The organism is Pseudoalteromonas peptidolytica (assembly GCF_012641745.1).
GTDB lineage: Bacteria > Pseudomonadota > Gammaproteobacteria > Enterobacterales > Alteromonadaceae > Pseudoalteromonas > Pseudoalteromonas peptidolytica.
The window spans coordinates 57,672-115,342 of record NZ_WEHZ01000017.1; the positions used below are offsets into that span (position 1 = coordinate 57,672).

The window sequence follows — 57,671 nt, forward strand, 5'->3', positions numbered from 1 at the left end:
GCCAATAATGTGTTCCATCATAGCTTAATACACTCGCGAATAACGCAACGAGCGATGCTCTTTTTATCTCACTTTTTTGATGAAACCAGCGTCCATCCGTATCAATCACTATCTCGGAAAAGCCACACGAAGGTGCCGACCAGCTTTCTGTCGGCGCATGGGCTGTCACATACTGTGCAATTAATTCATCAATTTTGTTCATCAAAAACTAAATTAAAGGTGATAGGCACACTGGTGGAAATCGTTTTTAACCCAGCGATCTTGGTGAGCGCTTCGATCCCCGCACTAAAACCGAACTGTGTTGCGTCAAGTACAACCACGTTTACTGGAGTAACGACTAAACCGTCAGCATTTTTAGTCACGAGCAAGTCTAGGGTGATCTCTTGAGTTTGACCATGAAGCGTTAGCGCAGCATTAACTCCAGTGATTGTCTGAGGCCCCATAACTAAATTACTAAGTGATTTAGAGACATTGGCCGTTATCTTCGCGTGTGGATGATCCGCAACATTGAATAACATGGTTTGCATCCGCTCGTTACGGATGGGGATCATGGTTTCTACACTGGCAAGATCAATGTTGATCTCAAGTTCACCTTGCTTAGATAGCGAGCCTGCTATTTTCTTAAAATGATGTACTTCCGCAATATGTGTCTGTTTCACAGAAACAAAGCTGACATTACTATGTTGTTGATCAAGCTGCCAAGACGCAAAAGACTGAGCAGAAAAAAGTGCACTACCTAACAGTAGGTATTTAAGCATGACGACTTCCTTATTAATTGAGAGAACATAACGTTTGTGCACCCAGTGTAAAACGCAGTTAAAATTAAATAAAGCCCTTCTCGCTAAGGGTTTTAATACCTAGTTGCAGACTATTGCTGAAAAGGAAATTGAGACGATAATTGGAAGACACTAAAGCAGAGAAAAAGACGGCTCGTCAAAATAACGAGCCGCTATAGCAATCTGGGGAGAAGCTATCAATACACTGTATCCTCTTACGAGAGATACATCATCAACAGGATGTCCTACAGGATGAGGACGGCGCGAACTCTAACAAATAGATGTCCAGAAATAAACACCAAAAAGCAAAACTTAAGCCAATTTGATAAACTTTCAACGTTAAGTTTTTTTTTGTTACTGGAGATTAACAGAAGCTACAAATTTAAGATGCTATACCGCTAGTGTTTACTTGCACACATAAGTTAAGTCATCCACAAAAAAACCGTATCACCTAGAAAGATGATACGGCGCTAATACAATAAAGTTTGCGGCTTTGCCTCTCGTGTTAAGCAGTGAGTTAATCCGCTAAGTCACCTAAGCTCAACAGGCGCAATATCAAGCTAGCCAGAGATTATTGCTTAATACACGGCAAACTTGTGCGTCAATAGCTCAGGATAACAGCTGCTAGAGAATAGGCTATTATCCCGATTTCTAGTTAGTGTGCCTGTTCCCAATTATCACCACTGTCAGCTTCTACCAGTAACGGGACATCTAGTGATGCTGCAGCACTCATTAACTCACAGATCTTTTCACTGTACTCTGTCACTTTATCGCTATGGACTTCAAACACCAATTCATCATGCACTTGCATCAATAATTGAATGTCGTCACGGCTGCACGTTTGCAGCCACTCATCCACTTTAATCATGGCCTTTTTAATAATGTCAGCAGCAGTACCTTGCATAGGAGCATTAATCGCAGCACGTTCAGCAGCCTTTCTGCGAGCACCATTACGCGCTTTTATATCGGGTAAATACAAGCGTCGGCCAAATAAAGTCTCAACATACCCTTTCTCGGCCGCTTCTTCCCTTGTACGTTCCATATATTCCAGCACTCCAGGGAAACGTTCAAAGTAAGTATCCATATAATGCTGTGCTTCGTTTCTTGGAATATCGAGTTGTCGCGAAAGACCAAAGGCACTCATGCCATAAATCAAACCAAAGTTAACCGCTTTAGCTTTTCGACGCATATCTGATGTCACTTCTTCAAGCGGCACAGAAAACACCTCTGAAGCTGTAGCACTGTGCACATCTTTTCCTTCTGCAAAAGCGCTAAGTAGCCCCTTGTCTTGAGATAAGTGCGCCATGATCCTAAGCTCAATCTGGCTATAGTCTGCTGCAACAATTTGTTTATTGGTATCTGCAACAAATGCTTGGCGAATACGACGACCAGCTTCATTGCGAATTGGAATGTTTTGTAAATTCGGATCACTTGAACTTAAACGTCCTGTCGCCGTTACAGCCTGATGATATGAAGTATGTACACGACCAGTATCAGCATTCACTAACCTCGGTAATTTATCAGTGTAAGTAGACTTCAACTTCGATAAACCGCGGTGCTCGATGATAAGCTTAGGCAATGGGTAGTCATGCGCTAACTCTTGCAGCACCTCTTCCGCTGTTGACGGCGCACCCTTTGGAGTTTTCTTGATCACCGGTAGCTCAAGCTTGTCGAACAATATTGCCTGCAGTTGTTTGGTCGAACTGAGGTTGAATTCCTCACCTGCAATTTCAAAAGCTTGCTGTTCCAACTCTCCTAAACGCTTCTCTATCTCAACACTTTGTTTTGCAAGCATATCACCATCAATGTGTACGCCTGTGCGCTCAATTCGAGACAACACGCTTAATAGCGGCAATTCAATCTCTGTGAAGACCTGTTTTAGACTATTTTCTTTCTCAATTAATGGCCAAAGGTGTTGATGTAACCTAAGCGTAATGTCAGCATCTTCTGCTGCATAAGGTGCCGCTTTTTCCAACTCAATCTGGTTAAATGTCAGTTGATTCTTGCCTTTGCCCGCAATGTCTTCAAAGCTAATTGTTTTATGACCCAGATATTTAAGCGCCAATGAGTCCATATCGTGGCGAGTTCCCACGCTGTTAAACACGTACGACTCTAGCATAGTATCAAAAGCGATTCCGTTTAGCTCAAGCCCTGCACGGGCAAGTACACTTTGATCGTATTTTAGATTTTGACCCACTTTTTTGATCTGGGGATCGGCAAGTAATGGCGCCATCACCTCAAACACCGCTTCTTGGGTAAGTTGCTCTGGTGCGCCGACGTAATCATGATGGATGGGTAAATAAGCTGCTTCACCCGGTGCAACAGCAAAACTCATTCCAACCAGATCCGCTTGCATATAATTAACACTGGTCGTTTCGGTATCAAAAGCGATTAAATCAGCAGCTTTTAGTTTGCTAACCCACTGCTCAAGTTGTGCTTTTGTAAGGATCGTTTCGTAGTGAGTTTCTACTTGGGCTGCCGCTGGTGCAGATCCCTCCGCTTCAATGGTAACGATATCTGATTGTTGTTGACCATCCAATAACTCAGCCAGCCAGCGCTTAAATTCACACTCACCATACAGCTCAATCAGGCGATCTTTGTCCATTTCTGCAATTTTAAATTGCTCTAGATCTTGCTCAACTTCACAATCAAGCTTAATCGTTGCCAATTCGTATGAGAGCTTCAGTTGTGCTTGATGCTCTTCTAGCTTCTTCGCCATGGTTTTGGAACCACGGAAACCCAAACCAGCGATTTTATCTAGATTATCATACAGTGAGTCTATCGACCCTAATCCTTGAAGCATGGCAAGCGCTGTCTTTTCACCCACTCCAGGTACACCCGGAATATTATCTACTTTGTCACCCATCAGCGCGAGATAATCAATGATCAGTTCAGGACCGATACCAAACTTTTCCACCACGCCTGCGGGATCTAAAATGGTGTTTGTCATCGTGTTGATCAAAGTAACATGCTCATTAACCAATTGCGCCATGTCTTTATCACCTGTACTTATTAGTACGTGACGACTTTGCTCTGAGGCGATTTTAGAGAAGGTGCCGATCACATCGTCAGCTTCTACACCACTGATACTGACAAGTGGCAAGCCCATTGCTTTTATAATTTCATGGATTGGTTCGATCTGCGTTCTGAGATCATCAGGCATAGGTGGGCGATGTGCCTTGTATTCGCTGTACATTTCATTACGAAAGGTTGGCCCTTTTGCGTCAAAGACTACAACCATATGACTAGGCTGATATTGCTTCAGCAAACTCTTGAGCATATTTATCACGCCATAGATTGCCCCCGTCGCCTCACCTTTTGAGTTAGTTAAATGCGGTGGCGCATGATAAGCACGGAACAAATAGGAAGAACCATCAACCAAGATCAAAGGGTTTTGAGGGATCTGAGACATAAATATTGGATCCTAAATTAGTCTTTTACAGAGTAGAATGTAAGGATGCCACAAGGCACAAGATAAAACGAGTTTCACGTTAGCCTATCATTTGGATATTGCAAGTTGAGCCTGTGGATAACTTTGTAGACAAACACGAAAAATTGCTCCAGAACTTTCAACTTGAAGTCAGAGTACGATTTAAGGCTTTGGTTTACTTGCGTTTTTAGAGCTTTTTTAGTTGTTATTATCTTTAGCCATTTGTGGATAAAGAATTTTATTGGTCACACATTTTAGAGCGTATGAACAAAAAATAGCCTGATTTTCTCAAGCGGAGGAGTATACTACCACAAATGATCAAAGATCATAGAAGATCCTTTATAATTTTTTAATTAGGCCATAATTCTTTTTATGTATATAGCGCGCGCAACAAGACGTTAGAAGGAGAAATGAATGAAAAAAGTAGCAGTAATTTTTAGTGGCTGTGGTGTATTTGACGGTGCAGAGATCCATGAATCGGTACTAACCTTACTTAATCTAGAAAAAGTAGGAGCAAGCTACCAGTGTTTTGCACCTAATATTGATCAGTTCCATGTGATCAACCACTTAACAGGCGAGACACAAGAAGAACGTCGTAATGTACTAGTGGAAGCTGCACGTATCGCGCGTGGAGAAATAGCAGACTTGGAGACTCTCAATGCAGATGAATTTGATGCACTTGTCATACCTGGCGGCTTTGGTGTCGCGAAAAACCTGTCTGATTTCGCTTTTAAAGGTGCCGAATCAACGATTTTAGAAAGTATAAAAATCGTATGTCGTGCGTTTAACAGCCAACAAAAACCAATAGCATATTTATGTATTGCACCGGCGCTCATCCCACATATTCATGCACCAGGTACGCTTGCAACCATAGGCTCTGATGTTGATACCGCAGCTGCTATTAATACGTTAGGAGCAAAGCATGTTGAGTGTACAGTATCTGACATCGTAGTTGATGAAGGTGAAAAAGTGATATCAACACCAGCGTATATGTTGGCATCCTCGGTGCTAGAGGCAGCTTCTGGAATTGAAAAAGCCATCTCAAAGTTAGTAGAAATGGCTTAATATAGAAATTTACGAGTCTGTCAGACTTATCCAAGTTAGCAGGCTCTAATCCATTCTTAGGTAAATTGCGTATCTTACTTAAAGCGTATTCGTGACAACCACAAAACTTGGCTGTGGTTCTACGAATTTGGGCAAAAAGCTTGCCCTAACGCAATAAATTAATGGTTTTAACCATTTATACTCAAGTTTACGTTTTATAAATGAACAGGTGGCGTTATAATCGCAATAATTCCGTCATCCATCATCGTGATTGAACACGTTCAAACGAAGTGAGCAAGGTAAATGAAAAAACTTTCAGCAGCACTTTTATTGCTATCAACAGCCGCAGTTGCGCAACCATATGACAATTCTTTAACTGAAGAAGCGATTAAACAACGCCTTCAGCCAATCGGTTCAGTATATTTAGCTGGTGCTGAAAGTGCAGCAGCAGCGGTACCAGCTGGCCCTCGCTCAGGCGAACAAGTTTACCAAGCTTCTTGTTTCGCTTGTCACGGTACTGGCGCGCTAGGTGCTCCTAAAACAGCTGATGACTGGGCTGCACGTCTAGCCAAAGGCTCTGAAGTACTACTAGACCATGCGATTAATGGGTTTAATGCAATGCCACCTCGTGGTACTTGTATGGACTGTTCTGATGATGAAATCGCAGCAGCTATCGAGTTTATGACAAAAAACTAGGTATTAGCTCGTTGCTGTCATGGTAACCAAAAATACATTAAAAAGTGCAGCCTTTATCGCTGCACTTTTTCTCTAAAATATCATGACAATTTATACCAATTATCTTAATTAAGCGGTCTATTTTAAGGCATGAAAGGCTTACTATTTATTTGTTCTAAATAAGAAATTTTTAACGCAGTTAGCGTCAGATTTACTCCTTCAAATTGAGCAAGTATTAATGCTAATTGGTATGACAGATCAAGCCACAAAACAAGCTTGTAGGAATGAGAAAATTGCACTTGACCACTTAGGTTAAAAGTGAAATTATTAAGCTCAATAATTAAACAAAAATAAGAACCGGTTTTCATCATTGGAAGAGCCACAACAACAGGTTAAGAGACTATCTCGACGAGCCGCAAGATTAGAGTCTTTACTAGAAAAATATAAAAGAAAGTCTCAACTTCAACACACATTAATTCAATTATCAGAACAGGCAAGTACTGTTGCTGAGTTAACCCTGTTGTACCCCGCAATTCATAATATTCTTTCTCAATATCTACCAAGCAAGAGCTTCTATGTGGTATTACAAAACCGCTTTACACAAGCACTTGAACTTTCTTACTTTGTAGATGAAAAAGATGCTGTGGCTATTCCCTTACATGAGGCACATCACTTCAAAGATGGCGTTACAGGTCATGTTTTTAAAACTGGCAAAACAGTTTACCTCACCAAAGAAGAGATGTTGTCGCGAGCAAAGGCTGGTGAGTTCAAAATCCTTGGTAGCCAAGCAGAACATTGGGTAGGGGTGCCAATATATCGCGATGGCGCGATTATTGGTGTCATGGTGTCACAAAGCTATGAGGCTGAACAGTCATACAGTGAGCATCAAGTTGAGCTGCTTGAAGTGATGTCGCTATACCTAGCCACTGCAATCGAGAGAGTCAAAAAACGCGAATTACTCGAGTCAGAAGTTAAGATACGCACTCGCGCGTTAATGCAAAGCAATGAAGCGCTGAACAAGGAAATTGATAATCGTAAACGTGCGCTAGAAAGGCAGCAGATCTTGTTTCAAATATCAGAACTGGCAACTCAGTTTTCTGATATCGATGATGTTTATAAACAGGTTCATGACATTATCCGGTCAATTACCTTTGCCGATAACTTGTATATCGCGCTTTATAATAAAGAAGAACAATGGCTAACCTTCCCCTATAGTGTTGATGAAAAAACTCGCTATAAAACCAGATCTTTTGCAAAAGGATATAGCGAGCTGGTTATTCGCACGGAGCAAAGTCAACTGATCGACTGCACTCGAGCCAAAGCTCTCGCGATGGAGGGGATTGTAGAGCGACCAGCGGGATACAACCATAATTTAGCCGCGACAAGTTGGCTCGGTGCTCCATTAAAAACCGCCACTGGCGTTATTGGCTTAATAGCATGCCAAGCGTATGATCATAAATATGAATTTGACTATGACGATGTTGAGCTAATTTCGTTTGTATCAAATCAGATTGCATCGGTATTACAGACTCATTTAGCAAATCAGGCATTAAAGATCAGTCACCAGCAACTCGAACATCGCGTTGCAGAGAAGACCAAAGAATTACAACAAACGAATTTGCATTTACAAATGCAAATGGAAGAGCGCAAAAAAATAGAGCAGCAGCTATATCACGACGCCCACCACGACTCACTTACCGGTCTACCAAACCGCAGCCTATTTTTAACCCAACTTGAAAAAACATTGAAGAAACATCACCGCTATCCTGAAGATAACTTTGCTGTGCTGTTTATTGATTTAGACAAGTTTAAAGATATTAATGATGAACTTGGTCATCAGGCTGGCGATCAGTTTTTGGTTTGGGTATCACAATCTTTCTCAGAGTGTATTCGTGAACATGACTTGCTAGCCAGACTAGCTGGTGATGAATTTGTAGTTTTACTTGATCATCTAACCGATCGCCAACAAGCAGAAGACGTGGCGAAACGGATAATCAAGGTAATGCAACAGCCATTTTGCCTCAAAGGCGTATGTATGCAAAGCGGTGCAAGTATCGGCATAACGTATAGTAACAAGCTATATCGCAATACCGATGAAATTATTCGAGATGCAGATGCTGCAATGTATTACGCAAAGAATGCCGGTCGTGGCCGCTACGAGTTTTATCATCCACTACTCAGTGCCAGCTCTAGCGCTCAGAAACAACATGATCAGCACCACCTTGATAAGCTACCAACACATTTTCGCTATACCGAGATAGTCAACTGGTCTGACAGTGCAGAGCCCATCGGATTTATCGAGGCTTTTGGTGAACACCCAGTACTAGGTAGCACAAGCTTTGATATTCTAAAGAAGTTTGCAGCTGAAAAACCCCAACACCTTGAGATCGAATTGCAATTACTTAAAAAAGCTCAAGATGTTGCGGCTTGTCGGAATGACGACATTTTATTTAACTGTTCAACCATGTTGTTGGAAAACAACCATTTTGATGTGCTAAAGCAACAGTTAGTCACTGAAGGTAACGCACTTTGCTTATTGTTTGAAGAAAGTGAAATTCGTTTTGCTTCTAGTCAGCAAATTTTAAACTTAAAGTCGTTGGCTGAAATGGGGATCCCTATCGGGTTAAATAACTTTGGCAAAGATCGTTGCGATCTTACCCTGATCAGCCAAATTGACTTTACCTATGTTCTACTTAGCTCTACCTTTAGTAAACGTGTACTTCAGCAAACGAGCTATGAGGTTCAATTACAGGGTATTTTGGCCGTTACCCAAGTAAAAGGCATTAAAGTCATTGCTCGCGGACCTGCAATATTAAATTTCAGAAGTTTGTTAGAAAAGCATGGCTTGCAGCTGTTTTTTGGCAAGCAACGAGCTTTAGATAAAGGGCAAGAAACATGCGCCTTTATCCCCACTTTTGATAACGAATCAATCCCTTCTTAACATAGCGCGTAGATTCGCCACGTTAGATTTTCCTTTTTCCATTCGTTCTGCCTGTGTCGCCACAGGCTTTTTACCTTCAATTTGCAGATCGTCTTGAGGTAACTCTTGCACAAAGCGGCTCAACTCAGGAGTGATCTGCTCACCAAATTGACGGCGACTTTTTGTATAAGTCAACGTTAACGTTTGCTGAGCACGAGTGATCCCTACATAAGCCAAACGCCTTTCTTCTTCAACATTGTCTTCATCGATACTAGTTTGATGCGGTAACAAGCCTTCTTCCATGCCAACCATAAACACGTGCGGGTATTCTAACCCTTTAGAAGCATGTAACGTTAACAGCTGCACGGCATCAGAATCATCCTCTTCCTCATTGCGCTCAAGCATATCCCTCAGCGTCAGTTTACTAACAACCTCTGGCAAGGTCATCGCCGGATTATCTGCATCCCCTGTTAGCATATCACTGATCCAGCGATATAATTCCGAGACATTTTTCATCCTCATCTCTGCCGCTTTAGCACTTGGGGATGATTCGTATAGATAAGCCTCGTAGTTAATTTCTCGGATCATATCTTTAACGGCTTCCAAAGTATCACCCCGAGTGGCTCTATCTGAAAGCTCCACTACCCAACGAGCAAATCCCATTAAGGCCTTTAGCCCTCGTCCCGCCATACGCTCTACAAGTTCGGACTCAAAGCATGCTTCAAATAAACTAATATGACGTTCGTTGGCAAAACTGCCAAGCTTTTCTAAAGTCACCGGGCCAATCTCACGTCTTGGTGTATTAACGATACGCAAAAACGCATTGTCATCATCTTGATTTACCAAGAATCGTAAATATGCCATGATGTCTTTGATTTCACTGCGAGCAAAAAACGACATACCACCACTGATTTTATAAGGGATACGGTTGGTCATTAAAGCTTTCTCAAATACCCGAGCTTGGTGGTTTCCGCGATAAAGCAAAGCATAGTCCCGATAGCTCGTGCGCTTCATAAATTTATGCGAAATAATTTCAGCTACTACCCGCTCAGCTTCGTGCTCTTCGTCACGGGTAGCAATCACCCGAATAGGATCACCGTACCCTAGTTCACTAAATAGTTGCTTATCAAACTCGTGTGGGTTATTCGCGATTAGAATATTAGCTGCTTTTAAGATCCGTCCGGCACTACGGTAGTTTTGTTCTAATTTAATCAGCCTTAAACCAGGAAAATCTTTACTTAGTAGTACTAGGTTTTGTGGTTTAGCACCACGCCATGAGTAAATCGATTGGTCATCATCACCTACCACAGTGAAGCGTGCACGCTCTCCCACTAAGCGCTTTACGAGTTGATATTGGCTGGTATTGGTATCTTGATATTCGTCGACTAATAAATAACGAAAACGCTGCTGCCAACGCTCTCTAACATCAACCGACTGATTCAGCAGCAATGTTGGGATCATGATGAGATCGTCAAAGTCTAGCGCGTTGTATGCACGAAGCTGTGTCTGGTAACGAGCATACAACTGAGCGAACAGCGCTTTTTGAGGCTCTCGAGCTTCTCGAATAGCGCGTTCGGGTAAGATCAGTTCATTTTTCCAATTACCAATCTGCATTTTTAGCAAGTTAAGCAGATCTTTGTCACGCTCCAGCTCTTTTTCAGTCAGTTCACTTAACAACTGGTTGGTATCTTGATCATCAAACAAAGAAAAGCCTGGCTTGTAGCCTAAGGTTTTAACCTCTTTTTTGATGATCTCCAGACCCAATGTATGAAAAGTCGAAACCCACAGCCCCTTAGCTTCTTGTTTGCCTAATGTTTGCGCGACACGTTCACGCATTTCTTTGGCGGCTTTGTTGGTAAAGGTGACCGCAGCGATATTTCTCGCTTTGTATTCACACTGCTGTACTAAGTAGGCAATTTTATTGGTAATAACACGGGTTTTACCAGAGCCAGCCCCCGCTAACACAAGGCATGGGCCACTAATATACTTTACTGCTTCGTCTTGTTTTGGGTTGAGCTTCATGCAACTAATCCGGTTATCTTCTCGCTTGGCGCACTTTTGGTTACAACTTTGAGTGCTGAGGGGTTGAGGAATTCTTATAAACTAAGCGCGCTAGTTTACCGTATCAATGTAAAACTATGAAGCGAACCTTTTCCACCTCTCGTGCATAAGGTAAGATGGTAAATGTATACTGACTCGCAAGCTAAGGTAAGAAAATGATTAACCCAGCCAAAATTGAAGAGATTGCCAAACAGATTTCAAGCAATATGCCACAAGGTGTTAAGAGCCTTGCCGAAACGTTTGAAGCCAGAACCAAGCAAGCTATTCAAAGTAAACTATCAGAGATGGACTTTGTCAGCAGAGAAGAATTCGATATTCAAAGCAAAGTATTGATCCGCACCCGTGAAAAGCTAGTAGAGCTCGAAGAAAAAGTAGCACAGCTTGAAGCACAACTGGCTGACAAGCAAACAGACTCTCACGAGTAACACCGTATTGGCAGCACTGCGTTGGTGTTTTGCTGCCATTTCATTGTATGGTGTTTAATACCAATTAGCTTTAATAGTTGGTACAACATCAAGGTTTTGTGGACACAGGATAATTAGTGCCGCAACCTGTATAGCCTGACGCTCATATCATAGACATCCATTGTTCGCTTGCAGTTTAAGAGCAATAGCGTTGATTCACACCGAGTAACGACTTTTCATAGCACAAAGATAGCTGCTCACTGTCTGCCACTGCACCGACAACCTCATTTAATAATCCATCAGCAAGGCCATATACCCAACCGTGTACGGTCAGTGTTTGACCACGCAACCACGCATCCTGCACAATGTTGCTCTGACAAACATTGCGCACTTGCTCCACCACATTAAGTTCACATAATGCTGCGCATTGTTGCTCATCAACTATGCGCTCAATAATTGCCTGATGCTTCTCTTTGACATCAGCAACATGACGAAGCCAGTTGTCAATTAGTCCAAACTTTGCATTATCTAGCACCGCTTGAACACCACCGCAACCATAGTGGCCAACTACCATAATATGGTCGACTTTAAGTACTTCTACTGCATACTGCATGACCGATAAACAATTATGATCAGTATGTACCACTACATTTGCAACATTACGGTGAACAAATAGTTCACCGGGCATTAAATCAACAATTTCGTTGGCCGGTACTCGAGAATCTGAGCACCCTATCCAGAGATAATCAGGGTTTTGCTGCTGCGACAACTTTTTAAAAAATTCAGGATCACTGGCATTGGTGCGCTCTGCCCATTGCTTATTGCTATTGAGCAAATGGCTCAGCGGGCTCGAACTAAAATTACACATTAGTGGCTCTCCGGCTAACGTTCAGCCTGTATCAAAATATTCCTTGGGGTGAGTGACTTTTCGCAAAAAGTACTAAGCTCAACATCATACCCCGATGCTTGTAAATATAAAGCTCTATCTAGCACTAACCATATTTCAATAGCACGGCGGAACAAATGACGAACCAACTCAACTCTGTCAGTAACTTGCTTTCTCTGGCGGCCAATTCGCTCATACCTTTCAAAGTCGATGTTTGCAGGTAAGATGATTTGTTTTTGCTCTGCCGCCCAGTAACAAAACTCATCAAACGTCCCTGAAAAAATGGCTTTATTTACAGAGGGAACCGAGACATAGTTATCACTACCGTCCAACTCTCTTCTCAACGCATCAAAACCCAGTCGCCAACTCACTTCTTTTTTGCGAACTGCCGCGACTCTGCCCGGTGCGGTGACGGTTTCTTGTAATGCTAGCTTCATATCATGATGAGATAAGTTCAGCGCACTGGCGCTAGCTTCTACGCTCATCGCTTCATACTGTTGTGGTGTAAAAAGGTGATAGCAGCAAGGAGAAAGCGATAGCTTTTTCATTCCATTATCAACAGCTTGGCGGATAAATACACGGTGTAATTCACCACAAGCATGTAATGCAATACCATGGCGATTTTCAACAAAATGGTGATGAATATCATCTTTGAGTACATCAGCACAATGAAAGTGAAGGTTTAGATTCTGCCGTTTTGCACTCTCCTCTCCTTGACGACATAAATCTTGTTGTAGCTCAATACTATTGACTTCAGGCGCACCATGGTAGGCAAGCATACGCCCTAAGTGCCCTTTACCAGCACACCATTCAAGCACAGCAGACTTGGTTTCGTTTATAGCAGCAACAAAGTCTTGTAGCTGCTCAAGCTTACGCCCTTTAATTCCATTACTTAGCCAAAATGGCAGTGCATCTCGATGACCTTCAATCTTGGGCAGCATACAAAGGGTATGTAATTGCTCCAGTTCAGGGATAGTACTTTTGAAGAAATCACGATGCGCTTGCTCGTTGTTGTCTAACTCATGTACTGCCTGATCGCTAAGTTGCAGTAACGTAGACTCAAGCTCAGGCCAAGGTATGGCTAAATGCTCAAATGCAACGATCTGCCAATACTGACGAGTATCAAATAATAATTTATCTAAACGTAGAAAACGCGTACTTAAGTCCACAGTAGTTACAACCACCAGCAATACAATATGCTTATTCTAGCGTAAATGTGACTTATTTTTCCGAGAAAAGATGAGCTGAATATACATGGGAATACAAACTAAGGTTAAAACAGCGGCAATTATTAACACCCAAGATAATGAGGCCGGATCTTGCTTGACTTCTGAGTAAATAAAATCAGCCTTATGTTCGTGAAATTGGCTTACATCCAAATGATACAGCTGTGCTATCCACAGCCACTTTGCAGCTGACATTTTTCCGATAGGGATACCCGAAACCCTAATAAAATCTTTGAGCTTCTCTGCTTCATAAGCCAATTGTGCGAGTGACTTATGAGTTGCATAGTTCGCTTTGGTAACGGCAAGCGACTCTTCTAAATGGAGCATCGCATATCGCCAACCTTTGAGACTGGCACGACGAAATCGCATTACCTGCTGCGGACGATCGCGTAACATTGCTTCGGTCGTAAATAGCACGTCTGCGTAGACATTTAAACCAAACTGTTTAGGGCAAATTTCTCGAGTCGCCACGCCCAATTGCTGTGCCTGATAGGGTTCGTTTGTGCTATAAACCTGCATCGCATCAAACTTTCCAGCGATGAAATCATCAAAGGGTTTCTTGCCTGAATAGAGCAACATGCTGTCGGTATTTACACCGGCTCGTTGCAACATCATCAGCAACTCACCATTTTCAGTATGCCCAAGGAGGCTGATGCGCTTTCCTTGAAAATCACGTGGGACATATATCCCGCTTTGCGCTTTAACCATCCAACAGTAAGGAGAGGATTGTAATAATGCAGCCAGCGCCACAAAAGGTTTTCCTTCAAGGCGTTGTTTTAGTAAACCAGAGTGAAACACACCAAATTGCGCTTGTCCGTATAGCACACGAAAGTCAACATTAGGGTTGTTCGGATCAGCGGGGACAATGATAACGTCAAGCCCTTCTTCTTGATAAAAGCCCTTTTCTTTTGCCATATAGTATCCAGCAAACTGGAACTGATGCGTCCACTTCAACTGAAGCGTTACCTTCTCTAATGCCTGTATTTGGGTACTGAAGATAAGAAGCAATAACACTGCAAAATACTTAGACATTATGTCCTTATTTCTTGTACGAGAATAATGGCTAACTATAGTCGATGGGCAGAAGCTTGCCATAGCAATAGCCGCGATTTCAAAAACAGCTTAAGGAAAGTGAGTGCTATATACTATGTACAGTACAGTTTTCAAAATGCTCTGCGAGTAGATTTTTAATATGATGATGAATTTGGTCGCGACTTCCTGTGCATGTAATGTCGTAACCATTACCGTTGTTTTGTTCTATCAGCCCCAAGTAGTTTTTGCCTATCGCAATAGACTCTATACGCGCTATCGGTATGGTTACTTTTCCGATCCCATGTGAGATGATCAGTGTATCGCCTACCTTTGTTAATAATGATTCCACTCTTTGGTTACCATATCCGTCACCGCCTAATACCATAGATAACATCAGCATTAAGCAAGCTGTAGAGAAGAAGATACCACTTTGAAAATCTGGCCAACATATCACTAGCACTACGTAAAGGCCTGCTAGTAACACAAGCTTCTTTATTAATGCAGCCCATCTTGATTTAGTTTTACCAGACTGTAACACTCGTCTCTCCCGCTAAATAAACTCCTCGAGATGGCAAAGCGCCCTCTCATTGCTCTGTGAAATTAAATTGGCAATAATATTCTCTAAGCGCCCAAACATAACCCCACTAGCCTGCTTTTTGCTTTTGCAACTGCTCACCATATAAAAAGCGTGCAAAGCAAGGGTTCTGTGTTTCCTCTTGAAATTGATACGCCAGCTTAGCTAAATGAGCATCAAAACATTCATAATCCTTTGGTTCTACCTCAAACGCTGCTAATACATTACCCTGTGCTGCACCGTGATTTCGATAGTGAAATAATGTTATATTCCAGTTACTACCTAGCATGTCTAAAAACCGCGCCAACGCCCCTGGATATTCTGGAAACTCAAATCGTAATAGACGCTCCTTCATTACCGCAGGAGGCTTTCCACCTACCATGTATCTAACATGTAATTTCGCAAGCTCGTTGTCTGATAGGTCATCAAACTGATACCCATTTTGATGTAATGAAGCCCTCAGTTCATCCAGCTCACTTTGCCCATTTCTCAAACCTACGCCAACAAAAATCTGTGCTTCTCCACAGCCAGCATAGCGATAGTTAAACTCAGTGATTGCGCGTCCACCTAGAGAGTGACAAAAGCGTTTGAAGCTACCTTTTTCTTCAGGAATTGATACGCCAAGCAATGCTTCATGCTTCGCGCCTAATGCTGTTCTTTCGGCAATATATCTAAGCCTATCAAAATTCAGGTTAGCTCCAGATAGGATTGCAGCAACACTTAACCCTTTTTCACCAGTTTGTGCCAGCCACTTTTTTAAACCTGCTGTTGATAACGCCCCAGACGGCTCTGCAGTTGCTCTTATTTCAACAAAAATATCTTGCACCGCAGCGCATATTTCATCGGCATTAACTGTGATCACCTCATCACAAAACTTTTGTGCCAGCCTGAAGGTCTCAGTACCAATAAGCTTAACTGCAACACCATCGGCGAAGCCACCAACCCTCTCTAATTCCACAGGCTTGCCAGCTGCCATTGCAGCCTTAAGACAAGCACTGTCATCAGCTTCTACTCCAACAATACGAATGTCTGGCCGCAGTGATTTTAAATACACCGCCATACCCGCGAGTAGACCACCACCACCAACCGGTATAAATACCACATCCAACTCATCAAGCTGTTGAATAAGCTCTCGCGCTACCGTACCTTGACCAATGATCACGTCTTTATCATCAAATGGAGGAACAAATACACCACTTTGCGCTTCACACAACTCCAAGGCATATTGTTTTGCAGCATCAAAGTGGTGGCCATGTAAAATCACTTCACCACCGAGTTTACGCACGGCATTCACTTTAATTTCTGGCGTAGTCACAGGCATTACAATAGTGGCATGCTGACCTAAATGCGTTGCACTTAGTGCAACTCCTTGAGCATGATTACCCGCTGAAGCGGTATACACCCGAGACCCTTTCGGCAACTGACGCAGTTTGTTGTATGCACCACGTAATTTGAAAGAATAAACCGGTTGTTGATCTTCTCTCTTTAGCCAAATCTGATTACCAAGCTGGGCTGACATTTGCTCTAATTGATTGACTTGCGTTACCTCAACGAGCGGTGCCACATTCGCTTGAATGATGGCTCTGAAGTAATCAAGCTCTTGGGAAACCATCGCTAGCTCAACTCCTCAAGTTTTTGTAAGTCACGAACAGCACCTTTGTCAGCGCTAGTTGCAAGGAGTGCGTAAGCTTTCAATGCAGGACTCACATAGCGCTCTCTATTTAGTGGCTTATAAGCATCTTTACCACGAGCCAGCTGTTTTTCATGGCGCAGTGCTAGCTCAGTTTCATCCAGCTTTACATCAATACTGCGGTTATAGATGTCGATAGCGACAACATCGCCGCTTTCAACCAGCGCTAAATTACCACCACTGGCAGCTTCTGGAGACGCGTGACCAATAGAGAGCCCTGAAGTACCGCCAGAAAAGCGGCCATCGGTGAGCAAAGCGCAGTCTTTGTCTAGACCCATCGACTTCAGGTAACTGGTTGGGTATAACATTTCCTGCATACCCGGGCCGCCTTTTGGCCCTTCGTAACGAATGATCACTACATCACCTTTTTTAACTTGGCCGCCCAGTATCCCCTCGACTGCATCGTCTTGAGATTCGAATACCACAGCAGGCCCCGTAAAGCGCAGCATTTCATCGGCCACTCCTGCACTTTTCACGATACAGCCGTCAGGCGCTAAGTTACCTTTTAATACGGCAAGGCCGCCGTCTTGTCTAAAGGCATGCTCGATAGAGCGAATACAGCCGCCTTCACGGTCTAAATCTAGCTCGTCCCAGCGACACGCTTGACTCATTGCTTGGGTAGTACGGATCCCAGCAGGTCCCGCACGATAGAAAGTTTGTGCCCGTTCATTATTGCTGTCTGCGGCATTCCAGCGTGCAATAACCTCACCTAGATTTCCGCCAGCCACATGCCCTACCGACAAGTCTAATTTATCCCCTTTAGCAAGCTCGTTTAGAATGGCCATAATGCCACCTGCACGGTGTACATCTTCAATATGATATTGCTGTGTTGCTGGCGCTACTTTACACAAAAATGGGGTACTGCGAGATAAGCGGTCTATGTCGTTCATATCAAAGTCGACAAAACCTTCTTGTGCCGCCGCCAATAAATGCAGCACCGTATTGGATGATCCACCCATCGCAATATCTAATGTCATGGCATTCATAAATGCCGCTTGATTTGCAATATTGCGTGGCAGCACTTGCTCATTGTCTTTGCCATAGTATTCATCACATAAAGCCATGATGCGCTTTGCTGCGCCCAAATACAGCTGTTGGCGGTCTTTGTGTGTCGCTAGAGTTGTACCATTACCAGGCAACGCTAAACCCAGCGCTTCTAATAAGCAGTTCATCGAGTTTGCAGTGAACATACCTGAGCATGAGCCGCACGTAGGGCAAGCAGAGCGCTCTACTTGCTCAGACTCCTCATCACTGACTGTTGGATCCGCTCCTTTTACCATGGCATCAACAAGATCCAACTTTAAATCGATATCCGCTAAGCGAGTTTTACCCGCTTCCATCGGGCCGCCGGAAACAAAGATCACCGGAATATTCAACCGCAGTGCGGCAAGTAGCATACCAGGGGTGATCTTGTCGCAGTTAGAAATACACACCATAGCATCAGCACAATGGGCATTGACCATGTATTCGACTGAATCAGCAATTAAGTCTCTCGATGGCAACGAATACAGCATACCGCCGTGCCCCATGGCAATGCCATCGTCAATTGCTATGGTATTAAATTCACGAGGTACGCCGCCTGCTTCTGTTATCGCATCAGCCATCAATGCGCTGAGTTGATTGAGGTGAACATGACCCGGAACAAACTGGGTATATGAATTTACAACTGCAACTATAGGTTTATGAAAGTCACTATCGGTCATTCCTGTTGCTCGCCACAACGCACGGGCGCCCGCACGTTGCCTGCCTTCAGTCGTTGTTTTACTCCGTAATTTAGCCATGTCTCACCTTACGCTCGGTTTTCCGAGTTCCTCATTCCCAAAATTTACAATGCTTTGCTTCAGGGTGCATCACCCTGAAGCAATAAGATTAATCGTTTACGTACTCTAACCAGCCGTTTTCGTCTTCAGCCTCACCCTTTACAAGTGCAAAGTATGCTTGTTGCAGTTCCTCTGTGATTGGACCACGCCCGCCGTTACCGACAGGGATTTTGTCAACGCTACGAACCGGTACAACTTCAGCTGCGGTTCCAACCATAAAGAATTCATCCGCCAAATACAGGGCTTCGCGTGCAATCGCCTCTTCACGCACTTCATAACCTCGCTGCTTGGCTAAATGAATAATAGTGTCACGGGTTAGGCCCGGTAAGATGCAGGCTGTCGTGGGTGGCGTATAAAGCACGCCTTTTTTCACCACAAACAAGTTTTCGCCCGCACCTTCACTGAGATAACCATTCACATCTAGCGCAATTCCTTCAGCATAACCATTGCGTTTCGCTTCGCCTGAAATAAGCTGAGAAGACAGATAATTACCACCAGCTTTTGCTGCCGTTGGCATGGTATTTGGCGCCAAGCGACTCCACGAAGACACACATACATCCACACCTTGCGCTAAGCCCTCTTCACCTAGGTACGCGCCCCACTCCATTGCAGCAACTGTCATATCAGCGCGATGTGATTTTGGATTCAAGCCAAGACCTACATGACCTAAAAAGGCAAATGGACGAAGATACGCATTGGTAAAGTTGTTTGCTCGTATCGTCTCTTTACACGCAGCAATTACTTCCTCTTTTGTATATGGGATCTCCATACGGTAGATTTTTGCAGAATCAAATAAACGCTGGATATGATCGTTTAAACGAAAAACCGCAGGGCCATTTGGCGTGTCATAAGCACGGATCCCTTCAAAAACTGAGCTGCCATAATGCAGAGCATGACTAAGCACATGAGTGGTTGCTTGAAAGTAAGGAACCATTTCACCGTTGTGCCAAATAAGTTCTGATGTCTGTGTCATTGTTTAACTACCTTAATTAATTCTTTTAAATTGCCTGTTTCTGTAGTGTGTGCAAGTCAACTGCCTGCACCTCTACTAGCTTACTCAGTTGTGAGGTTAATAAATAGATAGGTTTGTCACTATCTACTGTCATTTTGACGTGGAATAAGTCATCTTGCCCTTGAAGCTCTAAATTAGTAAGACGAAATCCCCGATGTCTAGCCACTCGTAAAAAGCGCTCTATCGCAATACTCTGTTGTTTTACTGCAACGGTTAAATGGTGTTTCATGAAAAGTTCTCCGTCATCATTTCATCATTGGCAGCACCTGGAGGAACGAGTGGCCATACGTTTTCTTTATCATCAATACAAGCGTGAAGAATATAGGGGCCTTGCGCACTGACCAGTGCATCCACAGCCTCATCAACTTGACTGGCGTGAGTAATTGTCTGCCCTGGAATACCAAACACAGCAGCCAATGCGACAAAATCTGGATTATCTGACAAGTCTGTTTCGCTGTAACGACCGTCAAAAAAGAGCTGCTGCCACTGCCTCACCATACCTAATCTTTGGTTATCAAGTATCAAAATTTTAACGGGTAAGTTGTTTCTACGAATAGTTGCCAGCTCTTGAATATTCATCATGATGGAGCCATCGCCAGATACCGTGATCACTGTGTTATCTGGACGTGCTATTTGCGCGCCAATAGCCGCTGGCAGGCCAAATCCCATAGTGCCCGCACCACCGCTACTTAAGTGGTTACTCGGATGGCTAAATTTCATGTGCTGCGCCACCCACATTTGATGTTGACCAACATCGCAACATACCACTGCAGTTTTTGGCAGCTTTTGACTAAGTTGATTTAGTAAATAAGGAGCAAAAACTTTTTCACCGGGATAGTCATAACGCCACGCATGTTGTCGTTGCAGAGTTGCAATTGTTTCAAGCCATTGCGTGTTAGTAACCACACACTCAAGCTGTGGTAGCGATTGCTTCAAATCAGCAATCAGTGATGCAGCTGCTGGTTTTCGTTTACCGACTTCAGCAGGGTCAATATCTAAGTGGATCACCTTAGCGCCAGCAGCAAACTTTGCTAAATTCCCCGTCACGCGGTCGTCAAATCGAGCCCCAATACACACCAATAAATCACATTGCTGTACAGCTAAGTTGGCAGCCTGAGTGCCGTGCATACCCAACATACCAAGGTCAAAGTCATAATCAGGTGTAACACTGCCTAGTGCTTTTAGAGTCGACACTGCCGGCATCCGTGTTTTCTCTAAAAACTGCATCAACTGAAGCTGAGCATCAGCGTTTTGCACACCACCGCCGATGTATGCAACTGGCCTTTTTGCTTCACATAGTAATTGATTAGCTTTCCCTACCTCGGCTTGTGATAGCATTGGACATTCATCTTGTGGCGCTGCAAATGGATGAAAAGGCACATTTGCGAGCTGAATATCTTTTGGAATATCAACTAAAACAGGGCCTGGGCGACCGGATTGGGCAAGGTACATGGCTTCTTGGAGCACTTCTGCAAGGTCTTCTGAGCGTTCAACCATGTAACTGTGCTTTGTACAAGATAAGGACATACCTAGTACATCGACTTCTTGAAACGCATCCGATCCAATCGCAGCAGTTGGCACTTGGCCTGTAATGGCAAGTAAAGGCACTGAATCCATCATCGCATCTGCAAGCGCAGTGATAAGGTTAGTCGCTCCGGGGCCTGATGTTGCAAAACATACCCCTAACTTCCCGGTACTACGCGCATAACCGACGGCAGCAAATCCGGCACCTTGTTCGTGGCGAGTCAAATAGTGCTTAACAGGCGCACCGTACAAAGCGTCGTAAATTGGCATGATGGCTCCCCCTGGGTAGCCAAATACGTGTTTGACGCCTTGCTCTTCTAGCACCTTGATAACAAGTTGTGCGCCGGTTGTTGAATTGCTCATGTTCTGCTCTCAGTTGCCTTTTTTGCCCTAAAACGAAAACGCCCCCCGAACCTTGTGGTGCGGGGGGCGCTTATGCTGATGGTTTTCTTACAGCACTAACTAGCCCCCGCGGTAATAATAATCACCACGCTGATAATCACGACTAGTAGAGTTGCTGTTAGTAACATTGCTTGAATTCCGAAAATTTAACTTTGCTAACGACTAGGTATAAACACTGCGTTGCCTCTTTTTCTATTAATACCGCGCGAACAGCCCCCAAGTCAACCTAAAAAACTATGCCATTTAAATTTAAAAAAGCACACTGAAGACATAAAAAAACCCCAAAAACACCATAAGCGGAATTAAAACAGCAAAAAATACTAAATTGAGAATTTTATATTGGTTTTGCTTAACGATAACGAAAAATTTACTTTCTTATTTTGGCAATATGAAATTTTCTATACTTCTTGCTCATTTCTTTTTTAGTGACATTCGCTAGGCTATATCGCAGACTACCTTTTTAATAAAATCAACAGGGGATCAAAGTGGTAAAATTCCTTTCTCCATTTATATTTTTTTGTTTTTTCCTAAGCCTTTTTAGTACTTTTGCAAATGCAGAAGTTGGCCTTTGGAAAGTAGAAAAAGGCCAAAAAACATCCTACTTGTTTGGAACTGTGCATGTTGGTGATAAACAAATGCAAGGGTTGCCAGTCAAAGTTAAAACCGCTATCAAAAACAGTGACAAAGTGATGGTTGAGGTGAACCTAGAGGCCTTATCTCCGTTGGCAATCCAACAACGCTCCATGCCTTTTATGCTACTAAAAGGCAATCAAACCTTAGCGTCTCAACTAAGCCCCGAAGTCTATAACAAGCTGAAAGCCTATTTTGCAGCAAAACAAATAGATATTGCTTTATTTGAACGTTATGCCCCCTGGGCTGTTATGGTGACTATGCTACAGCTGGAATATCAGAAGTTAGGTTTCACGGACAAAAATGGGATAGACAAGCAGGTTATCGCGTTTGCAAATGAAAGCAATATTGCAGTTGATGAATTTGAAACGCTTGAATATCAGCTTGAGATGTTTAGTCAATTGAGTGTACATAGCAACGACATGCTAAAAGAGACGTTTGCACAGATGGCGGACTTAAATACTTACTTTTTGGATTTAGTCGCGGCATGGCGTTCCGGCGACTTGAAAAAGCTATCTCATTATTACAATGTGAGCTTCTCTGATGATAAATATGGTCAATTAGCCGAACAATTGATGATCATTGAACGTAACAATAATTGGATTGAAATACTCAAAGAGCAATTACCGAACACCTCCTTATTTGTCGCAGTAGGTGCTCTGCACCTGGTCGAGCAGTACGGACTGATCGCTCAACTAAAAGCTGAAGGTTATACCATAACGCCGCTTTAATATGGCCATAACTTGGCAAAGAGCCAAAGCGCAGGTCACCTTTCAAGGCTCGTTGATACAACACTGCACCGAGCCTTCAAAAAAATTAAAATCTATTTAAACCTTTTCACCTGACACTGCGACTTACCTTACAAAGACACTCCTTAAAGGTAAAAAGAATGAAAAGAATCATCTGCGCTTTATTGGTGAGTAGTGCAGCAATCACTGCTCACGCAAACGAAACAAAAACAATTACAGCATCATTTTCAGGTAGCGATGTAATTGAACTCGGAATAGATGTTGCGGTGGGTAAAGTTGATCTAGAAACTTATCATGGTGACACCATTGAGGTTGAGATCCTAGTTGCACCAAAGGACTCTGACAGCTGGTTTAGCACACCTGACGTCAATGATGCCGAATTAACCAGTAAAAGCCATGCTGATAAGCTCTCTCTTGAAGTACCGTCAGATGATTATGAACTCTCTTGGCACGTAAAAGTACCGCAAAGTGTGGCTCTAGATATTGAGGTTGGAGTGGGAAAAATCGAAGTAAATGCCCTTAATAATTCTGCCGAGCTGGAGGTAGGTGTTGGTAAAATAAAGGTTGCCGCGATGGCCTCTGACTTTAAACAGGTCTCGTTAGACTCAGGTGTGGGTAAAACATCTATGTCAGGGTACCCCGCTAGTAACACAGCGAAAAAAAGCATGGTAGGATCAAAAACTGATTATTCCGGTGCTGGACGCTATGCTATCGATGCTGAAGTTGGTGTGGGCAATATCAGCCTGATAAAAAAATAGCAGAGATTATCTTTTATCAAGCATAGCGGTGAGTTTATCTGTTAATACTTCTGTTTGTAGCGGCTTATACAAATGAGCCGTTGCGCCCAACTCATATACTTTGTCTAAGTCTGCACTATTGGTATTTGCGGTCACAACGAGAATAGGAATGATAGGGTCGATTGCTCTGATCTTTCTTGTCGCCTCAAAGCCATTCATGATTGGCATATTTAGATCCATCAGTACCACATCAAACTTTCCAACCTGATATATTTCAAGTGCTTGCTCACCATGTTCAGCATGTGTTACTTGCTTAGCTATCGGTTGCAGCATTTTTTCAATCACTCTGGCGTTGATTAAGTTATCCTCAACGAGTAAAACATTGGTAGATAATTTTTCACGCTTGCTTGAGCGCACGTTCTCGATATCAACTTCTACCGGGATCTGAAGCTCTGCTCTCGTCCCAAATGGCTTTCGAGCTGTAAATTTAAGCTGTCCACCCAGCGCGGACACTAGCAACTGACAGCGTTGTAGTCCAAGTTGCGACCCCTGAAAATGCTCTGTTCGCATTGACTCCTGTAGACGTTTATAATCAAACCCCTCTCCTGTATCTTCAACAATAAACTCAAGATAAGACGCCTCTTGAGTCATCACAATATCTGCAAACACTTGAATACCACCACGCTCGGTAAATTTAATCGCATTGTTTACAAGTTCTCCAACGAGCCAAGCTATCCGTTTTGCATCACCGAAACAAGCCATATTTAGCGCATTCCCAAGGGCTAAATTAAACGTGAGAGACTTGTTATGTGCGCTCAGTTGGAACGAGATACAAGCTGTTTTTATCACATCGTGCAGCTGTATTTGATGCCGCTCAATGACAATATCTTGCTGAGATAAACTATTGAAATCTTCTACCGAGTAAAGCAAAATATCTAACTGATTAGCGGCACTCTTTACATGCTCCAATTGTTTTGCATCTGCACTTTTTATAAATTCATCCAAGTAACCATGGAGCGCTTGAAGTGGAGTTCGTATTTCATGACTAACACGAGCCAAAAAGCGCGATTTCGATTGTAGCGCGTCATCCGCGAGCTTTTTTGATGCTTCAAGCTGCCTAAAAGCTTCGGTTATCTCTTTTGTCATTGGGCGAAATACAAATTTAGCCTCAATAAATAAAACCGTCAGCCCTAATAGCCAAATTAATAACTCTATTTTTCTAACCCGCTCGGTGTTTAACTTAGCTTGATGTTCAAACAGAGAGACCGCTTGGTTTAAGTTAGGTAATAAAGTCTGTGATAATGTAAGTATGCCTTCTGACAACTGAGTATTTGGCTGTTTTAAGTGGCGTTTTGCCAAAGTAATAAACGTAAGACTCTGCTGATGTAATTGTATTGGGTTTTCATAATACAGTGACTCAAGCGACTCATTTAAGTGGTGATACTGACCCCCCTCTTTTTCTGTTAAAAAGTGATGGTTACCTTCAAAGTCATCAATAGCTAATCTGAGCGTCTCCAACCCTTGCGGCGAATCTATCGAACTGAACAGTGCAATCCGTTGAGATAACATCCGCTGCATACCAGCAAGATTGATCACTCGAGCATCCTGGCTCTGCTGGTGGAGGAGGTATTGCATCACTACCATGGCCATCGACAGCAATAAAGCCATAGCCAACAGCGCCCCTATGTAGCGAAACTTCATGTTAGGTATTAACGACATATTGGTATATTTGTTCCCTCTTTAAAAAATGCCCACGCTTATTCAGTGTAGTGGACAATCATATTATTTACAGTCCTATACTTGACACCTAGACGGCCAAAATGTTTCAATGCGAGCTCACCCTATTTATGCAGTTTGATGCCAAAGCGTCAAACTTATACCAATGGTGCTTAATTAAATCGAATAGATATTAAGACCAAATGGTATTAGGGCTGGAAGAGGTGCGTTATTCAGGTAACTAAGTGAAGGAGAGCAAACTCCGTTGCAGCTTAGTAAGGGGAATACACGCCGAGAAACAGACAACTTTGCTATTCTCTGTTTCGGGCGACTGGGCTGAATCCCAGCGACTGTCACCAACACACTTGGTGGAGAGCTTCTGGTCTTAGAAAAATAAGGCCACAGGCTGCCTTATCCTTTTTAAGTCCATTGCTCTTCGAATTTTAACGGTTCGAAGTTTGGACACCCCCCTTACTACGAACATGATTTAAGTTCGGTAGAGATGAAATTACAATTCAACTTATCTGACTATCCATTATGGACGGCTTTAGTTACGCCTTTTGATGCTGAAAATCAGATCGATTTTAGCGCGTTGACGACCCTTGTACGGGATCAAGAGCAGGCACAAAATGGTATTCTGTTACTTGGGAGTACCGGCGAAGGGCTTGCGCTTACTCAGCCAGAGCAACAAAAAATCGTAGAGTTTGTTTGCCAACTTGCGCCTTGCGTACCATTAATGGTCGCAGTGGGTGGCAGCAACCTTGAACAACAAATACAGTGGATGCAGTTTTGCAACACACAGCCCATTGATGCTTTGTTACTCGGCTCACCAATTTATGCCAAACCCGGCAAAGTGGGACTTGCACATTGGTTTAATTCCCTCTTAAACGAGAGCAACGTGCCATGTATGCTCTACAATGTACCAGGCCGAAGTGCAGTTGCCATCGCCCCTGAATTATTAGGGGAACTTGCAAATCACCCAAACCTTTGGGCACTCAAAGAAGCTAGCGGCAATATCGCAACTTTCGAAGCATTTCGCCAAGCAGCCCCAAATGTCGCAATCTACAGCGGTGATGATAGCTTAATGCCTTACTTTGCCCAAGCGGGAGCAACTGGCTTGGTGTCTGTCGCTGCGAATGCTTGGCCGCAACAAACAGCCGAATTTGTAAGGCGCTCTCTTAGTGGCACGTCCCCTAATTTATTCACTACATGGTCGAAAGCTGCGAACAGCTTATTTGCAGTGGCAAACCCTATTCCGGTTAAGGTCTTGATGCATTTACAAGGAAAGCTGACAAGCCCAAACCTACGCCCTCCTTTGACACATTTAGAACTTACCCACACAGATGCGCTGACACGCGCCAACGAAACAATTTTATCTTGGAATTAAGGCAGTAAAACATGAGCTGGTTAACACTACTAAACAACCTCGAAAACGGCACTGTACGTGCGGCAACACAAGACGAACAAGGTCAATGGCATGCAAATGTAGAAGTAAAAAAAGGGATCCTTGAAGCATTCAAAAATGGCGTAAATACGGAATTCCCTGGTGGCTTCGTGGACAAAGATAACCTAGCGCCACGCGGTTTTGCAGCACAAGATGGCGTGCGCATGGTACCCGGTGGAAGCAGCGTAAGACGTGGTGCGTATGTCGCTGCAGGCACCATCATCATGCCACCGGCTTATGTAAATATTGGCGCATATATTGACGCTGGCACTATGGTAGATAGTCATGCTTTGGTCGGTTCATGTGCGCAAATTGGTAAAAACGTTCACCTAAGTGCTGCTGTTCAAGTTGGTGGAGTTTTAGAGCCTATTGGTGCAAGCCCTGTTGTTGTTGAAGATGATGCTTTTATTGGTGCGGGCTGTGTATTAGTTGAAGGTGTTGTCGTAAAGCGTGGTGCTGTCTTAGCGCCAGGTGTTCGTTTATCTGCCAGTATTCCAGTTTATGATTGTGTCAATGAGCGTTTACTAGATAAAGGCGAGGCGATCCCTGAAAACGCAATTGTGATCCCAGGCTCTCGCCCAGCCTCTAGCGAATGGGCGCGCCAACAAGGTTTAAGCATGTCCTGTGCACTTATTGTCAAATACCGTGATGAGCAAAGCGATGCGTCACTTGCACTAGAAGAGGTATTACGCTAATGAGCTGGTTGAGCACGTCACAACGAGCTGTTGCACAAAGCTTAGTACAGCAACAAGATACCCCTTTTTTCTGCTACGACTTAGATAAACTCAGCGCACATGTAAAGCCGCTAGTTGATCAACAAGTTGTAAAGCTATGGTATGCCGTTAAAGCCAACCCACTGTCTCACATTATTAAAACCCTAGATCACGCTGGGTTTAACTTTGATGTGGCCTCTAGTGGCGAGTTGGATCAGGTTTTATCACAAGGTGTCACTCCAGCGCGCGTGCTCAACACAGGTCCGGCGAAATCACTAAAGCAAATCCGCCACTTTGCAAACCAAGGTGTTCGCATCTTCGTAGCAGAGAGTCACAACCAAGTTGCATGGTTAAATCAAGTAGCCTGTGAGTTCGACCTTCAATTTGATGTGTTGTTACGAGTTCAGTTACGTTTTGATAAAGCACAACACAATCCACTAGGTGGTAATACATTGACCCCTTTTGGCCTAGGTAGTGAACAGTGGCAAGCTTTAACTTTAAGTGATTACACCCATTTAGATTTTGTCGGCCTGCATATTTTCCAATGGGGCAATATGCTCTGTAGCGATACCCTAGCTGAACTTTGGCAAGCCATGGTGTCACCCTTAGTACAGTTGGCTTCTGAACTTGGGATAGCGCTTAAAGTGCTCGACCTAGGCGGTGGTCTTGGGATCCCTTATGACGCGCACAGCACCGCACTTAATTGGACAAAGCTGCTAGATACACTCGCATCAATTAAATCCGCCACTCAAGTTGATGAGCTGTGGATGGAATTAGGACGCTATGCTGTCGGCGAGTGCGGTTTTTACCTCAACCCAGTGGTTGAACAAAAACAGAATTACGGTGCTCACCAACTTATTGTCGCGGGCGGTGTGAACCACTTATTACGTCCAGCAGTTACTGGACAAGCATTCCCAGCTGAACTGCTACGTCAGTCTGATGCCAACACAGCTGATTTTCATATTCATGGTCCACTTTGTACTGCGCTGGACAAGTTAGGCACTTTAGCTTTACCCAGTGACAGTGCAGATGGTGATTGGTTGGTGTTTAGTCAATGTGGTGCCTATGGTTACACTGAAAGCATGCCATTTTTTCTGTGCCACGAATTACCAGCGGAGTTTGTGATCTCTGGCGGTGAAGTTACCTGCGCTCGCGCAGCGCAACCTGCATCCAGCTATTTGAGGTAGAGATGAACATAATTACACAACAGAATATTCAAGTTGGTGAAATAGCGAACGGCTTGCCGTTAACCATTCCTGTATATCGCATCAAAGGCGATGGTAACGGCCCAAAAGTTTATATCCAAGCCAATATGCACGGTGCAGAAGTCCAAGGTAATGCAGTCATTTATCAACTTCTTGAGCAACTTAAAACATTGTCACTGGCAGCCGATATTACTCTAGTACCTTATGCAAACCCCATCGGTTGTAATCAAAAGTCGGGAGAGTTTACTTTGGGTCGCTTCGATCCGATAACTGGAACCAACTGGAACCGAATGTATCAAGACCATAGCTCTTTGGCATATGAATTTGTCGAAAAGTATGTTGATCTTCCGTTAGAGCAAATAAAGCCGCAGTTTCGCCAAGTGTTGCTGGAGCATACAACAGCACAATTAGACGCCCCGCTAGATAGACTCACCACGGGAAAACGCATTGCATTAAATTTGCAACGCTTGGCTCATGAAGCCGAGCTAGTATTAGACCTACATACCGGCCCCATTTCAGCAAAACACCTTTACTGCCCTGAATATGCCAAGGAAAGTGCCCGCTATTTTGATATTCCACATGTGCTACTTATTCCCAACGAGTTCGATGGGGCTTTGGATGAAGCAAGCTTTTGTCCATGGTGGCACTTGAAATTAGCATATGAAGCAAAAGGACGAAACATCCCTGTATTCACTGAAGCATTTACTGTTGAACTCGGCTCGCAAGAAAAAATTGACCTGACAGAAGCACAGCATGATGCTAACAGCATTCTCAGCTATCTCAATTATAAACAAGCTTTTTATGGTGCTCACTTCGCGCCAAAAGAGATTGCTCGTTACACTTGCCAATTAGAAAACTACCGTACTTTTTACGCACCGATGGGCGGTATGGTCGAATACACGGCAACACTTGGGGAGCATATCAAAGCAGGGCAAACAATTGCCAAGATATTAAGAATGGAACGCTATTTATCGGAAACGCCCTTGAACGAAATCAAGTTAGACGAGGATGCAATTGCCATTTTGCACTTTGCCTCTGCGAGTGTGAACCAAGGTACAGAGCTATACAAGTTTTTTACCCAAGTTGAGCGACTGTAATTTACGTAACCAATTGCGTGAGAGTAAGTCAAATAGCAACAATCAAAGGTTAGAAAGATGTTTACTGACCTATTATCTAGCTCTTTCGGTTGTTTCTGTAAACACTTACTAAGGTATGGCGGCAGCCGCCGCCACCTTTTTATCGAGACCTGTTTTTAGCTATCAGGGCATAGTTGACCTTACTGATTCATTTCCCTTTCATTATCATTGGTTAATAATGTAATCAATTGTACTCACTCTCGGCGCAAAGATAATGAAACTGACACACCTATCCCTACCCGCTTTGGCGTTATTGGCGTTACCGCTTTACGCTCAAGATACACAGCAAGAAGATGAAATTGACCTTGTTAAACAATGCGTACTCAACGCGGTCTTAACCGGTGAAAAAGACAAAACCATTGAACAAGTTCGTCAAGAATGTGCAGAAGCAGACGCCGATAAAAACTTAAGTCAACTCGATAAACGTATGGCGCGGGAACGTGTCACAGAAAAAAACCGGAATGTCCTTACGCCACATAAGCGCAATTACATCTTACCAGTTTCCTATATGACCAATGTAAATAGCCGACCTTTTGACGGTTTAAAAGCGATTGACGATGAAGAGGGGGAACCAATTGATAACTTTGAGGCTAAGTATCAAATTTCATTGAAAGCACCCATTTATAAGAGCTTTTCTGACAAAGATCAGGCTATCTATTTTGCTTTCACACTGCAATCATACTGGCAAGTCTACAACAAAGATGTCTCTTCGCCCTTTCGTGAAACCAACTATGAACCAGAAATCTTTTGGATCAACTTTTTAGATGACGAGAATGTACTTTGGGGTGATGAGATGGCCTTTGTACTTGGTATTTCTCATCAATCAAATGGTCGTAGTCAACCTAACTCGCGTTCTTGGAACCGTATCTATGCTAACTTTATATGGGAGAATCGAGGCTTTGTATTTAGCTTCAAGCCTTGGTATCGACTACCTGAAAACACGAAAGACGATCCATTAGATCCACGCGGTGACGATAACCCTAATATTGATGAATATCTCGGACATTTTGAGTTTAACAGCGTATATCGTTATGAGGATCACGAATTTGGCATCATGTGGCGTAATAACTTACGCAGTGACAACCGAGGTGCTATTCAATTGGATTGGTCCTTCCCTATTTGGGGAAGATTACGTGGCTATGCACAGTACTTCAATGGTTATGGCGAAAGCCTAATTGACTACAACACGCATACGCAAAGGTTTGGCATTGGGGTGTTATTAACAGACATACTCTAATGGTTTAAAAGCTCTGGCGCATCACCAGAGCTTTAACTTCAGCTCTATTTATTGTGGCTTTATCACCACAAACTGCCCTTCAAACTTGGCAACTAGAACATCTCCATCATAAACATTTACTGGCACGACATACTTAGCCTTTGCATCACTTACCAAAGCTTGTAGGTCACCTTCACAGTCTGCAATGGTTACTGTCGCCGCAGGCGCTGTTGTTAGCGGTTTTAAGTACTTGATATTAGCATCTGCCAACACTATATCACCTTCAAGCCCAAGCTCTTTGAGCGCTAAGTATGTTGCTCCCCAACCCGTTAACGTCGCCATACTGTAAATGGAACCTGCGAACATTGAGTTGTGTAAGTTTAAGTTCGCTTTTAAGTCTGCCTTGGTAGAAAACTGCCAGTCAGTATAGCTTTCTACTTTAATACCCATGGCGTCACTGATGGGGATAGACTCACGCCATGTATTTTGCAGTACATGTGTCCAGTCTGGTTGTCTAAACCAACCAGGTTCAGTTGGCCGCTGTTTAACCATTTTCCAATGCTGAACATCACCGTAGGCTAAATGCGCTTTCTCGACTACTTCATAGCCGTGGCGCTGGTAAAATGATAAGGCTCGTTCACGCGCAAATAAAACTAACTCTTGCGCTTTTTGAGTCCAAGCGATGATCTCTAACTCGTGCAGTAAACGACTACCTAAATGATGGCCTCTATGCCCTTCAGCCACAGCCATATATCGTACTTGAGCTTGCTGATGATTATTGAAGTGGAGCCTAGCAACCCCCAGCACTTCACCTTCGTTGTTTTTTATATAGCGATGCTCTGCTTCTTGCTCTAAGTCATCCTGTTCGCTACCTCTCGGTTGATCCCATGGCGCTCTAAGTACTTGCCAACGTAATTGATAGTAAGCTTGCCAATCTTCGCTACTTTGCGGTGAAGTTACCTCAAACATCACTGACTCCTGTTTTTTGTTAGCCTTATCGCTATTATTCTTAGGTTGAATACACCCTACAAGATAACCTCAGTGTAGGGAATAAAATGCGCTAAAACACTTAGTCTTTAGTGTAAAAACTAATGAACAAGCTGGCATTCACAAAATCCTCGTCTATGCTGATGTTATCATGGGAGAATTTATTACTCATTCAGGCACTATTAGTAACGATTTTGTGGTTCATAGCCACCAGCTAGGGCACTTGCTATATTGGCACAAACAAGGCCGAAACAGCATTCAGGTTCGCCAAGACAAGTCGTTGCGATGGCTGCTAATAAACAACACCTTACAATCCGTTGTGGAACTAAACCACCCGGAACACTTGCTATTTCCCCACTTAAAAACATTTGCTAGCCGCTGGCAATTAGCAACACCACCGACAAGCGTATTAGAATTAGGACTTGGCGCAGGCGCTATCCGTGACTATCTGAAGGCCACGTATCCAAGTTGCCATATCACTACCATTGATAACAACCCTGATGTCATCCATTGTTATAAGCGTTATTTTGGCGGCGATCCCTTGTGTGATGTTAACTGTATTGATGTGTTCAAAGCACTACAGCAGGGCAAGCGTTATGATTGGATAGTATTAGATTTATTCAGCGAGTTAGAGCCTCCTCTTTTCTTGTTTCAGCATCAATTTTACCGCTTATTACGAGCAGCTATAAATGAAGGCGGGAGGCTATATATCAACTTTTTAACCGACCATGAATCGCAATTAAAGCAACTTCAGCATTTACTTATCACTAATTTCGGTAAAAAGCCTTATATCGAGAGGGTACCGGATTACGCAAATATCATCATTGATGTAAAGCGCTAGACTCGAGCTTTTATCTGTACATTATTGCTGCTTCAGCGGCGTTACTATACCTGCGCTCAATTGTAAAAAGCGCTCAATCAAAAGCAATTTGTTTACGTAATCGCGAAATTAAATGTGACGGGGCCATCGTTTACCAAGCTAACTTTCATATCTGCCGCAAATTGTCCTGTGGCAACTTTAAGCCCAGCTACTTTAGCCTGCGCCACAAAGTATTGATACAAGGTATTTGCTTGTTCAGGCGTCCCAGCACTTGAAAAGCTCGGCCTCATACCTTTTTTGGTATCGGCTGCCAAAGTAAATTGCGATACAACCAATAACTCGCCTTCAATATCTTTTAGACTCAAATTCATTTTGTCATTACTGTCTGTAAAAATACGATAGTTGCTTACCTTATGGAGTAGCTTATCTGCCGTTTGCTCCGTGTCTGCTTTTTCAACCCCTAACAGTAACACTATACCTTGACCTATCTGCCCAACTACTTTCCCCTCAACTTCGACTTTTGCTTCTGTAACTCGTTGAATTAGTCCTTGCACACTCTACCTCTATTTTTAATGATGCTGGATTTTGCACAGTAATAGATCCGCTGCACGTCGGATAGCTTCTGCATACGCAGAGGTTGCTCCACAATGCGCTACACCGTCGACAATAAACAACTGTGCGTTAACTTTTTGCGCCAGCTGATAAACAGGCGCATATCGGCACATTAAATCATGACGGCCATGAATAAACCAGATGGGTAAATGACGGATACTTTCCCCATGAGAGAGTATTTGCTGGGGCTGCATAAAGCAGTTGCGACTAAAAAAGTGCACCATTTGCTGCGCCTTGATGAGCTGTTTGTCCCCTTTACATAGTCTGATTTTTTCAATGTCGCCATCCATAGCAATTAAGTTATCCCATTCGCACCAACGTGTTGCCATGGTTCTTTTACGCAGCTCATCCTCGCCAAAAAGTGCTTGATGATAACAATTCAGGATAGATGTTAACGTCTCTAGGTTTTGTGCAAATTTATGATATTGTTCAGGATACATTTGAGCAGGTGCGCCGTGTCTACCATACAACCAATGTAAGTCTTCCTCTGTTCCCAAAAAACTTGACCACAATACCATTCCAGCAATCTGATCCTGATACTGCTGAGCGTAAAGTAGTGCCAACATTGCACCAAAAGACTCTCCTGCAAGTATCACCTTTGACAACCCTAAGTGTATTTTTATTGCAGTTATATCATTCAATAAGGCGACAGTATTAATGTGGCAAATATCACTTGGCGTTGAGTTGCCACACCCCCGCTGACTGAACAAAATAACGCGATACTTTTTGGGGTTAAAGTAACCTAGTACCGCTGTGGAATGACCTTGCCCAGGTCCCCCATGGAGTACGATGATAGGAATGCCTGCAGGGTCACCATACTCTTCAATGTCGAGTTGATGACCATGACCAACAGCTAAGTGGAAGCGACGCAAAGCGTTGCTATGCTGATACAATAAGCTCATGATCCCCCTTACTTCGCACCAGTAAGCCTGATCTATGGATAACTAAGTGGCTTTGTTGAAGCAAGAAACTTAGCCATTACCCTTATTGTGTCACTTATATTTTACGGCACTACAACCCTTGCGCATCTGGTGGGTCAAACTCGGAGCAAGTATCCACTCCTGCCGCTTCCATATCTTGAGTTAAACAAACAGTAAACTCAGCGCCCAAGAGCACGACTATCCATGACAAATAAACCCATACAAATAAAATAGGTACTGTTGCGAGCGCCCCGTAGATTACTTCGTAAGACGGAAAGTGGCTGATATAAAGTGCAAAACCTTTTTTGGTAAGCTCAAATAACAGCGCAGCAAATAACGCTCCCGGTACCGCCGCTTTAAATGACACACTTGTGTTTGGTACTAAAGTATAGAGCATGATGAAGCCAATCATGGAAATTAAGTAGGGCAACATTTTAATAATTGCACCACTAAAACCCGGGATCCCTTGATCTGCAAACGAGACCAAAGAAACAATATAGGACGTCATCCCAATACTTGCCCCCAGTAGCACGGGGCCAAGTGTTAATACCATCCAGTAAATAGCAAATGAAATCATCAGTGGACGTTTTTTTTCAATCCGCCATATTCGATTGAGCGTTGTATCTACATTGCGGATAAGTAACAAAGCAATAACCGCGAGAAAGCTTACACCTATGGCTGTCATCTGATTTGCATTACCTGTAAACGCGCTAATATGCTCTTTGATAGTATCAGTCGAGGTAGGCACAAAGTTATTAAAAATAAAGTGTTCAATTGCTACTCTGGTCTCTTCGAACCCGGGAAAAGCAGAAAATATTGCAACGCCAACGGCAACAAGTGGCACCAATGAAAGTAGCGTCACATATGCTAAATACCCAGCGTTGACCGTTATTTGATCTTCCACACAACGCTTAGCATAGCGCTGCCACCAGCGTGGTTGAGCACGAGAAAACCGTAAAACAACAGCTTTCATTTCGGTGATTGTTTGCTTCATAATCAAGTTAATATTCATGGATCACTTTACACATCATAACAATCCCCCCCATAATTTATAGCGGTAAATCGTAATAAAATGACGGTCGTTGACCACTTACTGATTAATCACCCTTGATAGTCTGGGAGTACGAATGAAGAAACTGACCTTGAGTGTAGCGTTACTTTTGTTAGTAACTGGCTGCCAAAGCGCTTATTACGCCACCATGGAAAAATTTGGTGTACACAAGCGAGAGATACTCGTTGATCGAGTAGAAGAAACCAAAGATTCTCAACAAGAATCGCAAAAGGAGTTCCAATCAGCATTAGATAGGCTAACGACTCTAATCAATTTTGATGGTAAGGAATTACAAGAAGCCTATGACTTACTCAATGATGACTATCAAGCAAGTCTTGCTGCTGCCAGTGCTGTAAGTGCGAATATAGACAAAGTCGAAGATGTGGCAAAAGCACTATTTGACGAATGGCAAGATGAACTTGAGCAATATTCGAGTGTAAACCTAAAACACGAGAGTGCTAAGCAATTAAGTCAAACACAACGCCAATTTGAACGCTTACTTCGCTCTATGCGCAGTAGTGAAGCAAAAATGCAGCCCGTGCTCGACTCACTACAAGATAATGTGCTGTATCTTAAACATAACCTAAATGCACAAGCGGTAAGTGCTATTAAAGGTGAGTTTACAGGACTAAAGCGTGATATAAGCGCCTTAATTGCAGATATGAACCGCTCAATTGAAGATTCTAACAAGTTTATTGCTGAGATGAATGCGCGTAGAACTTGATACCTAGTTAGTGGTTGATGTTTTAATAAAGTTCAGTGGCATAATATGCAACGCACCTTGTCTACAGAATAATGTAACGCCATACAAGTATCACGATGAGTATGGCGTTTTAATTATCGAGTTGAAACCAACATGACATAGTCAATCGTCAGCAAAGCCCTTCATTAATAATTGCCAAGCAGCGGCCATGTATACCTGATACTCATGTATGGGTACTGATTGATCTGGAGGTTTAACGTCCATTTTTGCGGTGCACCTATAGCCATAAAACTGTTCATTATTACCTTGTTTCCACACATATTCACTGTTTCGAATTGTTTTATAGCCAAAAACATTTTCCGGTATTTCAGAGCGAACAAGTGAGTGACCAAAGCTAGCAAAAGGCGTATCTGAGCTTGCTATCAAGTCCATAATCGTTGCCGTTATATCCATGTGCGAGGCCACTTTCCGGTTGCTTAGTTTCGATGAAATACCCTGCCCTAAAAGAAGAATAGGTACATGTGTAAGTTCGTATAGGTTAGGCTTCGCATGAAAATAACGGCGACTGTAATGGTCTCCTGTAATGACAAATAACGCATCCGGATATTGACGCTGCATGTTATCTACGAATTGCCCCATCATTTTATCTGAGTACCATAAATGCCCCAGAGTATTAGGAGATAATAGCTCATCACTCATTACTTGAAACTGTGCTGGATAGACTCCATTTCTCCATGGGTACTCGCTATTCGATAAATCTAAATTAAATGGCCCATGATAACTAGTCGTCATAATCAAATTAAAGCTATTCTCTGGTACTGACTTACTAACTAAATCAAAAAGTTGTCCATCGTCAACTCCCCATACACCGGCACTTCCCTTACCTCCTGCATTTGCAGCTGAATAGATACGATCGACACCATGCCTATTCATAAACTCACCCACGGTTTGCCATGAGAGTAAGCCACCATAAAAGAATTGTGATGTGTAGCCCTGCTTCTCCATGTGATGAATTAAAGAGTAAGTGTCAACTTTACTGGTGAGACGACTCATGTTTATCCCACTAAATGGGATCCCTGTAACTAGACTAGATAAAGAGTTCATCGTACTTGAGGCTGCGGGTAAAGTTTGTTCAACAAAAATACCGTTTGCTTTTAGCCGATGAAAGTTTTCAGTGAGTCCCAAGCCTCTGTATTTATCCTGCAATGGCCAAGAATCGAAACTTTCCATCACAATGAAAAAGATACGAGATGGTTTCTCAATTAAGGGGCCTATACTGCGAGTTTCATTATTTAGCAGCACATTATTAATCTTATCCTCGCTTACAGAGTAAGGATTGGTATTGGATGTGGTGAGTTGATTTAATTCACCATAATCTTGTATTGCATAAAAAAAGCTACGGAAAGGATTTATCACCAAATTATTAACGAAGGGGTCTGTCGTAACCGCCGACCATTTTCTAGAAGCTGGGCGAGAATCAAATGAACCACGAGCTGCACATATAAAAACAACAATAACCAATATAGAAAGAATGACTTTTTTAGCTCTACTTTTAGGGCAAAGATTTATTAAAAAACTATAGTTTCGTCTATCTACAAACCTCGTCCAGAAAAGAACATAAAGAAGCAGTATCACAATACTTAGTAAGCTACCCCAAGGTTTATATTGCTGAATGGCAGTGCTTATAATCGCCTGCTGATCATCATACAGCCCTTCAAGCATGAAGTAATTATACTGAGAACCATACTCGCTGATATAAGTTACTCCACATACCCCTAAAATCACAAAAACACTTTGATAAATAACTCCTATTATATTTCGGGCATATTTAACCAAGTGTGCTAAGCGAAAAGGCTGTAAAAAGCAATTCATCAAAAAAGGGATCAAAAGACAAACGCCAGCCGCGGAGGAGTCAAATTTAAATCCTGTAGCTAAGGCATCAAATAGCTGTTTGACAGTAACATCAGAAGAAACCTTTTCACTAAAGTGGAAAAGATAAAAGAGTCGAAATGACATAAGTAGTAATACACCACTGAGCCATAAAAGGAAGATCTTCCAACTTTCTTTTATAAAATTGAGCCAGCGGCTCGAAGATAAACTATCGTCGACTAACAAAATAAGTAATCCTTCACTATAATGTTAAAAAATGCGATTTTTTAATTGATATCCGTCATTTTTAACTTTGACGTACCCAATGATAACACAAAAAATGGGGAAATATACGTAAGTTCTATGCTTATTTTATTTGTAGCTGGAGTCATTATAACTATTAAAATGATAGTACAAGCTGCTTCTGGAAGTATTTTTAACAGCAAAAATTCCCCTAATATAACTGGCACGCCTTAGGTTGATAAAACTATAAGTATAGACTAGGTCAGGGTTCGTATTATACGCCGTGGACAAAATAAGTCTTAGCTTTTACAAGGGCATTGGCGATTAATGCCCTTTGAGCATTCGTGAAAACTACCACCTTTGTTAAAAAGCGCCAGGCTCTCTACTGCACTGTCCAGCCGCCGTCAAGCACAATGGCTTGGCCAGTAATGTTGCGAGATTCATTTGCGAGTAAAAAATTGACTGCATGGGCAATTTCATCCAACCCAATAAAGGCCTTTTTCGGCATTGGTGCCAACATGATATTGTTTATCACTTCATCTTCGCTGATCCCATGCTGGTTTGCTTGCGCGGTAATTTGCTGCTCTACCAAGGGAGTTTTTACATAAGCGGGGCAAATGGTGTTCACGGTGATATCGCAGTCCGCGGTTTCCAGCGCCAATACTTTACCAAACCCGATCAATCCATGTTTTGCAGCGACATAAGCTGACTTATATTTAGACGCGACTAAGGCGTGGATAGAACCAATATTGACGATGCGGCCAAAGCCGCCTTTACGCATATGTGGCAATACCGCCTTACACAACATGGCGGGGCCTGTTAGCATCACATCTTGCAGCAATTGCCATTTATCTTCTGGAAAATGCTCCAGTGCTTCAACGTGTTGCACGCCTGCATTATTGATAAGCACATCTATGTTATCGTGCTGACGGATAAAGTCAGCGATGTCTTGCTTATTGGCAATATTGAGCGCAAACGCTTGTGCGTTTCCGCCTTCACTGACGATAGACTCAGCCACCGTCTGTGCTTGCGCTAAATTCAAATCTACAAGCAATAAGCTGTAACCTTGTTTGCTCAAGGCCATCGCGATATAGCGACCAATGCCACTTGCAGCCCCTGTGATCAACGCTGTCTTCATCGTCACTCCTTGATTATTTTGCTAAGAACTGAGCAATGGTGTCAGCCTGCGATTGAATTGAAAAAATACCGTCTAAATGCCCCCAAACGCCTTCTATTTCTGTAATTTGCACGTCTTTATTCTTGGCTTTAAGGGTCTGTGCTAACTTACGAATAGGCTCAGGTCTTAATAACAAGTCATTGCTTGCAGGCATCAATAACACCTTTGCTGTGATTTTATCGATAGCGCTATCAAAATTACCTTGCATACCTGCGGTGTATAGTTGCGAGGCGCGGACTAAATACAAGATTGAATTCGCATCTTGCGTTTCGGCCCTCGCTCGTGCGCGCGTGGCTAGCGTTTGGCTGAGTTTAGGAAGCTGACGAATATCTTGCTTTGCTTTGGGATCAAGCACAATAAAGTCTGGAAAACTGGCGTTATAAATAGCGGGGTGCATCGCGTCTTGAGTAATATTAAGCATCGTGGCCGTCAGTCCAGCAAGTGGCCTTTCCCCGTCATAGTAGTCCCCGCCCTGCCAATTTGGATCAAGGCGGATGGGTAAAGCCCATTTCTCTAACGCCGCAACGGTCCAAGCATCCATCTTTGCCGCGCCAATCACATGAATTAAACGTGACACTTTTTCGGGGTAGCGCACCGACCATTCTAACGCTTGGAAAGATCCCATAGACGCGCCCATCACCGCATGTAGTTTGTCGATACCTAAGCTATCCAATAGTTGCTTTTGTACTTCAACAAAATCACCTATGGTCACCACGGGAAAATCCAAGCCGTAAGGTTTACCTGTCTTTGGGTTAATGGAGGCAGGACCCGTTGTGATCACATCTTTATTATGCCAGTTTGCGTTGACCAAAGTATCTGAACTTATCACAAAGTACTTGTTCGTATCTATCGCTTTCCCAGGGCCGATAATGGCATCCCAGTAACCGGCTAATACGTCAGACTCTCGATACTTACCCGCCGCGTGAGAGGTGCCAGAAAAGAAATGCGTGATCAAAATTGCATTGCTTTTGTCGGCATTTAATTTGCCATAGCTTTCCCAGCCGACCGTAACGTCAGGAATGCTGACTCCAGACTCTGTAGTAAAATGCGCGAGTGTAAAAACTTGCTTTTCAACCAGCATAGATTTGTTTGTCTCACTGCCATAGACAATATGGCTGACAACGAACAAAAGTAACAGGAAAATCCGCTTCATTGCTGTATCACTCCATTAAAATAAGATAAATAGGGTTAATGCGAGGGCAACCCCCACTAGCGGCACGACCGCAGTCAACGCAGCCATAGACCAATAGGCTCGTTGATGTGTTTCTTTACAGATAGCGCGAATGGTTGTAACCACATAACCGTTGTGCGGTAAGGTATCCAAAGCGCCTGAGCTAATAGCGACAACACGGTGTAATTGCTCTGGATTGACACCTGCATCGATGTAGTGCGGTGCCACTAGAGGTAATGCAATGGCTTGCCCACCAGATGCCGACCCGGTTAAACCGGCTATCACACTCACCGCCACAGCGGCGCCAAGCAGCTCATTACCCGGCATGTCTGTCATCATTTCAACCGCTAATTGAAATGCCTCAGTGTTTTTTGCGACCGCACCAAACCCCACTACAGCACTGGTATTACCGATAGCAACTAGCGCTCCTGTGGTGCCTAAGTTAATGGCATTCCCCATGTTGTGAAAATGCTTAAAGTTGATCGCTATAATACTGAGTACACCACCTAACAAGGCTACAATAAGCGCACTTTGCTGTAGCGCATCATGAAGGGTAAAAGACAAAATCAACACCACAATCAGAGGTAATACACCTGTGACTGGGTGGGGATAATGGCGGTCATGAATTTCAGGGTCGTCATCTCTCGCTTCAAAGTGCTCACCATTTGCCACCGCTTTGGTTATCATCTTTTTCAACCACCAATAGCCAGTAATAGCCATAAATATGGCAACCACTAAACTGACTTCCCAAGCCGCATAAGGCGAAGTACCTAAATACTTTATTGGGATCCAGTTTTGAATTTCAGGAGAGCCTGCTGAAGTCATGGTAAAGGTGACAGAGCCGAAAGCCAGAGTTGCGGGAATAAAGCGCCTTGGTAAATTGGCATCTTTAAATAAGCTGAGCGCCATGGGGTAGACAGAGAAAGCCACAATAAAAACACTTACACCGCCATACGTTAATACCGCACAGGCAATCACTACCGCTAACACAGCATGTTTCATACCGAGTTTATTAACAATATAACGCGCTACACTATCAGCGGCACCGCTGTCTTCCATAAACTTACCAAATAAAGAACCAAGCAAGAACATAAAAAACCAAGCGCTCAAAAAACCTGCAAAGCCGTCCATATACAGTGTAATAAAGCTACTTTGCACCACATCTGAAGGAAATAAAGCAACGCCACTGGTTAGTGCGACCAATAATGCGCATAGTGGAGCTGCAATAAACAAATTTACACCACGAAGAGTTAGCCAAATAAGTAGGCCAAGTCCTCCTGCCAGTCCAAGCATACTGAGCATAAGGGCTTCCTTTTATTGTTATTAATGCCCGTTATAAATTGATGTGTTGGGCATACTGTTGATGAATATCAGTGTGGCGTGCAGGCGCAATAAAAACCATAGTACTAAGGTTATAGAAGCCCTACACCCCGTGTTAATCCTAGCGTATCAAGGTATTAGTACTAAGGTACTAATAGAAAAACTTTACAACTCCCCTATGCTTTGGTGTGACAACAAGCCCCAAATGACAATAATAAAGGGATCACTGGATGAACATTTACCAACCTAGATATTCAGCTATCGCGTTGGCTATTACACTGGCAACTCAAGTCAGCCCAGCGGCAGCAGAACAAGCAATACAATCACAAGGCAAGTTAGAGCGCATCGAGGTCACGGCACGAAAGACGGTAGAAAACCTTCAAACCGTTCCGGTGGCAGTGACTTCTATCGGTGAAACCGATCTACTCGAAAATGGCATTTCGGTACTCTCTGAAGTCCAGCAGTTTTCACCTAATACCACACTTCAAGCCAGCCGTGGCACTAACTCTACCCTCACAGCCTTTATTCGTGGTGTTGGGCAACAAGATCCATTATGGGGTTATGAACCTGGTGTCGGTATTTACGTCGATGACATTTACTTAGCAAGGCCGCAAGGGGCTGTACTAGACCTCCTTGATGTACAACAGATTGAAGTACTACGTGGACCGCAAGGAACGCTATATGGCAAAAACACTATTGGTGGCGCTATAAAATATGTCACTAAGGAAATGTCTGGCGATGCGACTTTTAACGTGGAAGGGACTGTTGGTAGTTATAATCAACGCGATCTTAAGATCACAGGTCAACTGCCGCTCGTGGAAGATACACTCTACCTAGGTTATGGCTTTGCGACTTTGAATCGAGATGGCTTTGGTGAGTTCAAGGTTTCAACGCTGCCCGGCCAAGACAAGGAAAACTACAATAAAGAAATTCAAGCTGCACGGTTAACCTTGGAATATCGTCCAAGCGACGACTTGTTCTTCCGTTTAGCATGGGATAAAACCGATGATGACTCCAACTCTAAAGGGGGTTACCGCTTGTTGCCGAGCTTACTGACTGACGCTCCCGTGCCTGACAGCATATTTGATTCTTACACCAGTATGCCCACGTGGAATAAAGTCGAGCTTGAGGGATATAGTTTGACCGCTCGCTGGGATCTTTCTGACGCCACCACAATAAAATACATCGGTGCTAGCCGAGATAGTTACTCCCCGACCAATATCGACTTTGATAATACGCCATTACGGATCTTTGATGTACCCGCCATTTATGATGATGAACAAACCACCCATGAGATACAGCTAAGCCATGCAGGTAACGGCTATAAATTTGTCTCAGGTCTATATTATTACGATGGTGAGTCATGCGGCCAATTCCAAGCAATTTTGGAGGTATTAGGACAAAGCTTGGACGCTCCCGGTCTTACGCGAGAAGTGAGTGGTTGTAATAATTCAAATAGTAAAGCTGCGTATATTCAAGGCAGCATTGATTTAGCAGAGCAGTGGTCGCTCACATTAGGCGCTCGTTACACTAAAGACAGCAAAGAAGCACAAGTAAGCAATGGTTTGGTCTTTGATATTGTGTATCCCGAATCAAATTGGATCCCAGGTTATACACGCCCTGCAGGTGAACTGGTACCGTCAGTGCTTGATGATGAAGAAGATTGGTCACGGTTTACGCCAAGAGTAGGAGTGGAATATCAATACAACCGCGATATTATGTTCTTTGCCAGCTATGCTCAAGGATTTAAATCCGGTACTTTCAACCCCAGAGCCAGCACCGCGGAGCCTGCTGCAGACCCTGAAATCGTAGATTCATTCGAAATCGGTATGAAAAGCGAATGGAACGACAATCTAAGAGCCAATATCACGCTATTCACATTAGATCACAAAGACCGCCAATATATTTCCGTATTGCCCGGTGCAACTTCTGCCGATCTCAACCAACGACTTGGCAACATCGGTAAGTCTACAGCAAATGGTATTGAAGCCGAGCTGAGCTATGTCGCCACAGAGGCGCTGAGTTTTGACGCCGCGATAGGATATATAGACAGCGATTTTGAAGAGGTACTCGATACTAACCCAGACACGGGTGCGACATTTGACAAATCAGACCGCTTTAGTATTTCTAACACCCCTGATTTAACTTTTAACCTTGGGGCGACCTATAAACTCTACAGCGATATTGGCGATTGGGTATTCAATGCCAGCTACTACCATCGTGGTGATTATGTCTTATTTGAGGAAGATAGCCTACTGACGCAGGACAGCTATGGTTTAGTCAATCTGAGTATTAATTGGTATAGCACAGATGGCAATTGGCGTGTTGGTCTTCATGGGAAAAACCTGACCGATGAAGAATATATGATAGGAGGCTATCAGTTCGTGACACCAGATCCGAGCGATCCGAGTAATGTGAGTAAATACATGCCAGGACTTGGTGGTGATAATACTTTGATAGGCTACTTTGGCGACCCAAGAACCGTTTCGCTTACCGTAGGTTATCGTTTTTAGCACCGAAAGCGAGGCTGCAAGAGAGTCTCGCTATCTCAATCGCTTGATGTAGTTTTGGAAATACCCTATAACAACGGATACTAGGAGTTAGTTAAGGATGTCTCAGGTGCAAGCAATCATCGCTGATGACCACCCATTATTTCGCAGCGCACTTAAACACGCTGCTGCACAAGCGATTGGTCATGACCCCATTAAAGAAGCCAGTACCTTAGACAGCTTATTCGAGATGTTGCTCGCGCATCCTGAGACAGAGCTAGTATTTTTGGACTTGTCTATTCCTGGCGCGAAAGGTCTCGAAGGTCTTGCCCGGTTAAGAAATCAGTATCCAGACATACTAGTGATCATGGTTTCAGCCAACGAATCAGCATCCATTATTAGTCAATGTGTTGCCCTCGGGGCAAGCGCTTATATTCCCAAGTCTTCCTCACTAGAAGTGATTAGTGATGCTATCAAGCTCGTTATTGAAGGAGAAACTTGGTTGCCTGAAATCGTGGATATCGCGCCAGAAAGTGACAGCGAACAAGCGCAATTTGCACGTAATTTAGAAAAGCTAACACCGCAGCAATATCGCGTGTTAACGATGATTTCCGACGGCCTTTTGAATAAGCAAATTGCATATGCAATGTCGATTCAAGAGACCACCATCAAACAGCATGTTTCAGCAATTTTAAAAAAGCTCAATGTGTATAACCGCACCCAAGCTGGGATCCTCTTTAATCAGCTGGCTACGGATGTACACCTCGACGATGAAGCGAGTGCTTAACTAAATTAGTCGTTTAATCATGCGCTTTAGGGCTGGTATTTTAAGCGGTTTATAAAGTAATGGGATCCCGGCATCACTTACTTGCTCGCGAATAGCCTCGTCGTGGTTAGCTGTGTTGATAATGATTGGCATATTGTCCAGCGCAAGCCCCGTAATTACCTCAAGTCCGGTGACACCATGATCAAGCTGATAATCCGCAATCAACATATCAGCCCGACTCGTTGCTTGCAGTGCGCTAAGCGCTGCTTCATCTCGCGCTACGGCCACCTTACACCCCCAACTTAGCAATACTTGTGATAGTGCATCAAGTGCGTTGGCATCATTATCGAGTAGCCAAATAGACAGACCCGATAATTGCGCATCACCACTGGGTTTGTCAGCAATTACTTCGCTCTTTTGATCCGTCGGCGTTCCAAAGCTTGGCAGTGTTAAGGTAAATTGCGTGCCTTTATTAAGTTGTGAGCCAAGGGTGATGGGTATTTCCAACACTTCACATATCCGTTTACTGATCGCAAGTCCAAGTCCTAATCCCTGCGCTAGCTCTTTACTATGCAGCTGTTTGAATTCTTGAAATATGGCGTCCTGATCTTGCTTTGCAATGCCTACGCCTGTGTCTTCAACAATGATTGAAACACTCTCTCCCTGAGATTCAGCGATAAGCCTTATCGTACCAGACTCAGTGTAACGAATCGCGTTACTCAGTAAGTTTCCCAACACCCTTTTTAGGAGTGCTTTATCAGTGTAGAGCATGGCATCACAAACCCGCACAGTAAACGCTAACCCTTTGTCTTTCGCTATCGCCCCATATTCATTTTCTAATGGCTCCAACAGTGACGATAATACAAAGCGCGAACGATTAACCTTAAACGCACCGGCTTCTAACTTTGTGAGTTCAAGAATGCTCGACAACAGCTCTTCAGCACTTGCCAATGAACTTTTGATGCTTTGCGAAAGCTCAGCTAGTTCAGTCCCGTGGGCTTTTTCACTCATCAATGAACAAAACAGGCTCGCTGCGTTAAATGGCTGTAACAGATCATGGCTTGCTGCTGCGAAAAAACGGGTCTTACTCTCCGTTGCCTGCTCAGCTTGGCGTTTCGCAGTAGATAAAGCATGGTTGGCGTCTATCAACTCTTTGGTTCTTGCTGCGACCGTTTCTTCTAGGTTTGTATTAACTTGTTCTAGTAGGGACTGCTGTTTCACAAACTCCGTGATGTCAGTGTAGGTTGTTACAAACCCGCCACCCGGAAGCGGGTTACCTTGTATTTCAAACACGCGACCATCGTGGTGCTCGCGGCGGTAACGATACGCATTGCCTCGTCGTAAATGTGATAGACGCTTCTGTACTTGCTGCTCGACATCAGCATCACCAAATAGTCCGCGCTGTGCATTGTAACGAATAAGCTCAGCCACAGGGCGACCAATAAACAGTGCATTGTCTGGATAGTTAAACATTTCTGCATAGCGCAGGTTCCAAGCGACCAGTTGCAGTTGGCTATCTACTACACTAATCCCCTGACTGACATTTTCTATGGTCGACTGTAGCAAGTCACGATTAAAACGTAATACCTGTGACGCTTCATCGACAAACTCTGCAACTTGCTCTAAAGGCTGACGCTTTTCATCTTTGGCGACATCTAAAATCAGTTTCGCAGATGCCCCACCAACGAGGGTCGACATCTCCCGCTCAATGATACTTTCAACTTGCAAAGGTGCTGGCAGTTTCCAGTTTCCGGGCTCTTTAGGGAAATGAAGCTCTACAAGCTGCTGTGCTCGCGCCTGCTCGCTAAAGCGCTGCAGTAATGCTGCCAAGTCGTGGTAACTCAACACCGTGTTTGCAGACTGTGCAGATTTGGATGGCATAACAAATTTATTGCTTTGTAAGCGCTCAGCAAGACGTGCTGATGAAATAAATGGCACCAGAAAATAAACCAACAAATTTGCACTTAACGAGATCAGCACAGACTGACTTGTACTGTCTAACCCCAGACTCAAAAAGTCTAACGGTGCTAACCATGTGATACCCATAGGCCCCGCGCTCAACCAGTGACTTTCGAAGTTAAGGCCACTGATCAAGCTCGGTAACAACAGGGTGTAAAACCAAATAGCAAAACCTGTCACAATACCTAATTGCGCGCCTAAGCACGAAGCTCCTCGCCACCACAAACCAATCACCATCGCGGGCGAAAACTGTGCTACCAAAGCAAATGACATGAGTCCCATATTGGCTAATGTGTTACCCTCAGCAAGCACACGATGACTGGCGTAACTCAACAATAAAATGCCAACAATGACCACCCGTCTAGCATTGAGCAGATTAAACTTAGATAAACCACGATGGTGTGAATTTAAGTGCGAGCGGCGCAACAAAAATTGATTGATAAAATCATTGGTGATCATAATAGATAGCACGATGGCTGAAACTATTACCATGCTCGTCGCCGCAGAGAACCCTCCCAGAAAGGCAGTTAAAGCAACCAAAGGTGCATCAGATCCCAGCGGTAAGGCGAGCACAAACGTATCGTAACCAATATATTGACCATTAAAATACACCAATCCGGCGTAAGCGATTGGCAAAATAAATAAATTAATCAGCAGCAAATAAACGGGAAATAGCCAGCGTGCGGTTTTAAATTGGTTTTGTTCGTCATATTCAATAAAAGAGGTATGGAATTGTCGCGGCAAACAAAGCGTTGCCAATGCACCCAAGAGAACATGAACTAAATAAACATAGGTTGGGCTGGCGGTTGCCTCTATTTGCTTGGTAATTCCCTGCTGCTCTACCTGGTTGAATAAGTGAGCAGGCGATTCAAAGAGTACAAAACAGACATAGACACCAACGGCAATAAACGCCAGCAACTTAATTAATGACTCAAAGGCGATTGCAGTCATCAACCCAGGGTTATGCTCACTGGGTCTCAGCCTACGAGTGCCAAACAAAATGGCAAATAGAGCTAACAGTAACGTGATGTAAAAAGTACCATCTTGCCAAAATGCGGCACTCACCAGCTGGGTTTCGCTTGTTAACATACCGATACTGGCGCTGGTGGCATTAAGCTGAAGGGCAATATAGGGCACGACCGCAATAACAGAGATCAGAGAAACGAGCCCAGACAAACTAGAAGAATTCCCGTAACGCGTGGCAATAAAGTCCGCCATGGAAGTGAGCTGCTGCTGGCGGCATATTTCAGCAATTCGTGTGTAGACTTGCCAACCAAATATAAACAGTAAAATCGTGCCAACATAAGTTGGCGCTAGCCACCAACCATTGTTTGCAGCTTGCGCGGTAGTACCAAAAAACGCCCAAGAGGTGCAATATACCCCAAGTGACAAGGCATAGGTAACTTGCTTGGCATGATAAGAGCGAAATTTAGTACTTGCCCTATCCGCGCCCCATGCAATGGTAAATAAAAGCGCTAAATACAGCAGCGCAATAAGACTGATAAGTCCAATAGAAAACATAACTGTGATGATTTTTTATTATTTTTTCTAGCATAACGACTGTATCGTAAAAAGACAGCACACTTTAGTGCTACCGACCATCAAGGCGATAAAAAACGTCCCAGAAACGCAAAAGCCCCAGCTAATGCCGGGGCTTTATCAAAAGTCTAATTTAGTTAAAAACTAAAATTAAGCTTTCTTAGGACGTTCAATAACGTCAACTAGCATCCAAGATTTTTTCTTAGAGATTGGCGCACATTCGCGAATAGTCACGACGTCACCTGTGAGTAGCCGTGTTGTTTTCATCGTGTGCGTGCAACTTAGTTGTACGCTTGATGCTTTCTTTTTATAACGAGTACCGTAGATCGGGTGCTTAATACCAATTTGACTTAATACTTGCTCAATTTGAATGAGTAAATCTGACGTTCGATAGCCATTTATAAAAATTATCCAGGAACGCAAAAGCCCCAGCATGTGCTGGGGCTTTATCAAAAGTCTAATTTAGTTAAAAACTAAAATTAAGCTTTCTTAGGACGTTCAATAACGTCAACTAGCATCCAAGATTTTTTCTTAGAGATTGGCGCACATTCGCGAATAGTCACGACGTCACCTGCTAGTGCCGTGTTGTTTTCATCGTGTGCGTGCAACTTAGTTGTACGCTTGATGAACTTACCGTAGATCGGGTGCTTAACCTGACGCTCGATAGCAACAACAATTGATTTGTCCATTTTATCGCTTACTACACGACCTTGAAGAGTACGGATCTTATCGCTCATTATGCACCTGCCTTCTGGTTAATAACCGTTTTAACACGCGCAATGTTGCGACGTACTTTTCTCAGTTCGTGAGTTTGAGCTAGCTGACCAGTGCTCGCTTGCATGCGCAGGTTAAACTGCTCACGAAGTAGCTCAAGAAGTTCAGCATTTAGCTCTTCTACGCTTTTGTCTTTTAATTCGCTAGCTTTCATTACATTACCGTCCGAGTTACGAAAGTTGTCTTGAATGGTAGTTTACGAGAAGCAAGGTTAAATGCTTCACGAGCAAGCTCTTCAGAAACACCTTCCATTTCGTAAAGCACTTTACCAGGCTGAATTTCAGCAACCCAGTATTCAACAGAACCTTTACCTTTACCCATACGAACTTCAAGCGGCTTTTCTGTAATTGGCTTATCTGGGAATACACGGATCCAGATTTTACCTTGACGCTTGACGTGACGTGTCATAGCACGACGAGCTGCTTCGATTTGACGAGCAGTCATACGGCCACGGCCAGTCGCTTTCAAGCCGAAAGAACCGAAGCTAACTTTGTTACCGCTGGTAGCCAGACCACGGTTGCGGCCTTTGTGTACCTTACGGAATTTTGTACGTTTTGGCTGTAACATTAGTCGCTACCTCTTACTTAGCACTTTTTTTAGCTTTCTTCGGCGCACGTTTAGCTGGCTTCTCTTGCTCTTGAACTAGTGGAAGACCACCAATTACTTCGCCTTTGAAGATCCAAACCTTAACACCGATGATACCGTAAGTGGTCAAAGCTTCTGAAGTTGCGTAGTCGATATCAGCACGTAGAGTGTGTAGAGGCACACGACCTTCACGGTACCACTCAGAACGTGCGATTTCAGCACCGCCTAGACGGCCGCTTACTTCAACTTTGATACCCTTCGCACCTAGACGCATTGCGTTTTGTACTGCGCGCTTCATAGCACGACGGAACATAACACGACGCTCTAACTGAGAAGAAATACCGTCAGCAACTAATTGTGCATCTAGCTCTGGCTTACGTACTTCTGCGATGTTGATTTGCGCAGGTACACCAGCAAGCTTAGTTACAGCTTGGCGAAGCTTTTCAACATCTTCACCTTTTTTACCGATAACAACACCAGGACGAGCTGTGTGAATTGTTACACGGATTGATTTAGCTGGACGCTCGATAACGATCTTAGCTACAGAAGCACTTTTCAATTCCTTAGTAAGGTATTGACGTACTTTGTGATCGCCAAAAAGCTGTTCAGAGAAATCTTTTGTATTCGCGTACCAAGTAGATACCCAAGGCTTTGAGATACCTAGGCGAATACCAGTAGGATGAACTTTTTGTCCCATTACTTATATCTCCTAGCTATCCGATACCACAACAGTGATGTGGCTTGTACGCTTAAGGATGCGGTCTGCGCGTCCTTTAGCACGTGGCATAATACGTTTCATTGTAGGACCTTCGTCTACAAATACTTTAGCCACTTTAAGCTCATCAATGTCAGCACCTTCGTTGTGCTCCGCGTTCGCGATAGCAGACTCAAGTACTTTCTTAACTAATACAGCCGCTTTCTTCGGGCTGTACGCCAGGATTTCTAGCGCGCGATCAACCGGAAGTCCACGGATCTGATCTGCCACTAGACGTGCTTTCTGCGCCGAACCAGAGGCGAATTTGTGTTTAGCTAATGCTTCCATCATACCCTCCGATTAACGTTTCTTAGCTTTCTTATCCGCAGCGTGACCGCGGTAAGTACGTGTAGGTGCAAATTCACCTAGTTTGTGACCGATCATTTCGTCTGTGATGAACACAGGAACGTGCTGACGACCATTATGGACAGCGATGGTCAATCCGATCATGTTAGGTATGATCATTGAACGACGGCTCCAAGTTTTAATTGGCTTCTTGTCACCGCTTTCCAACGCTTTCTCTACCTTCTTCAGCAAGTGTAGGTCAATAAATGGACCTTTCTTGAGAGAACGTGGCATGGCAATTCCTCAACTATTATTTAGTACGACGACGTACGATGAACTTATCAGTACGCTTGTTCTTACGAGTCTTGTAACCCTTAGTAGGTACGCCCCATGGAGATACAGGGTGACGACCACCAGAAGTACGACCTTCACCACCACCGTGTGGGTGGTCAATCGGGTTCATGGCAACACCACGAACTGTAGGACGGATACCACGCCAACGATTTGCACCAGCTTTACCTAGTGAACGTAGCATGTGCTCTGCGTTACCTACTTCGCCAAGAGTCGCACGACAATCAGACTCAACCTTACGAACTTCACCAGAGCGAAGACGTAGTGTTACGTATTGACCTTCACGAGCAAGGATCTGTACGTAAGCACCAGCAGAACGTGCAATTTGTGCACCTTTGCCAGGTTTAAGTTCAACGTTGTGTACTGTAGAACCTACAGGGATATTACGCATAGGTAGTGTGTTACCAACCTTGATTGGTGCATCAACACCAGATTGGATTGCATCACCTGCTTTAAGACCCTTAGGTGCAATAATGTAACGACGCTCACCGTCTGCATATAATACAAGAGCGATGTTTGCGCTACGGTTTGGATCGTACTCTAGACGCTCAACTTTAGCAGGAATGCCATCTTTTGTGCGTGTAAAGTCGATTACACGGTAGTGTTGCTTATGACCACCACCGATGTGACGAACCGTGATACGACCGTTGTTGTTACGACCGCCTGATTTAGAGTTTTTCTCTAGTAGCGGAGCGTAAGGCTTACCCTTGTGTAGATCAGGGTTAACCACTTTAACGACGTGACGACGACCCGCAGAAGTTGGTTTACACTTTTGAAGTGCCATAATTCTAACTCCCCTTATTACTCGGCGCCGCCGACAAAGTCTAGCTCGCTACCTTCTTTAAGAGTAACGTATGCTTTTTTCCAATCGCTACGACGGCCAAAACGCATACCAGTACGCTTTGTCTTACCCTTAACATTTAGAGTGCGAACACCAGTTACTTCTACTTCGAAAAGCTTTTCAATAGCAGCTTTAATTTCTGCTTTGTTTGCATCTTTTGCTACTTTGAAAACAATCGTGTTGTTTTCTTCAGCAGATACAGTGCTCTTCTCAGAGATGTGTGGAGCAAGGATTACTTTTAAAAGACGTTCTTCACGGATCATGCTAGCGCCTCCTCAAGTTGCTTAACAGCAGCAGCAGTAATCAGAACCTTATCGAAAGCGATTAGGCTTACTGGGTCGATGCCAGCTACGTCACGCGTGTCAACCTTGTACAGGTTACGTGCAGAAAGGAATAGATTCTCATCTACTTCTTCAGTCACGATTAGTACGTCTTTAAGCTCAAGTTCTTTAAGCTTAGCTACTAGTTCTTTAGTTTTTGGTGCTTCTAGACCAAAATCTTCAACAACTACTAGACGATCTTGACGAACAAGCTCAGAAAGAATGCTCTTGATCGCACCGCGATACATCTTACGGTTAACTTTTTGGCTGTGATCTTGCGGCTTAGCTGCAAAGCTCACACCACCGCTGCGCCAGATTGGGCTGCGGATTGTACCAGCACGAGCACGGCCAGTACCTTTTTGGCGGAATGGTTTCTTACCACCACCGCGTACTTCAGAACGTGTCAGTTGAGCTTTAGTACCTTGACGAGCACCTGCTGCGTAAGCAACAACTACTTGGTGTACTAATGCTTCGTTAAACTCACGTCCAAAAGTAGCTTCGGAAACTTCAAGCGCACCAGCGCCTTTAATTGCTAATTCCATCACTAAATCTCCAGGACTTATGCTTTAACAGCTGGTTTAACGATAACGTCACCGCCGATAGCGCCAGGTACTGCACCTTTAACTAAAAGCAAGTTACGCTCTGCGTCAACACGTACTAGTTCAAGGTTCTGTGTCGTAGAACGAACATTACCCATTTGACCGGCCATTTTCTTACCTTTGAAAACTTTACCAGGAGACTGGTTTTGACCGATTGAACCAGGAGCACGGTGAGATAGAGAGTTACCGTGAGTTGCGTCTTGCATGCTGAAGTTCCAGCGCTTAACACCACCTTGGAAACCTTTACCTTTTGAAGTACCAGTAACGTCTACTTTTTTCACTTCAGTGAAAAGTTCAACAGTTAGCTCTGAACCTACTTCAAATTCACCTTCACCGCCGTTAAGACGGAATTCCCACAGGCCGCGACCCGCTTCAACGCCAGCTTTAGCGAAGTGACCCGCTGCTGGTTTGTTTACACGGCTTGCTTTTTTCTCGCCTGCAGTAACTTGAAGCGCGTTATAACCGTCAGTTGCGTCAGATTTGATCTGCGTAACACGGTTAGGAGTCGCTTCGATAACTGTCACAGGGATAGATACACCATCTTCAGTGAAGATACGTGTCATACCCACTTTACGACCGACTAGACCTAATGCCATTTTCCTAAAACCTCTCTAATCTTCCGATTAACCCAGGCTGATTTGAACATCAACACCAGCAGCAAGGTCTAGGCGCATTAGCGCGTCTACAGTCTTGTCAGTTGGTTCTACGATGTCGATCAGACGTTTGTGGGTGCGGATTTCATACTGATCACGCGCGTCTTTGTTAACGTGCGGAGAGATCAATACTGTGAAACGTTCTTTGCGCGTAGGTAGTGGGATTGGACCACGAACCTGTGCACCAGTGCGCTTCGCTGTTTCCACGATTTCCGCCGTTGATTGGTCAATCAAACGGTGGTCAAAAGCTTTTAGGCGAATACGAATGCGTTGATTTGACATTCTTAAACCTCAAATAAAAAGAGCATTTAAAAAGAGCATAAAAAAACGACCGAGACTAGCTCAATAATTTCTGAGAAGTCGGTTGTTAATTTATTTCTACCATTGAACTCACAATTGGAGTTCCTGTTCATATGGTCTGAAATCCAGACCTTTCATTTACTTTCAAAGACACTATGGTCAAGAAAGTCTGCATATTATAGTGATATTGGTGATAAATGCAACAACTATTATAAAGTAATTTTATGACCGTAAAATAACCAGCGTTTAGGCGCAGCCTTAGCAACTTTAGAGTAAAAGCAACCTGCACAAACAGCTTTCTATCATTGTCCGTTAAGATAACTGTGCTACTTTTTAAAGCATCAAAAAACAGAGCAAGATGGCTGAAAATAGCAGTTGAAATGGTCAGTCCAGTTAAATCTTGGTATTCTATAATTAATGATAATTGTTCGGTATTTCCATGCAGATTTTTTCTTATTTGCTCACCACTATCGCTCGTTGTAGCAATTGGCTTTTCGTCAAAAGTAAAGTATTGCCAGAAAATCCCATTAATGACTATGAGCTTGACCCAAGCATACCTACTTTTTATGTGGCGACGTTAGATTCAACTTCAGATATGGTCGCGTTGGATATAATGTGTAAGAAGCTTGGCTTGCCAAGACCTTCCCAAAAAGAAAAAATAGGAAATAAAGAGCTCAACCGGTTTGTTGGGATCCAAGCGCCACCGAGCGTATTTGGCAATAGCCACAAGCCAAGCAATGCCCTTGCTCATAGCAAGGCAATTTTTGAAGCGTTAAAAGCCGATATCAATCAAAATGTCCAAGTTATCCCTGTGACTATTCTTTGGGGTAGAAATCCAGGCAAAGAAAAACCAGGTGTGGGCACGCTGTTATCAAATTCACTGACCCCAAGCTGGTTGCGAAAGTGCTTTGTAGTGATATTTTCAGGTCGTGACAACTTTGTTCGATTTTCACGCCCTATTGAACTTAACCAACTACTTACTGATAAAGCCGATGTTGAAGAGCTTCCTCATAAGCTTTTACGCGTTGCCAGAGTGCACTTTAGACGCCAAAAACTCGCAGCAACTGGACCAAAGCTCCCTTCTCGTGAGCAACTATTCAGTTCAATATTGGCATCACAAAGTATCAAAAAAGCCATTGCCGACGAAGCCAAAGCAAAAGGCCTTAGTCAAGAAGAGGCACGCTTACAAGCATTATCTTTACTTGATGAAATCGCGGCGAATTATTCCGATGCCATGGTGCGCGTAGCAGATAGGGCTCTGACTTGGCTTTGGAATAAACTTTATAATGGCATTGAGGTAAATAACTCAGATAAAGTCCAAGCACTTGCTGATAAAGGTCATGAAATCATCTATGTCCCCTGTCATCGTAGCCATATGGACTACTTACTACTTACCTATGTCATTTATCACCAAGGCTTAGTGCCTCCACATATTGCGGCAGGTGTTAATCTTAATTTCTTCCCTGCAGGCCCTATTTTTAGACGCAGCGGTGCTTTCTTTATTCGCCGCTCCTTTTCTGGAAATAAGCTGTATTCTGCGGTATTCAAAGAGTACCTCAGCCAGCTCTTCATTAAAGGCTACTCTGTCAAATTTTATACCGAAGGTGGGCGTAGTCGCACAGGTCGCTTATTGCCACCAAAAACGGGCATGCTGGCTATGACGCTCCAGTCTATGCTAAGAGGTATCGATAGACCTATTTCGCTAGTACCTGTTTACCTCGGTTATGAACATGTGATGGAAATCAATACGTACCTAAAAGAGTTAGCCGGCAATAGCAAAAAAAATGAGTCTATATTTGGCATTTTTAAGGCTATTAAGAATCTGAAAAATTACGGACGAGGCTACTTAAATTTTGGCGAGCCAATTTCTGTCAATCAATTTTTAAACGAACAGCAGCCTGACTGGCGTGCATCAATCCACCCAACAGAAGCGCAAAAGCCTGTGTGGCTAAACAAACAAGTGGCTGATCTCTCTGAGGTGATCATGACCGAGATAAATAACTCTGCAGCGCTTAACTCTGTCAACCTTCTTGCCACAATATTGTTAAGTAATGAACAGTTTGCATTACCAAAGCCGCAGCTATTACAGCAGCTCGAATTGTACCTAGAGTTACACAGACAAGCCCCCTATCACAACAATGCTACAATCCCAGCTTGTAGTGCTGAAGCACTCTTGAGTCATGCTTTAAAGCTCGATAAGTTCGATGTCATTGACGATAGCTTTGGTAGCATCATCAGTGTTAAAGAACATGAGCGTGCGCTGCTAAATTATTATCGAAATAATATTCTTCATTTATTTGCAGTACCTAGTTTAATAGCGCAACAGCTTTTCAACCGCTACAGCTTAAGCATTGATGAATGCAGAAAAGAAGTTGAGTTGCTATACCCTTTATTCGCTAAAGAGTGGTTTTTAACCGATCTTCAAGACAATTATATCGAATCTATTTTATCCTTCTTTGCAGCCCAGAAGCTTATTTCATTTGACGGACATCTGGCTTCTGTTAACAAAGAGGGGGCAGCCTTAGCTCAACTTGAAATGCTAGGTAAAGTGATCCATTTGACCCTAGAGCGTTATGCAATCACCATCAACCTAGTTAAACACCATCAGGGCTTGAGTCGCAGTGAGCTCGAAAGCGAGAGCGCACTACTGGCCGAGCGACTTGGGACATTGCATGGAGTCAAAAGCCCCGAGTTTTTTGACAAGAAAGTACTAAGCGCTTTTGTTTCTAGTTTGAAAGAGCAGGGCTTTATTGAGCAAGATGAAGGTACAGGTATTCGTGGCACAACGACTTTGCTGACATTGGAGCAACATTTAAAAGCACTCCTTCCTGCTGGGATTTATCAGTCCATTCAACATATCGTATAAAGGTAAAAGGCCCATGTTTTAGGGCCTTTTTACCAACTTGCTTAATTAAGCGAGCTACTTTGAGACGAGAAAACCTTATTGGTAGCACCGTCGCCACCTAAGTACCTACACCCATGAGAGCAAGAAATAACTTTGCTATTTAGTTGTTCTAAATAAGAAGCTCTTTATACTCTTGCCGTTCTAGCAGTCCAAACTTGAGTTGCAATCAAGGAAATCACCATCATTGCTGCACCAATGTCTAGATAGTACATTTGATGTGGCCATACTAACGACACGCCAGCAATCGCAATAACTCCTCTTATCAATGGCTTCAATTGAGACTCTGCATATCCATAAATTGCAGCAACCAGTGCATAGATACCGATGAGGGCAGTAAAAAATATTTGCATCACTTCAACGTGAGTACCGCCTATAAAAGGAGTGTAAGCAAATAATAGTGGCACTATATATAAGGCTTTAGCTGTCTTCCATGCTTCTACTCCCGTTGCCATTGGTGGAGTTTTTGCGATCCCTGCCGCAGTAAAGGCTACCAAGCACACCGGTGGGGTCACGTTACTATCTTGCGACAGCCAAAAGATAATCATGTGCGCTGATAGAAGCATCATCGCCAAGTGCGAGGCATCGAATTGATTGCTACGAATAATCTCAATAGCTTCTGGTGGTAACCCAGCCAGTATAGTCATGACCTCATTGGC

General features: G+C 43.5%; 53 protein-coding genes and 1 riboswitch (2 of these 54 cut by a window edge). Of the genes, 16 read left to right on the forward strand and 37 right to left on the reverse strand.

Annotated features, from left to right (window positions below):
• The 3 genes from F9Y84_RS12430 to polA all read right to left on the reverse strand — a co-directional run.
• Positions 1-202, reverse strand: partial view of a DUF1285 domain-containing protein gene (locus tag F9Y84_RS12430; RefSeq protein ID WP_147391118.1) — the start only. Its footprint begins 329 nt before the window's first position; 202 of the gene's 531 nt are visible here — the first part of the coding sequence; its start codon is at positions 200-202; its stop codon lies off the left edge, out of view.
• Positions 189-758, reverse strand: coding sequence for a YceI family protein (locus tag F9Y84_RS12435; protein ID WP_128730791.1), 570 nt, complete (start codon positions 756-758; stop codon positions 189-191). The genes F9Y84_RS12430 and F9Y84_RS12435 overlap by 14 nt, the downstream gene beginning before the upstream one ends.
• A 673-nt stretch (positions 759-1,431) precedes the next feature.
• Positions 1,432-4,188 (reverse strand): DNA polymerase I, encoded by a 2,757-nt coding sequence (gene polA / locus F9Y84_RS12440; RefSeq protein ID WP_147391117.1) that lies wholly within the window; start codon positions 4,186-4,188, stop codon positions 1,432-1,434.
• A 432-nt stretch (positions 4,189-4,620) separates the two neighbouring features.
• On the opposite strand from polA, the gene elbB reads away from it, so the two are divergent.
• Together elbB and F9Y84_RS12450 are read left to right on the forward strand one after the other, a co-directional pair.
• The gene (elbB, locus tag F9Y84_RS12445) at positions 4,621-5,271 is read left to right on the forward strand and encodes an isoprenoid biosynthesis glyoxalase ElbB (protein ID WP_147391116.1); all 651 of its coding nucleotides are present in this window, start codon (positions 4,621-4,623) and stop codon (positions 5,269-5,271) included.
• Between the two features lie 282 nt (positions 5,272-5,553).
• Positions 5,554-5,946 carry a c-type cytochrome gene (locus F9Y84_RS12450; protein WP_147391115.1) on the forward strand — a complete coding sequence of 131 codons (393 nt, stop codon included), beginning with the start codon at positions 5,554-5,556 and terminating at the stop codon, positions 5,944-5,946.
• 122 nt (positions 5,947-6,068) lie between these two features.
• On the opposite strand, the gene F9Y84_RS12455 is transcribed toward F9Y84_RS12450, so the two are convergent.
• Complete coding sequence (locus F9Y84_RS12455) at positions 6,069-6,296, reverse strand: hypothetical protein (RefSeq protein WP_125251510.1); 228 nt, start codon at positions 6,294-6,296, stop codon at positions 6,069-6,071.
• On the opposite strand from F9Y84_RS12455, the gene F9Y84_RS12460 reads away from it, so the two are divergent.
• Positions 6,296-8,866, forward strand: a complete 2,571-nt coding sequence (locus F9Y84_RS12460; protein WP_147389177.1) for a bifunctional diguanylate cyclase/phosphodiesterase — start codon at positions 6,296-6,298, stop codon at positions 8,864-8,866. The two genes, F9Y84_RS12455 and F9Y84_RS12460, sit on opposite strands and share 1 nt — an antisense overlap.
• Here the strand turns inward: F9Y84_RS12460 and rep are convergent.
• The gene (gene rep / locus F9Y84_RS12465) at positions 8,852-10,867 is read right to left on the reverse strand and encodes a DNA helicase Rep (RefSeq protein ID WP_147389178.1); all 2,016 of its coding nucleotides are present in this window, start codon (positions 10,865-10,867) and stop codon (positions 8,852-8,854) included. The genes F9Y84_RS12460 and rep overlap by 15 nt on opposite strands.
• A 194-nt stretch (positions 10,868-11,061) precedes the next feature.
• Between rep and ubiK the strand changes: the two genes are divergently transcribed.
• Entirely contained in the window at positions 11,062-11,331 is a 270-nt protein-coding gene (gene ubiK / locus F9Y84_RS12470; RefSeq protein WP_125251507.1) for a ubiquinone biosynthesis accessory factor UbiK, read from the forward strand.
• A gap of 175 nt (positions 11,332-11,506) precedes the next feature.
• On the opposite strand, the gene can is transcribed toward ubiK, so the two are convergent.
• From can to ilvG, 9 genes are all read right to left on the reverse strand, one after another.
• The gene (gene can, locus F9Y84_RS12475; protein WP_147389179.1) at positions 11,507-12,178 is read right to left on the reverse strand and encodes a carbonate dehydratase; all 672 of its coding nucleotides are present in this window, start codon (positions 12,176-12,178) and stop codon (positions 11,507-11,509) included.
• 14 nt (positions 12,179-12,192) lie between these two features.
• Positions 12,193-13,365, reverse strand: a complete 1,173-nt coding sequence (locus F9Y84_RS12480; RefSeq protein WP_147389180.1) for a methyltransferase — start codon at positions 13,363-13,365, stop codon at positions 12,193-12,195.
• A 36-nt stretch (positions 13,366-13,401) separates the two neighbouring features.
• The gene (locus tag F9Y84_RS12485; RefSeq protein WP_147389181.1) at positions 13,402-14,454 is read right to left on the reverse strand and encodes an ABC transporter substrate-binding protein; all 1,053 of its coding nucleotides are present in this window, start codon (positions 14,452-14,454) and stop codon (positions 13,402-13,404) included.
• Between the two features lie 106 nt (positions 14,455-14,560).
• Positions 14,561-14,992 carry a hypothetical protein gene (locus F9Y84_RS12490; protein ID WP_147389182.1) on the reverse strand — a complete coding sequence of 144 codons (432 nt, stop codon included), beginning with the start codon at positions 14,990-14,992 and terminating at the stop codon, positions 14,561-14,563.
• A 106-nt stretch (positions 14,993-15,098) separates the two neighbouring features.
• Positions 15,099-16,640, reverse strand: coding sequence for a threonine ammonia-lyase, biosynthetic (ilvA, locus tag F9Y84_RS12495; RefSeq protein WP_147389183.1), 1,542 nt, complete (start codon positions 16,638-16,640; stop codon positions 15,099-15,101).
• Between the two features lie 2 nt (positions 16,641-16,642).
• Positions 16,643-18,499 (reverse strand): dihydroxy-acid dehydratase, encoded by a 1,857-nt coding sequence (gene ilvD, locus F9Y84_RS12500; protein WP_147389184.1) that lies wholly within the window; start codon positions 18,497-18,499, stop codon positions 16,643-16,645.
• 88 nt (positions 18,500-18,587) lie between these two features.
• The gene (locus tag F9Y84_RS12505) at positions 18,588-19,511 is read right to left on the reverse strand and encodes a branched-chain amino acid transaminase (protein WP_125251501.1); all 924 of its coding nucleotides are present in this window, start codon (positions 19,509-19,511) and stop codon (positions 18,588-18,590) included.
• A gap of 25 nt (positions 19,512-19,536) precedes the next feature.
• The gene (gene ilvM / locus F9Y84_RS12510) at positions 19,537-19,779 is read right to left on the reverse strand and encodes an acetolactate synthase 2 small subunit (RefSeq protein ID WP_125251500.1); all 243 of its coding nucleotides are present in this window, start codon (positions 19,777-19,779) and stop codon (positions 19,537-19,539) included.
• Positions 19,776-21,437 (reverse strand): acetolactate synthase 2 catalytic subunit, encoded by a 1,662-nt coding sequence (gene ilvG, locus F9Y84_RS12515; protein WP_147389185.1) that lies wholly within the window; start codon positions 21,435-21,437, stop codon positions 19,776-19,778. The genes ilvM and ilvG overlap by 4 nt, the downstream gene beginning before the upstream one ends.
• A 524-nt stretch (positions 21,438-21,961) precedes the next feature.
• On the opposite strand from ilvG, the gene F9Y84_RS12520 reads away from it, so the two are divergent.
• Both F9Y84_RS12520 and F9Y84_RS12525 read left to right on the forward strand, forming a co-directional pair.
• Positions 21,962-22,837 (forward strand): TraB/GumN family protein, encoded by an 876-nt coding sequence (locus F9Y84_RS12520; RefSeq protein WP_147389186.1) that lies wholly within the window; start codon positions 21,962-21,964, stop codon positions 22,835-22,837.
• A gap of 158 nt (positions 22,838-22,995) precedes the next feature.
• A complete protein-coding gene (locus F9Y84_RS12525; RefSeq protein ID WP_147389187.1) occupies positions 22,996-23,613 on the forward strand; it encodes a hypothetical protein in 618 nt (205 codons plus the stop codon).
• Between the two features lie 6 nt (positions 23,614-23,619).
• Here the strand turns inward: F9Y84_RS12525 and F9Y84_RS12530 are convergent, their stop codons facing one another.
• Positions 23,620-25,311 carry a response regulator gene (locus F9Y84_RS12530; protein ID WP_147389188.1) on the reverse strand — a complete coding sequence of 564 codons (1,692 nt, stop codon included), beginning with the start codon at positions 25,309-25,311 and terminating at the stop codon, positions 23,620-23,622.
• Between the two features lie 208 nt (positions 25,312-25,519).
• Positions 25,520-25,695: riboswitch (Lysine riboswitch) on the forward strand.
• A 115-nt stretch (positions 25,696-25,810) separates the two neighbouring features.
• Between F9Y84_RS12530 and dapA the strand changes: the two genes are divergently transcribed.
• The 5 genes from dapA (at position 25,811) to F9Y84_RS12555 (ending at position 31,043) form a co-directional block, all read left to right on the forward strand.
• Positions 25,811-26,695 carry a 4-hydroxy-tetrahydrodipicolinate synthase gene (dapA, locus tag F9Y84_RS12535; RefSeq protein WP_147389189.1) on the forward strand — a complete coding sequence of 295 codons (885 nt, stop codon included), beginning with the start codon at positions 25,811-25,813 and terminating at the stop codon, positions 26,693-26,695.
• An 11-nt stretch (positions 26,696-26,706) separates the two neighbouring features.
• The gene (locus F9Y84_RS12540) at positions 26,707-27,447 is read left to right on the forward strand and encodes a 2,3,4,5-tetrahydropyridine-2,6-dicarboxylate N-succinyltransferase (RefSeq protein WP_128730395.1); all 741 of its coding nucleotides are present in this window, start codon (positions 26,707-26,709) and stop codon (positions 27,445-27,447) included.
• Positions 27,447-28,652 carry a PLP-dependent decarboxylase gene (locus F9Y84_RS12545; protein ID WP_147389190.1) on the forward strand — a complete coding sequence of 402 codons (1,206 nt, stop codon included), beginning with the start codon at positions 27,447-27,449 and terminating at the stop codon, positions 28,650-28,652. The genes F9Y84_RS12540 and F9Y84_RS12545 overlap by 1 nt, the downstream gene beginning before the upstream one ends.
• 2 nt (positions 28,653-28,654) lie before the next feature.
• A complete protein-coding gene (locus F9Y84_RS12550) occupies positions 28,655-29,767 on the forward strand; it encodes a succinylglutamate desuccinylase/aspartoacylase family protein (protein WP_147389191.1) in 1,113 nt (370 codons plus the stop codon).
• Positions 29,768-30,020: 253 nt separating this feature from the next.
• Complete coding sequence (locus F9Y84_RS12555; protein ID WP_147389192.1) at positions 30,021-31,043, forward strand: phospholipase A; 1,023 nt, start codon at positions 30,021-30,023, stop codon at positions 31,041-31,043.
• A 48-nt stretch (positions 31,044-31,091) separates the two neighbouring features.
• Here the strand turns inward: F9Y84_RS12555 and F9Y84_RS12560 are convergent, their stop codons facing one another.
• Positions 31,092-31,991 (reverse strand): bifunctional GNAT family N-acetyltransferase/hotdog fold thioesterase, encoded by a 900-nt coding sequence (locus tag F9Y84_RS12560; protein ID WP_125251490.1) that lies wholly within the window; start codon positions 31,989-31,991, stop codon positions 31,092-31,094.
• Between the two features lie 169 nt (positions 31,992-32,160).
• Between F9Y84_RS12560 and F9Y84_RS12565 the strand changes: the two genes are divergently transcribed.
• On the forward strand, positions 32,161-32,850 hold the full coding sequence (locus F9Y84_RS12565; RefSeq protein ID WP_125251489.1) for a spermidine synthase: 690 nt from the start codon (positions 32,161-32,163) through the stop codon (positions 32,848-32,850).
• Between the two features lie 92 nt (positions 32,851-32,942).
• On the opposite strand, the gene dtd is transcribed toward F9Y84_RS12565, so the two are convergent.
• The 3 genes from dtd to F9Y84_RS12580 form a co-directional block, all read right to left on the reverse strand.
• On the reverse strand, positions 32,943-33,383 hold the full coding sequence (gene dtd / locus F9Y84_RS12570; protein WP_147389193.1) for a D-aminoacyl-tRNA deacylase: 441 nt from the start codon (positions 33,381-33,383) through the stop codon (positions 32,943-32,945).
• Positions 33,384-33,398: 15 nt separating this feature from the next.
• Positions 33,399-34,343 (reverse strand): alpha/beta fold hydrolase, encoded by a 945-nt coding sequence (locus F9Y84_RS12575; protein ID WP_147389194.1) that lies wholly within the window; start codon positions 34,341-34,343, stop codon positions 33,399-33,401.
• A 109-nt stretch (positions 34,344-34,452) separates the two neighbouring features.
• The gene (locus F9Y84_RS12580; RefSeq protein WP_444980665.1) at positions 34,453-35,373 is read right to left on the reverse strand and encodes a virulence factor BrkB family protein; all 921 of its coding nucleotides are present in this window, start codon (positions 35,371-35,373) and stop codon (positions 34,453-34,455) included.
• Positions 35,374-35,488: 115 nt separating this feature from the next.
• On the opposite strand from F9Y84_RS12580, the gene F9Y84_RS12585 reads away from it, so the two are divergent.
• Positions 35,489-36,136, forward strand: coding sequence for a DUF2959 domain-containing protein (locus F9Y84_RS12585; protein ID WP_147389195.1), 648 nt, complete (start codon positions 35,489-35,491; stop codon positions 36,134-36,136).
• A 141-nt stretch (positions 36,137-36,277) separates the two neighbouring features.
• Here F9Y84_RS12585 and F9Y84_RS12590 read toward each other — a convergent pair whose 3' ends face one another.
• From F9Y84_RS12590 to F9Y84_RS12605, 4 genes are all read right to left on the reverse strand, one after another.
• Positions 36,278-38,230: an LTA synthase family protein gene (locus F9Y84_RS12590; RefSeq protein ID WP_211091628.1), complete on the reverse strand. Its 1,953-nt coding sequence runs from the start codon at positions 38,228-38,230 to the stop codon at positions 36,278-36,280.
• A gap of 379 nt (positions 38,231-38,609) precedes the next feature.
• Entirely contained in the window at positions 38,610-39,365 is a 756-nt protein-coding gene (locus F9Y84_RS12595; protein ID WP_147389197.1) for a 3-hydroxybutyrate dehydrogenase, read from the reverse strand.
• A gap of 13 nt (positions 39,366-39,378) precedes the next feature.
• On the reverse strand, positions 39,379-40,557 hold the full coding sequence (locus F9Y84_RS12600) for an E22 family MetX-like putative esterase (protein ID WP_147389198.1): 1,179 nt from the start codon (positions 40,555-40,557) through the stop codon (positions 39,379-39,381).
• A gap of 15 nt (positions 40,558-40,572) precedes the next feature.
• Positions 40,573-41,877 (reverse strand): GntP family permease, encoded by a 1,305-nt coding sequence (locus tag F9Y84_RS12605; RefSeq protein ID WP_147389199.1) that lies wholly within the window; start codon positions 41,875-41,877, stop codon positions 40,573-40,575.
• A 248-nt stretch (positions 41,878-42,125) separates the two neighbouring features.
• Between F9Y84_RS12605 and F9Y84_RS12610 the strand changes: the two genes are divergently transcribed.
• Positions 42,126-44,408 (forward strand): TonB-dependent receptor, encoded by a 2,283-nt coding sequence (locus F9Y84_RS12610; RefSeq protein ID WP_147389200.1) that lies wholly within the window; start codon positions 42,126-42,128, stop codon positions 44,406-44,408.
• A 97-nt stretch (positions 44,409-44,505) separates the two neighbouring features.
• A complete protein-coding gene (locus F9Y84_RS12615; RefSeq protein ID WP_147389201.1) occupies positions 44,506-45,171 on the forward strand; it encodes a response regulator transcription factor in 666 nt (221 codons plus the stop codon).
• Here F9Y84_RS12615 and F9Y84_RS12620 read toward each other — a convergent pair whose 3' ends face one another.
• From F9Y84_RS12620 to rpsJ, 13 genes are all read right to left on the reverse strand, one after another.
• Positions 45,172-48,630, reverse strand: coding sequence for a PAS domain-containing hybrid sensor histidine kinase/response regulator (locus tag F9Y84_RS12620; RefSeq protein WP_147389202.1), 3,459 nt, complete (start codon positions 48,628-48,630; stop codon positions 45,172-45,174). It lies immediately after the preceding gene.
• Between the two features lie 168 nt (positions 48,631-48,798).
• Complete coding sequence (gene rpsQ, locus F9Y84_RS12625; protein ID WP_167508225.1) at positions 48,799-49,071, reverse strand: 30S ribosomal protein S17; 273 nt, start codon at positions 49,069-49,071, stop codon at positions 48,799-48,801.
• Between the two features lie 56 nt (positions 49,072-49,127).
• On the reverse strand, positions 49,128-49,385 hold the full coding sequence (gene rpsQ, locus F9Y84_RS12630) for a 30S ribosomal protein S17 (RefSeq protein ID WP_125251479.1): 258 nt from the start codon (positions 49,383-49,385) through the stop codon (positions 49,128-49,130).
• The gene (gene rpmC / locus F9Y84_RS12635; RefSeq protein ID WP_058031280.1) at positions 49,385-49,576 is read right to left on the reverse strand and encodes a 50S ribosomal protein L29; all 192 of its coding nucleotides are present in this window, start codon (positions 49,574-49,576) and stop codon (positions 49,385-49,387) included. Before rpmC ends, rpsQ (F9Y84_RS12630) begins: the two co-directional genes overlap by 1 nt.
• A complete protein-coding gene (gene rplP / locus F9Y84_RS12640; protein ID WP_095728988.1) occupies positions 49,576-49,989 on the reverse strand; it encodes a 50S ribosomal protein L16 in 414 nt (137 codons plus the stop codon). The genes rpmC and rplP overlap by 1 nt, the downstream gene beginning before the upstream one ends.
• A gap of 13 nt (positions 49,990-50,002) precedes the next feature.
• Positions 50,003-50,704, reverse strand: coding sequence for a 30S ribosomal protein S3 (gene rpsC / locus F9Y84_RS12645; RefSeq protein ID WP_010376374.1), 702 nt, complete (start codon positions 50,702-50,704; stop codon positions 50,003-50,005).
• A 12-nt stretch (positions 50,705-50,716) separates the two neighbouring features.
• A complete protein-coding gene (gene rplV / locus F9Y84_RS12650; RefSeq protein WP_010376375.1) occupies positions 50,717-51,049 on the reverse strand; it encodes a 50S ribosomal protein L22 in 333 nt (110 codons plus the stop codon).
• Positions 51,050-51,061: 12 nt separating this feature from the next.
• Positions 51,062-51,340, reverse strand: a complete 279-nt coding sequence (rpsS, locus tag F9Y84_RS12655; RefSeq protein ID WP_010376377.1) for a 30S ribosomal protein S19 — start codon at positions 51,338-51,340, stop codon at positions 51,062-51,064.
• Positions 51,341-51,356: 16 nt separating this feature from the next.
• Positions 51,357-52,181, reverse strand: a complete 825-nt coding sequence (rplB, locus tag F9Y84_RS12660) for a 50S ribosomal protein L2 (protein WP_010607737.1) — start codon at positions 52,179-52,181, stop codon at positions 51,357-51,359.
• Between the two features lie 17 nt (positions 52,182-52,198).
• Positions 52,199-52,501, reverse strand: a complete 303-nt coding sequence (rplW, locus tag F9Y84_RS12665) for a 50S ribosomal protein L23 (protein WP_095728987.1) — start codon at positions 52,499-52,501, stop codon at positions 52,199-52,201.
• A complete protein-coding gene (gene rplD / locus F9Y84_RS12670; protein ID WP_125251478.1) occupies positions 52,498-53,100 on the reverse strand; it encodes a 50S ribosomal protein L4 in 603 nt (200 codons plus the stop codon). Before rplD ends, rplW begins: the two co-directional genes overlap by 4 nt.
• 17 nt (positions 53,101-53,117) lie before the next feature.
• Positions 53,118-53,753 carry a 50S ribosomal protein L3 gene (gene rplC, locus F9Y84_RS12675; RefSeq protein WP_010376387.1) on the reverse strand — a complete coding sequence of 212 codons (636 nt, stop codon included), beginning with the start codon at positions 53,751-53,753 and terminating at the stop codon, positions 53,118-53,120.
• A 27-nt stretch (positions 53,754-53,780) separates the two neighbouring features.
• Positions 53,781-54,092 carry a 30S ribosomal protein S10 gene (gene rpsJ / locus F9Y84_RS12680; RefSeq protein WP_010376390.1) on the reverse strand — a complete coding sequence of 104 codons (312 nt, stop codon included), beginning with the start codon at positions 54,090-54,092 and terminating at the stop codon, positions 53,781-53,783.
• Between the two features lie 457 nt (positions 54,093-54,549).
• Here rpsJ and plsB point away from each other — a divergent pair, with 457 nt between their 5' ends.
• Positions 54,550-56,976, forward strand: a complete 2,427-nt coding sequence (plsB, locus tag F9Y84_RS12685) for a glycerol-3-phosphate 1-O-acyltransferase PlsB (RefSeq protein WP_147389204.1) — start codon at positions 54,550-54,552, stop codon at positions 56,974-56,976.
• A 164-nt stretch (positions 56,977-57,140) separates the two neighbouring features.
• Here the strand turns inward: plsB and F9Y84_RS12690 are convergent, their stop codons facing one another.
• On the reverse strand, positions 57,141-57,671 hold the final stretch of the coding sequence (locus tag F9Y84_RS12690; protein ID WP_147389205.1) for a TRAP transporter permease. The gene runs 1,569 nt beyond the window's last position; only the last 531 of its 2,100 coding nucleotides appear in the window; the start codon falls outside the window, past its right edge — the gene reads right to left on this strand; its stop codon occupies positions 57,141-57,143.

Excerpts from the sequence above, each read along its gene's own strand:
- F9Y84_RS12435 (WP_128730791.1), bottom strand. The coding sequence starts at position 758 with ATGCTTAAATACCTACTGTTAGGTAGTGCACTTTTTTCTGCTCAGTCT.
- polA (WP_147391117.1), bottom strand. The coding sequence starts at position 4,188 with ATGTCTCAGATCCCTCAAAACCCTTTGATCTTGGTTGATGGTTCTTCC.
- elbB (WP_147391116.1), top strand. The coding sequence starts at position 4,621 with ATGAAAAAAGTAGCAGTAATTTTTAGTGGCTGTGGTGTATTTGACGGT.
- F9Y84_RS12450 (WP_147391115.1), top strand. The coding sequence starts at position 5,554 with ATGAAAAAACTTTCAGCAGCACTTTTATTGCTATCAACAGCCGCAGTT.
- F9Y84_RS12455 (WP_125251510.1), bottom strand. The coding sequence starts at position 6,296 with ATGATGAAAACCGGTTCTTATTTTTGTTTAATTATTGAGCTTAATAAT.
- rep (WP_147389178.1), bottom strand. The coding sequence starts at position 10,867 with ATGAAGCTCAACCCAAAACAAGACGAAGCAGTAAAGTATATTAGTGGC.
- ubiK (WP_125251507.1), top strand. The coding sequence starts at position 11,062 with ATGATTAACCCAGCCAAAATTGAAGAGATTGCCAAACAGATTTCAAGC.
- can (WP_147389179.1), bottom strand. The coding sequence starts at position 12,178 with ATGTGTAATTTTAGTTCGAGCCCGCTGAGCCATTTGCTCAATAGCAAT.
- F9Y84_RS12485 (WP_147389181.1), bottom strand. The coding sequence starts at position 14,454 with ATGTCTAAGTATTTTGCAGTGTTATTGCTTCTTATCTTCAGTACCCAA.
- ilvA (WP_147389183.1), bottom strand. The coding sequence starts at position 16,640 with ATGGTTTCCCAAGAGCTTGATTACTTCAGAGCCATCATTCAAGCGAAT.
- ilvD (WP_147389184.1), bottom strand. The coding sequence starts at position 18,499 with ATGGCTAAATTACGGAGTAAAACAACGACTGAAGGCAGGCAACGTGCG.
- F9Y84_RS12505 (WP_125251501.1), bottom strand. The coding sequence starts at position 19,511 with ATGACACAGACATCAGAACTTATTTGGCACAACGGTGAAATGGTTCCT.
- ilvM (WP_125251500.1), bottom strand. The coding sequence starts at position 19,779 with ATGAAACACCATTTAACCGTTGCAGTAAAACAACAGAGTATTGCGATA.
- ilvG (WP_147389185.1), bottom strand. The coding sequence starts at position 21,437 with ATGAGCAATTCAACAACCGGCGCACAACTTGTTATCAAGGTGCTAGAA.
- F9Y84_RS12525 (WP_147389187.1), top strand. The coding sequence starts at position 22,996 with ATGAAAAGAATCATCTGCGCTTTATTGGTGAGTAGTGCAGCAATCACT.
- F9Y84_RS12530 (WP_147389188.1), bottom strand. The coding sequence starts at position 25,311 with ATGTCGTTAATACCTAACATGAAGTTTCGCTACATAGGGGCGCTGTTG.
- dapA (WP_147389189.1), top strand. The coding sequence starts at position 25,811 with ATGAAATTACAATTCAACTTATCTGACTATCCATTATGGACGGCTTTA.
- F9Y84_RS12540 (WP_128730395.1), top strand. The coding sequence starts at position 26,707 with ATGAGCTGGTTAACACTACTAAACAACCTCGAAAACGGCACTGTACGT.
- F9Y84_RS12545 (WP_147389190.1), top strand. The coding sequence starts at position 27,447 with ATGAGCTGGTTGAGCACGTCACAACGAGCTGTTGCACAAAGCTTAGTA.
- F9Y84_RS12550 (WP_147389191.1), top strand. The coding sequence starts at position 28,655 with ATGAACATAATTACACAACAGAATATTCAAGTTGGTGAAATAGCGAAC.
- F9Y84_RS12555 (WP_147389192.1), top strand. The coding sequence starts at position 30,021 with ATGAAACTGACACACCTATCCCTACCCGCTTTGGCGTTATTGGCGTTA.
- F9Y84_RS12560 (WP_125251490.1), bottom strand. The coding sequence starts at position 31,991 with ATGTTTGAGGTAACTTCACCGCAAAGTAGCGAAGATTGGCAAGCTTAC.
- F9Y84_RS12565 (WP_125251489.1), top strand. The coding sequence starts at position 32,161 with ATGGGAGAATTTATTACTCATTCAGGCACTATTAGTAACGATTTTGTG.
- F9Y84_RS12575 (WP_147389194.1), bottom strand. The coding sequence starts at position 34,343 with ATGAGCTTATTGTATCAGCATAGCAACGCTTTGCGTCGCTTCCACTTA.
- F9Y84_RS12580 (WP_444980665.1), bottom strand. The coding sequence starts at position 35,373 with ATGAATATTAACTTGATTATGAAGCAAACAATCACCGAAATGAAAGCT.
- F9Y84_RS12585 (WP_147389195.1), top strand. The coding sequence starts at position 35,489 with ATGAAGAAACTGACCTTGAGTGTAGCGTTACTTTTGTTAGTAACTGGC.
- F9Y84_RS12595 (WP_147389197.1), bottom strand. The coding sequence starts at position 39,365 with ATGAAGACAGCGTTGATCACAGGGGCTGCAAGTGGCATTGGTCGCTAT.
- F9Y84_RS12600 (WP_147389198.1), bottom strand. The coding sequence starts at position 40,557 with ATGAAGCGGATTTTCCTGTTACTTTTGTTCGTTGTCAGCCATATTGTC.
- F9Y84_RS12605 (WP_147389199.1), bottom strand. The coding sequence starts at position 41,877 with ATGCTCAGTATGCTTGGACTGGCAGGAGGACTTGGCCTACTTATTTGG.
- F9Y84_RS12610 (WP_147389200.1), top strand. The coding sequence starts at position 42,126 with ATGAACATTTACCAACCTAGATATTCAGCTATCGCGTTGGCTATTACA.
- F9Y84_RS12615 (WP_147389201.1), top strand. The coding sequence starts at position 44,506 with ATGTCTCAGGTGCAAGCAATCATCGCTGATGACCACCCATTATTTCGC.
- F9Y84_RS12620 (WP_147389202.1), bottom strand. The coding sequence starts at position 48,630 with ATGTTTTCTATTGGACTTATCAGTCTTATTGCGCTGCTGTATTTAGCG.
- rpsQ (WP_125251479.1), bottom strand. The coding sequence starts at position 49,385 with ATGAGCGATAAGATCCGTACTCTTCAAGGTCGTGTAGTAAGCGATAAA.
- rpmC (WP_058031280.1), bottom strand. The coding sequence starts at position 49,576 with ATGAAAGCTAGCGAATTAAAAGACAAAAGCGTAGAAGAGCTAAATGCT.
- rplP (WP_095728988.1), bottom strand. The coding sequence starts at position 49,989 with ATGTTACAGCCAAAACGTACAAAATTCCGTAAGGTACACAAAGGCCGC.
- rpsC (WP_010376374.1), bottom strand. The coding sequence starts at position 50,704 with ATGGGACAAAAAGTTCATCCTACTGGTATTCGCCTAGGTATCTCAAAG.
- rplV (WP_010376375.1), bottom strand. The coding sequence starts at position 51,049 with ATGGAAGCATTAGCTAAACACAAATTCGCCTCTGGTTCGGCGCAGAAA.
- rpsS (WP_010376377.1), bottom strand. The coding sequence starts at position 51,340 with ATGCCACGTTCTCTCAAGAAAGGTCCATTTATTGACCTACACTTGCTG.
- rplB (WP_010607737.1), bottom strand. The coding sequence starts at position 52,181 with ATGGCACTTCAAAAGTGTAAACCAACTTCTGCGGGTCGTCGTCACGTC.
- rplW (WP_095728987.1), bottom strand. The coding sequence starts at position 52,501 with ATGATCCGTGAAGAACGTCTTTTAAAAGTAATCCTTGCTCCACACATC.
- rplD (WP_125251478.1), bottom strand. The coding sequence starts at position 53,100 with ATGGAATTAGCAATTAAAGGCGCTGGTGCGCTTGAAGTTTCCGAAGCT.
- rplC (WP_010376387.1), bottom strand. The coding sequence starts at position 53,753 with ATGGCATTAGGTCTAGTCGGTCGTAAAGTGGGTATGACACGTATCTTC.
- rpsJ (WP_010376390.1), bottom strand. The coding sequence starts at position 54,092 with ATGTCAAATCAACGCATTCGTATTCGCCTAAAAGCTTTTGACCACCGT.
- plsB (WP_147389204.1), top strand. The coding sequence starts at position 54,550 with ATGCAGATTTTTTCTTATTTGCTCACCACTATCGCTCGTTGTAGCAAT.